The 44003-nt window shown below is 73.2% G+C and carries 42 protein-coding genes and 1 pseudogene (1 of these 43 only partly in view); 15 read left to right on the forward strand and 28 right to left on the reverse strand.

Annotated elements, in window-relative coordinates:
• Both AB0I68_RS29070 and AB0I68_RS29075 read right to left on the reverse strand, forming a co-directional pair.
• Window positions 1–175, reverse strand: the 5' end (the start) of a protein-coding gene (locus tag AB0I68_RS29070) for a hypothetical protein (protein ID WP_363180330.1). It extends 344 nt beyond the left edge of the window; 175 of the gene's 519 nt are visible here — the first part of the coding sequence; its start codon is at window positions 173–175; its stop codon lies beyond the left edge, outside the window.
• 164 nt (window positions 176–339) lie between these two features.
• On the reverse strand, window positions 340–489 hold the full coding sequence (locus AB0I68_RS29075; RefSeq protein WP_363180331.1) for a hypothetical protein: 150 nt from the start codon (window positions 487–489) through the stop codon (window positions 340–342).
• Between AB0I68_RS29075 and AB0I68_RS29080 the strand changes: the two genes are divergently transcribed.
• Both AB0I68_RS29080 and AB0I68_RS29085 read left to right on the forward strand, forming a co-directional pair.
• Entirely contained in the window at window positions 488–1333 is an 846-nt protein-coding gene (locus AB0I68_RS29080) for a LysR family transcriptional regulator (protein WP_363180332.1), read from the forward strand. The genes AB0I68_RS29075 and AB0I68_RS29080 overlap by 2 nt on opposite strands.
• A 99-nt stretch (window positions 1334–1432) precedes the next feature.
• Complete coding sequence (locus tag AB0I68_RS29085) at window positions 1433–2554, forward strand: aminopeptidase P family protein (protein WP_363180333.1); 1122 nt, start codon at window positions 1433–1435, stop codon at window positions 2552–2554.
• A gap of 221 nt (window positions 2555–2775) precedes the next feature.
• On the opposite strand, the gene treZ is transcribed toward AB0I68_RS29085, so the two are convergent.
• Window positions 2776–4530, reverse strand: a complete 1755-nt coding sequence (gene treZ, locus AB0I68_RS29090) for a malto-oligosyltrehalose trehalohydrolase (RefSeq protein ID WP_363180334.1) — start codon at window positions 4528–4530, stop codon at window positions 2776–2778.
• Between the two features lie 111 nt (window positions 4531–4641).
• On the opposite strand from treZ, the gene AB0I68_RS29095 reads away from it, so the two are divergent.
• Both AB0I68_RS29095 and AB0I68_RS29100 read left to right on the forward strand, forming a co-directional pair.
• Window positions 4642–5205, forward strand: a complete 564-nt coding sequence (locus AB0I68_RS29095; RefSeq protein ID WP_363180335.1) for a DUF1707 and FHA domain-containing protein — start codon at window positions 4642–4644, stop codon at window positions 5203–5205.
• A 64-nt stretch (window positions 5206–5269) separates the two neighbouring features.
• Window positions 5270–5830, forward strand: coding sequence for a GNAT family N-acetyltransferase (locus AB0I68_RS29100; protein ID WP_363180336.1), 561 nt, complete (start codon window positions 5270–5272; stop codon window positions 5828–5830).
• Here the strand turns inward: AB0I68_RS29100 and AB0I68_RS29105 are convergent.
• Together AB0I68_RS29105 and lpdA are read right to left on the reverse strand one after the other, a co-directional pair.
• Entirely contained in the window at window positions 5820–7145 is a 1326-nt protein-coding gene (locus AB0I68_RS29105) for a M14 family zinc carboxypeptidase (protein ID WP_363180337.1), read from the reverse strand. The genes AB0I68_RS29100 and AB0I68_RS29105 overlap by 11 nt on opposite strands.
• A gap of 106 nt (window positions 7146–7251) precedes the next feature.
• On the reverse strand, window positions 7252–8709 hold the full coding sequence (gene lpdA / locus AB0I68_RS29110) for a dihydrolipoyl dehydrogenase (RefSeq protein ID WP_363180338.1): 1458 nt from the start codon (window positions 8707–8709) through the stop codon (window positions 7252–7254).
• Between the two features lie 84 nt (window positions 8710–8793).
• Between lpdA and AB0I68_RS29115 the strand changes: the two genes are divergently transcribed.
• Window positions 8794–9681 carry a LysR family transcriptional regulator gene (locus AB0I68_RS29115; protein WP_363180339.1) on the forward strand — a complete coding sequence of 296 codons (888 nt, stop codon included), beginning with the start codon at window positions 8794–8796 and terminating at the stop codon, window positions 9679–9681.
• On the opposite strand, the gene treY is transcribed toward AB0I68_RS29115, so the two are convergent.
• On the reverse strand, window positions 9649–11841 hold the full coding sequence (gene treY, locus AB0I68_RS29120; RefSeq protein ID WP_363180373.1) for a malto-oligosyltrehalose synthase: 2193 nt from the start codon (window positions 11839–11841) through the stop codon (window positions 9649–9651). The two genes, AB0I68_RS29115 and treY, sit on opposite strands and share 33 nt — an antisense overlap.
• 196 nt (window positions 11842–12037) lie before the next feature.
• On the opposite strand from treY, the gene AB0I68_RS29125 reads away from it, so the two are divergent.
• A complete protein-coding gene (locus tag AB0I68_RS29125) occupies window positions 12038–13405 on the forward strand; it encodes an MFS transporter (protein WP_363180340.1) in 1368 nt (455 codons plus the stop codon).
• On the opposite strand, the gene glgX is transcribed toward AB0I68_RS29125, so the two are convergent.
• Window positions 13390–15504: a glycogen debranching protein GlgX gene (gene glgX, locus AB0I68_RS29130; protein ID WP_363180341.1), complete on the reverse strand. Its 2115-nt coding sequence runs from the start codon at window positions 15502–15504 to the stop codon at window positions 13390–13392. The genes AB0I68_RS29125 and glgX overlap by 16 nt on opposite strands.
• Before the next feature lie 296 nt (window positions 15505–15800).
• Here glgX and AB0I68_RS29135 point away from each other — a divergent pair, with 296 nt between their 5' ends.
• From AB0I68_RS29135 to AB0I68_RS29145, 3 genes are all read left to right on the forward strand, one after another.
• Window positions 15801–17087 carry an SAV2148 family HEPN domain-containing protein gene (locus AB0I68_RS29135; RefSeq protein WP_363180342.1) on the forward strand — a complete coding sequence of 429 codons (1287 nt, stop codon included), beginning with the start codon at window positions 15801–15803 and terminating at the stop codon, window positions 17085–17087.
• A gap of 155 nt (window positions 17088–17242) precedes the next feature.
• Entirely contained in the window at window positions 17243–17977 is a 735-nt protein-coding gene (locus tag AB0I68_RS29140) for a 3'-5' exonuclease (protein WP_363180343.1), read from the forward strand.
• Window positions 17978–18227: 250 nt separating this feature from the next.
• The gene (locus AB0I68_RS29145; protein ID WP_363180344.1) at window positions 18228–18515 is read left to right on the forward strand and encodes a hypothetical protein; all 288 of its coding nucleotides are present in this window, start codon (window positions 18228–18230) and stop codon (window positions 18513–18515) included.
• Between the two features lie 108 nt (window positions 18516–18623).
• On the opposite strand, the gene AB0I68_RS29150 is transcribed toward AB0I68_RS29145, so the two are convergent.
• Genes AB0I68_RS29150 through AB0I68_RS29160 form a run of 3 tightly spaced genes read right to left on the reverse strand, consistent with a single transcriptional unit; the run spans window position 18624 to window position 20344 of the window.
• A complete protein-coding gene (locus tag AB0I68_RS29150; protein WP_363180345.1) occupies window positions 18624–18827 on the reverse strand; it encodes a helix-turn-helix domain-containing protein in 204 nt (67 codons plus the stop codon).
• A 12-nt stretch (window positions 18828–18839) separates the two neighbouring features.
• The gene (locus AB0I68_RS29155; RefSeq protein ID WP_363180346.1) at window positions 18840–19469 is read right to left on the reverse strand and encodes a hypothetical protein; all 630 of its coding nucleotides are present in this window, start codon (window positions 19467–19469) and stop codon (window positions 18840–18842) included.
• A 23-nt stretch (window positions 19470–19492) separates the two neighbouring features.
• The gene (locus AB0I68_RS29160) at window positions 19493–20344 is read right to left on the reverse strand and encodes an aminoglycoside phosphotransferase family protein (RefSeq protein ID WP_363180347.1); all 852 of its coding nucleotides are present in this window, start codon (window positions 20342–20344) and stop codon (window positions 19493–19495) included.
• A 139-nt stretch (window positions 20345–20483) separates the two neighbouring features.
• On the opposite strand from AB0I68_RS29160, the pseudogene AB0I68_RS29165 reads away from it, so the two are divergent.
• Together AB0I68_RS29165 and AB0I68_RS29170 are read left to right on the forward strand one after the other, a co-directional pair.
• Window positions 20484–20906, forward strand: a pseudogene (locus AB0I68_RS29165) (glycosyl transferase); the annotation flags it as partial.
• A 100-nt stretch (window positions 20907–21006) separates the two neighbouring features.
• A complete protein-coding gene (locus tag AB0I68_RS29170) occupies window positions 21007–21558 on the forward strand; it encodes a DUF1697 domain-containing protein (protein ID WP_363180348.1) in 552 nt (183 codons plus the stop codon).
• Between the two features lie 69 nt (window positions 21559–21627).
• Here the strand turns inward: AB0I68_RS29170 and AB0I68_RS29175 are convergent, their stop codons facing one another.
• On the reverse strand, window positions 21628–23538 hold the full coding sequence (locus AB0I68_RS29175; RefSeq protein WP_363180349.1) for a DNA/RNA non-specific endonuclease: 1911 nt from the start codon (window positions 23536–23538) through the stop codon (window positions 21628–21630).
• 135 nt (window positions 23539–23673) lie between these two features.
• Window positions 23674–24522, reverse strand: a complete 849-nt coding sequence (locus AB0I68_RS29180; RefSeq protein ID WP_363180350.1) for an aldo/keto reductase — start codon at window positions 24520–24522, stop codon at window positions 23674–23676.
• Between the two features lie 45 nt (window positions 24523–24567).
• Here AB0I68_RS29180 and AB0I68_RS29185 point away from each other — a divergent pair, with 45 nt between their 5' ends.
• Entirely contained in the window at window positions 24568–25569 is a 1002-nt protein-coding gene (locus AB0I68_RS29185) for a 2-dehydropantoate 2-reductase N-terminal domain-containing protein (protein ID WP_363180351.1), read from the forward strand.
• Window positions 25570–25667: 98 nt separating this feature from the next.
• Here AB0I68_RS29185 and AB0I68_RS29190 read toward each other — a convergent pair whose 3' ends face one another.
• The 14 genes from AB0I68_RS29190 to AB0I68_RS29255 all read right to left on the reverse strand — a co-directional run bounded on the left by AB0I68_RS29190 (window position 25668) and on the right by AB0I68_RS29255 (window position 39652).
• Window positions 25668–26423 (reverse strand): sirohydrochlorin chelatase, encoded by a 756-nt coding sequence (locus AB0I68_RS29190; protein ID WP_363180352.1) that lies wholly within the window; start codon window positions 26421–26423, stop codon window positions 25668–25670.
• 5 nt (window positions 26424–26428) lie between these two features.
• Window positions 26429–27325: an ABC transporter permease subunit gene (locus AB0I68_RS29195; protein ID WP_363180353.1), complete on the reverse strand. Its 897-nt coding sequence runs from the start codon at window positions 27323–27325 to the stop codon at window positions 26429–26431.
• Window positions 27312–28103 (reverse strand): ABC transporter ATP-binding protein, encoded by a 792-nt coding sequence (locus AB0I68_RS29200; protein ID WP_363180355.1) that lies wholly within the window; start codon window positions 28101–28103, stop codon window positions 27312–27314. Before AB0I68_RS29200 ends, AB0I68_RS29195 begins: the two co-directional genes overlap by 14 nt.
• A 33-nt stretch (window positions 28104–28136) precedes the next feature.
• Window positions 28137–29264: an aliphatic sulfonate ABC transporter substrate-binding protein gene (locus AB0I68_RS29205; RefSeq protein WP_363180356.1), complete on the reverse strand. Its 1128-nt coding sequence runs from the start codon at window positions 29262–29264 to the stop codon at window positions 28137–28139.
• A 211-nt stretch (window positions 29265–29475) separates the two neighbouring features.
• A complete protein-coding gene (locus AB0I68_RS29210; RefSeq protein WP_363180357.1) occupies window positions 29476–30816 on the reverse strand; it encodes a GTP-binding protein in 1341 nt (446 codons plus the stop codon).
• Window positions 30817–30818: 2 nt separating this feature from the next.
• Window positions 30819–31757, reverse strand: coding sequence for a sulfate adenylyltransferase subunit CysD (gene cysD / locus AB0I68_RS29215; protein WP_363180358.1), 939 nt, complete (start codon window positions 31755–31757; stop codon window positions 30819–30821).
• Window positions 31754–32299, reverse strand: a complete 546-nt coding sequence (gene cysC / locus AB0I68_RS29220) for an adenylyl-sulfate kinase (RefSeq protein ID WP_363180360.1) — start codon at window positions 32297–32299, stop codon at window positions 31754–31756. The genes cysD and cysC overlap by 4 nt, the downstream gene beginning before the upstream one ends.
• 53 nt (window positions 32300–32352) lie before the next feature.
• Entirely contained in the window at window positions 32353–33060 is a 708-nt protein-coding gene (locus AB0I68_RS29225; RefSeq protein ID WP_363180361.1) for a phosphoadenylyl-sulfate reductase, read from the reverse strand.
• Window positions 33057–33236 (reverse strand): hypothetical protein, encoded by a 180-nt coding sequence (locus tag AB0I68_RS29230; protein ID WP_363180362.1) that lies wholly within the window; start codon window positions 33234–33236, stop codon window positions 33057–33059. Before AB0I68_RS29230 ends, AB0I68_RS29225 begins: the two co-directional genes overlap by 4 nt.
• On the reverse strand, window positions 33233–34924 hold the full coding sequence (locus AB0I68_RS29235; RefSeq protein ID WP_363180363.1) for a nitrite/sulfite reductase: 1692 nt from the start codon (window positions 34922–34924) through the stop codon (window positions 33233–33235). Before AB0I68_RS29235 ends, AB0I68_RS29230 begins: the two co-directional genes overlap by 4 nt.
• Window positions 34925–35148: 224 nt before the next feature.
• Window positions 35149–35232 carry a putative leader peptide gene (locus AB0I68_RS29240; RefSeq protein WP_309550570.1) on the reverse strand — a complete coding sequence of 28 codons (84 nt, stop codon included), beginning with the start codon at window positions 35230–35232 and terminating at the stop codon, window positions 35149–35151.
• 584 nt (window positions 35233–35816) lie between these two features.
• Complete coding sequence (locus tag AB0I68_RS29245; protein WP_363180364.1) at window positions 35817–36380, reverse strand: GNAT family N-acetyltransferase; 564 nt, start codon at window positions 36378–36380, stop codon at window positions 35817–35819.
• 5 nt (window positions 36381–36385) lie between these two features.
• Window positions 36386–37651: a GAF domain-containing protein gene (locus tag AB0I68_RS29250; protein WP_363180374.1), complete on the reverse strand. Its 1266-nt coding sequence runs from the start codon at window positions 37649–37651 to the stop codon at window positions 36386–36388.
• 345 nt (window positions 37652–37996) lie between these two features.
• A complete protein-coding gene (locus tag AB0I68_RS29255; RefSeq protein WP_363180365.1) occupies window positions 37997–39652 on the reverse strand; it encodes an acyl-CoA dehydrogenase family protein in 1656 nt (551 codons plus the stop codon).
• A 17-nt stretch (window positions 39653–39669) separates the two neighbouring features.
• Here AB0I68_RS29255 and AB0I68_RS29260 point away from each other — a divergent pair, with 17 nt between their 5' ends.
• Together AB0I68_RS29260 and AB0I68_RS29265 are read left to right on the forward strand one after the other, a co-directional pair.
• Window positions 39670–40791, forward strand: coding sequence for a YihY/virulence factor BrkB family protein (locus tag AB0I68_RS29260; RefSeq protein WP_363180366.1), 1122 nt, complete (start codon window positions 39670–39672; stop codon window positions 40789–40791).
• A 27-nt stretch (window positions 40792–40818) separates the two neighbouring features.
• Window positions 40819–41571, forward strand: a complete 753-nt coding sequence (locus AB0I68_RS29265) for a helix-turn-helix domain-containing protein (RefSeq protein WP_363180367.1) — start codon at window positions 40819–40821, stop codon at window positions 41569–41571.
• On the opposite strand, the gene AB0I68_RS29270 is transcribed toward AB0I68_RS29265, so the two are convergent.
• Window positions 41508–41903 (reverse strand): VOC family protein, encoded by a 396-nt coding sequence (locus tag AB0I68_RS29270; RefSeq protein WP_363180368.1) that lies wholly within the window; start codon window positions 41901–41903, stop codon window positions 41508–41510. The genes AB0I68_RS29265 and AB0I68_RS29270 overlap by 64 nt on opposite strands.
• Window positions 41904–42227: 324 nt before the next feature.
• Here AB0I68_RS29270 and rsgA point away from each other — a divergent pair, with 324 nt between their 5' ends.
• On the forward strand, window positions 42228–43352 hold the full coding sequence (gene rsgA / locus AB0I68_RS29275; protein ID WP_363180369.1) for a ribosome small subunit-dependent GTPase A: 1125 nt from the start codon (window positions 42228–42230) through the stop codon (window positions 43350–43352).
• Between the two features lie 108 nt (window positions 43353–43460).
• Here rsgA and AB0I68_RS29280 read toward each other — a convergent pair whose 3' ends face one another.
• Window positions 43461–43838, reverse strand: coding sequence for a PPOX class F420-dependent oxidoreductase (locus tag AB0I68_RS29280; protein WP_363180370.1), 378 nt, complete (start codon window positions 43836–43838; stop codon window positions 43461–43463).
• Window positions 43839–44003: the final 165 nt, after the last annotated feature.

Below are 44003 nucleotides of genomic sequence, written 5' to 3' on the forward strand. Positions count from 1 at the left end.
CGCCCGTGACGACCAGGAGAAGCACGAGCTGCAACCGCGGATGCGGGCCGGTGGAACTGGCGGTGGCGACCACGGAGGTGGCGAGGAGGGAGCCGTACACGGCGCCGGCGGAGTCGGTCCGGGCTGCGCGCCGTGGCCTGCCGCGGCCGGCCGGCTGGCCGCTGGGGATGCTCACCCTCCCACGATAGGGACGCCGGGACCCGGCACCGCCCGGGCGCGCCGGTCCCGCCGACCCTCCCGGCCCCTCACCCCGATGGCCGGTCCCGCGGACCGGGCTCCACGCACCGGTTCCCGCGGACCGGGCCCGCGGACCAGGCCTGGCGGACCGGGCATTGCGGACTACGCCTCGCGGACCCGCTTCTCGCGGACCCGCTTCTCGCGGACCCGCTTCTCGCGGACCCGCTTCTCGCGGACCCGCTTCTCGCGGGCCGGGCCCCGCGCATCAGGTGCCGCGGGCCGGGGGCCGCGGCGGTGGCACGCTGATGGCATGGATCCGCACCTGCTCCGCACCTTCGTCGCCGTCGCCCGGCTGTCCTCCTTCTCCGCCGCCGCCCGCGAGCTCGGCTACACCCAGTCCGCCGTGTCCCAGCACATCGCCGCCCTCGAAGGCGACCTGCGCGCCGAGCTCCTCACCCGGCGGCCCGTGGAGCCGACCCCGGCCGGGGTGCGGCTGCTGGAACACGCGGGGCCGCTGCTGCTGCGGCTCGACGCCGCCCGGGCCGACGTGCTGCGGCTGGCCGCCGCCCCGCCCGGGCAGGTCACGCTCGCCGCGTCCCCGCTCGCCGTGGGGCCCCGGCTGCTCGCCGCGCTGCCGGCCACCGGGGTCGCGCTGCGGGTGCTGCCGGCCGCCGAGGTGCCGGCCGCCGTCGCCACCGGCGGCTGCGACCTCGGCCTGGTCGACGGCCTCGCCGCGCCCAGCGACCCGCTGCGGCTGCCCGACGTGGCCCCGCTCACCGTCACCGGCGTCGGCGAGGAGCAGCCGGCCGTACTGCTCCCGGCCGGGCACCCCTTCGCGGGCCGGGCCTCGCTGCGGCTGGACGACCTCGCCGACGCCCGCTGGATCGACGCCCCCGGCGTCGGACCGGCGCCCGCCGCGGTCCGCACCGGTCCGGCCCTGCGCTACGACGGCACCGACCTGCACGCCCTGTGCGCCCTCGCCGCCGCGGGGCACGGCCTGGTCCTGCTGCCGCGCCGCGTGGCCGAGGCCGCCGGGGCCGGGGTCGCCGTACCGCTGTCCGACCCGCGCCTGGTGCACCGTACGGAACTCCTCGCCCCGGGCGCCCCGGCCCCCGCTGCCGCCGCCCTCGCCGCCCGCCTCACCGCGGCCGGATGACCGGCGCCGGGGTGAGGCGGGCGCAGCGTGACCGGCGGCCGGGGACCCGCAGGCCGGTAACCACTCGCGCGCCGCCCGGCCCGGCGGCAGGATCGCACCATGGACCTCGAACCCGATCCGTTCACGCACACCGACTACGCCGCCCGGATGGCAGCCGCCGCGCAGAGCGCCGCCGATGCCGGGCTGGCGGGCCTGCTCATCGCCCCCGGGCCCGACCTCGCCCACCTCACCGGCTACCGGCCGGTCGACACCGAGCGGCTGACCGTGCTCGTGCTCGCCGCCGGGCAGGAGCCCGTCCTCGTCGTGCCCGCCCTGGAAGCCCCCGACGCGGCCAAGGCCCCCGGGGCGCCCGCGCTGACCCTGCGCGACTGGGCCGACGGGAAGAACCCGTACGGCGTCACCGCGCCGCTCCTCGGCGTCGGCGGCCGCTTCGGGGTCAGCGACAACACCTGGGCGCTGCACCTGCTGGGCCTCCAGCGGGAGTTGCCGGCCACCTCGTACGCCCCGCTCACCGATGTCCTGCCGATGCTCCGCGCGGTCAAGGACCAGCGGGAGCTGGAGCGGCTCGCGGCGGCCGGTGCGGCCGCCGACGCGACGTACGAACAGATCCTGAAGGTTCCCTTCGCCGGACGCCGGGAGACCGACATCGCCGCCGACCTGGCCGCGCTGCTGCGCGAACACGGCCACTCCCAGGTGGACTTCACGGTCGTCGGCTCCGGACCCAACGGGGCCGACCCGCACCACGAGGCCGGCGAGCGGACCATCGGGCACGGCGACATGGTGGTCCTCGACTTCGGCGGGCTCAAGCACGGCTACGGCTCCGACATCTCGCGCACCGTGCACGTCGGCGAGCCGAGCGCCGAGGAGCAGCGCGTCCACGACATCGTCCGCGAGGCCCAGCAGGCCGCCTCCGCGGCCGTCCGCCCGGGCATCGCCTGCCAGGAGGTGGACCGGGCGGCCCGCGCGGTGATCACCGAGTTCGGCTACGGCGACCGGTTCATCCACCGCACGGGCCACGGCATCGGCGTGACCACCCACGAGCCCCCGTACATGGTCGAGGGCGAGGAGCAGCCCCTGGTCCCCGGGATGTGCTTCTCGGTGGAGCCGGGCATCTACCTGCCCGGCCGCTTCGGGGTGCGCATCGAGGACATCGTGACGGTCACCGAGGACGGCGGCCGCAGCCTCAACAACGCCCCGCGCGAGCTGGCCGTCGTGGAGTGAGGGCCCCGAGCCGCCACAACTCCCCGGCGACGACGAGGCGGTAGCCGTGGTCCACGCTCTCCTGCCCGCGCAGGCGGGCGTGGCGCCGCTCCCGGGCTCCCGAGCGCAGGTGGCCGTCGGGCCCTGTGCCCGTGCCGGTTCCTGTTCCGGTTCCTGTTCCATGGGCCGACGCCACCGGAGCGGGTCCGCCGTGATCAAGGGATTCCGCTGGGGCCGAGCCGTCACGGCCCCAGCAGCACCGCCGATTCGGCCGGTACGTGGACGCGGCCGTCCGGACCCGGGTGCCCGGCGGGTTCCCAGGCGGCCAGGACCCGGACCCCGTTGCGGCCGAGAGCGATGGTCACCGGGTCGGGGGACAGGTTCACGGCCACCCGTACGTCGCCCCGCCGGAAGGTCACCCAGCGGCGCTCCTCGTCGTACGCCACGTGGACCGCGGCCAGGTCCGGATCCCGCAGGTCCGGGTGGGTGCGCCGGAGCGTGATCAGGGTCCGGTACCAGGCCAGCAGGCGGTCGTGCGGAGCGCGCTCCGGCTCCGCCCAGTCCAGGCACGAGCGGTCCCGGGTCGCCGGGTCCTGCGGGTCCGGGATCTCTTCGGCCTTCCAGCCGTGCGCCGCGAACTCCCGGCGCCGGCCGGTCCGTACCGCCTCGGCGAGCTCCGGGTCCACATGGTCGGTGAAGTACTGCCACGGCGTCCCCGCGGCCCACTCCTCGCCCATGAACAGCATCGGCACGAACGGCCCGGTCAGCGCCAGCGCCGCGCCGCACGCCAGCAGCCCGGGGGAGAGCGAGGCCGCGAGCCGGTCGCCGAGCGCCCGGTTGCCGATCTGGTCGTGGGTCTGCGTGTAGCCGAGGAAGCGGTGCGCGGGCGTCCGGCGCCGGTCCACCGGGCGGCCGTGGCCACGGCCCCGGAACGAGGACCAGGTCCCGTCGTGGAAGAAGACCCGGGTCATGGTCTTGGCCAGGGCGGCGAGCGGAGCCTCGGCGAAATCGGCGTAGTACGCCTGGGACTCGCCGGTCAGCGCACAGTGCAGGGCGTGGTGGAAGTCGTCGTTCCACTGGGCGTGCAGGCCCAGTCCCCCGGAGCCGCGCGGGGTCGTGGTGCGCGGATCGCACCGGTCGGACTCCGCGATCAGGAACAGCGGGCGGCCGGTCTCGGCGGCGAGCGCGTCCACGGCCGCGGACAGCTCCTCCAGGAAGGTCAGCGCCCGTCCGTCGGCGAGCGCGTGCACGGCGTCCAGGCGGAGCCCGTCGATCCGGTAGTCCCGCAGCCAGGCCAGGGCGCTGCCCAGAAGGTACGCGCGCACCTCGTCGGAGCCGGCGGCGTCCAGGTTCACCGCCGCGCCCCACGGGGTGTGGTGGGTGTCCGTGAAGTACGGGCCGAAGGCCGGGAGGTGGTTGCCGGAGGGGCCCAGGTGGTTGTGGACCACGTCCAGCACCACCCCGAGGCCGGCCGTGTGGGCCGCGTCCACGAACCGGGCGAGCCCGGCCGGGCCGCCGTACGGCTCGTGCACCGCCCAGGGCGCGACCCCGTCGTACCCCCACCCGTGCCGGCCGGGGAAGGGGCAGACCGGCATCAGCTCCACGTGCGTGACCCCGAGCGCGGTGAGGTGCCCGAGGCGGGCGGCGGCCGCGTCGAAGGTGCCCTCGGGGGTGAAGGTGCCGATGTGCAGCTCGTAGAGGACCGCGTCCTGGAGCCGTGTCCCGGGCGGCGGCGCCTGCGGGGCGAGCGGCTCGAAATCCACCACCGCCGAGAGGCCGTCGGGCCCGTCGGGCAGCCGCCGCCCGCGCGGGTCGGGCCGTACGAGCTCTTGGCCGGGCTCCGCGCCCAGCAGGAATCCGTACCGGTCCCCGTCGGCGGCCGGGGCCTCTGCGATCCACCAGTCGGCCCGGTCCGGATCGCGTGCCATCTCGTACGTCGCGTCGCCGAGTCGCAGCGCGACCCGGTCTGTCAGCGGTACCCACACCTCGAACTGCACGGTCGGTTCCCCTCGTCTGCGGCGGTACCCGGAACGTGTGCCGGCCCCATCATCGCGGGACGGCCGCAGGAGTTCTGGACACTCCGGCCTTGACGGGCCGACAATCACCCTGTGACGTCGAGTTTCGAGTTCCCCGCCTTCCCGGTCCCGCGCCTGTCCGACGCGGAGCGCGACCGGGCGCTGGTCCAGCTCCGCGAGGGCGCGGCCCTCGGGAAGCTGTCCCACGACACGTTCCTGCGCCGTATGGAACTCGCCCTGGTCGCCCGCCGCTCCGAGGACCTCGTGGTCCTCACCGCCGACCTCGAGAGCCGCAGGAGCGGCGAAGGCCCGTGGACCCGTCGCGTCTTCGCCTGGGTGGGCCGGGCCTCGGCCGTGTCCGCCGGCGTCCGGCGGGCCTGGAACGCCGAGCGGCTGCCCAAGCTGCTGCTGCCGCACCCGAGCGCGCGGTCCCTGCGGATCGGCCGCGACCCCGGAAACGGGCTGCGGCTCACCGACGAGACCGTCTCCCGGGTGCATGCCGAGCTCGGCATGCGCGACGGGGTGTGGGTGCTCACCGACCTCGGCTCCTCCAACGGCACCACGGTCAACGGCCGCCGGGTGACCGGCTCGGTGGCGGTCCGGGACGGGGACCAGATCGGCTTCGGCCGGATGAACTTCCGGCTGTCGTCCGGCTAGGGAGTGTCCGGCGGATGACGGCCGGGGGTTCTCCCGGATCATGCCGGGGCCGAAGATGACGTCCATGGAACATGAAGACGCGAAGGACCCGAAGGACCCGAAGGACCGGACGGGCCCGAAGGAACACCCGCCCGTCGTGCGCCCCGCGCGCCCCGAGGACCTGCCCCGCCTCGTCGAACTCGTCCACGAGCACGTCGCGTACGAGAAGTCCGCGCCCCGGCCCCCGGACCTGGCCGACCGGCTCGGACCGCAGCTGTTCGCCGAGGGCGCCCGCCAGTGGGTGCTGCTGGCGCAGGCCCCGGACGGCTCGGTTGCCGGATATGCCGCCTGCTCGGCCGAGTTCGCGTTCTGGGACGCCCGGCACTACCTCCACATGGACTGCCTCTACCTCGCCGAGGAGGCCCGCGGCCACGGCCTCGGCGCCGCCCTGATGGACGGCGTGGCAGGCCTCGCCCGTGAGCTCGGCCTCGACCAGGTCCAGTGGCAGACCCCGGACTGGAACGAGGGCGCGATCCGCTTCTACGACCGGCTCGGCGCCGCCGGCGCGCCCAAGCGCCGGTACACCCTGTCCGTACCGGCCACGACGGCTGCCGTCCCCCCGTCCCCCGCGGCCCCTACGCATTGACCGTCCCGTCCGCCACGAGCCGCTCGTAGGCCGCCAGGACGGTGCGGGTCTGGTGCTCGACCTGGATGGCCACCGGGACCCGGCGCGCCTGGAACCGGGCGGCGAACTCCTCGCACCAGCCGGTGACGAGCCGGTCCAGCCCCGGGGCCGCCGGGTGGCCCTGGGCCCGGAGCACCCGCAGCAGCATCGCGGCGGCGCGCAGCGACAGGCGCCTGCCGAAGGCGTCGATGCTGCCGATGGAGGCCGCCGTGGCCTCGGCGGGCGCCCCGGGGCCGGTCCACTCCACGGTGATCCGGGGGATCAGGGCGAGCGTCCAGTCGACGGCGCGCAGCAGCGCGGCCGCATCGGAGTCCCCGCCAAGGCCCGCGCCGGCGCCCGAGCCGGCGCCCGCGCCGGGCAGCGGCGCTCCGGGTGGCACGGCGTCCCGTACGCGGGTCACGAGCGCGGCGTCCGCGGTGAGCCGCCCGGCCAGGAACCGCAGCGCGCCGCGCGGGTCCGGGTGCGGGGCGGGGTCGTCCACCAGGTCCGAGGCCCACATGGGGACTTCGACGATGGCCGTGGTGCCGGCGTACCGGTGGGCGTGGTACCACGTGCTGAGCCGGGTGTCCTCCGGGTGGAACGCCCCGGCGGCGTCGGCCCCGGGCTCGGGCATCACGAAGATCCCGGGCCCGGGGGAGGGCCAGCCGGCCGCGTCCGAGGCCCCGGTCTCCACCGGGATCCGCAGCTCGGCGGCCGATTTGGCGAACGGTTCCGCGAGGCCGGGTATGTCCCGGGTGAGCTGCACCCAGGACCCGCCGAGGTCGGTGCCGTGCAGCGAGACCTGGAGGACGGGCCGCAGCTCGTCGATGACGGAGGTCAGGGCCAGGGTCTCGGGCGGCAGCCGGTCCGGAGGCAGTAAAGACGGCGCCCACTCGGGCTGTTCCGGACCCGGGGGCCGGAAGAAGTTCCGGTGGTAGTCGAGCAGGGAGTACGGGCGGGGTGTGCGGTGCAGGGCCGCCCCGTCGGGATCGGCGCACAGCAGGAAGTGCCAGCCGCGGCCGGCGCGGGTCGCCGGGTCGCGGAGAACGCGCCGGGCGAGGACGAGCGCGGTGGCACCGCCGACGGGCTCGTTGGCGTGGGCCCCGGCGACGACGAGCACGCCCGCGCCCTGCGGGCGGCCGCTCGGCTCGACGGAGAGCAGCCACAGGGGCCGGCTGCCCCGGGAGGTGCCGATCTGGCGGAGTCGGGCCGGGCCGGGGTGCTCGTCCGCCAGAGCACGGGCGGCCAGCGCGAGCTCGGACGGTGTGGGGTAGCACATGTCACGGAGGAGGGTCACGTCTGATGCAATGCCCGCCGCGCACGCCCCCTACTGCTCCGCGCGCCCCACACTTCCCGAAAACCCCTGGCCAACGCCTCGCCCCGACGGCCCGGCCCCGGCCCGGCTACTGCTGGTGGAGGCCGCGGCCGGCCAGGGACAGGAAGGCCTCGCCCACCGCCTCCGACAGCGTCGGATGGGCATGGACGTGGCGGGCCACGTCGGCCGGCTCGGCGTCCCAGCCCACGATCAGCTGGCTCTCCGCGATCATCTCCGACACGTGCGGCCCCACCAGGTGCACGCCCAGCACCCGCCCGCCCCGCTCGGCGACCACCTTCACCGTCCCGCCCTGTCCGTGCACCATCCCCTTCGCCACCGCCGTCAGCGGCATCGTGTTGACGACGACGTCGTACGAGAGGTCCCGGGCCTGCGCCTCCGTGAGTCCGACGGCGGCCGTCTGCGGAGCGGAGTACGTCACCCGCGGTACGGCCGCGTAGTCCACCGGGGCGCTCGCCACCCCGGCCAGGGTCTCGGCGACGAGCAGCCCCTCGGCGAACGAGGCGTGCGCCAGACCGAGCGAGGGCGGCGGCAGCAGGTCGCCCACCACGTGGATCCCCGGGACCGCGGTCTCCAGCCGGGACCAGTCGGCCGGTGCCACGAACCCCCGGCCGTCCGTGGCCAGTCCAGCCGCCGCGAGGTCGAGCCCGTCGGTCACCGGGACCCGGCCGACCGCTACAAGCAGCCGCTCCGCGGTCACCTCCCGGACGTCCCCGCGCGCACCGCGCACGGTGGCCCGTACGCCCCCGGCCGCGAGCCGCTCCACGCCTTCCAGCCGGGCCCCCGTCCGCACGTCGATCCCGCGCTTCTTCAGCCCGCGCGTCAGATGCCGGGACACGTCCGCGTCCTCCAGCGGCACCAGCCGCTCCGCGGCCTCGACCAGGGTCACCCCGGCGCCCATGGACCGGTGGAAGGAGGCGTACTCCACGCCGATCGCCCCGCCGCCCAGCACCAGCACCGAGGCGGGCAGTCCCGGCGCGAACAGCGCGTCGTCGCTGGTGACGACGGTGTGCCCGTCGGGCTCCAGACCGGGCAGTGTGCGCGGCCGGGAGCCGGTGGCCAGCACGATGCCGCGGGCCGCGGTGAACTCCCGCCCGTCCTCGGTCCGGACGGACCGCGGCCCGGTCAGCCGGGCGCCGCTGCGCACCACGCGGACGCCGGCGTGCCGCAGGTGGCCTTCCACACCCTGGTGGTTGCGGGAGACGATGTCGTCCCGGGTGGCGGTCAGGGCCGGCCAGTCCACCGAGTCCACGACGGCCCGGACCCCCCACCGCTCCCGCGCCTCGGCGATGCCGTCGACGAGTTCGGCCGCGTGCAGCATCGCCTTGCTGGGGATGCAACCGCGGTGCAGGCAGGTCCCGCCGACCTTGTCGCGCTCCACGAGGACGACGCTCAGCCCGAGGGCCGCGGCCCGCAGGGCGGTGCTGTATCCGCCCGTGCCGCCGCCGATCACGGTGACGTCCACGGAGCCGTCGGTGCTGTCGGTCTGCTCGGGGCTGCCGGTGTTCCCAGTGCTGTCGGTGTTCATGGGACAAGCGTGCGGTGGACTCCTGCCATGAGTCCAAGGCAATGATCTACTCGTCTCCATGCACACTCTTTATGCTTCCTGGCCATGAGCCTGCGTCAGATGGAGTACTTCCTCACCGTCGTGGAGGAGTCGTCCTTCACCCGCGCCGCCGAAGCCCTGCACGTCACCCAGCCCGCCCTCTCCCACCAGGTCAAGGCCTTGGAACGGTCCGTCGGCGGCGAGCTGCTGGAGCGCATGCCGCGCGGGGTCCGGCTCACTCCCATGGGCCGCGCCTTCCTGCCGCACGCCCAACTCGCCGTCCGCAGCGCCAAGCAGGCCGAACGCGCCGCCCGCGCCGCCGCCGGGGCCACCGGCGGTGAACTGCACCTCGCCACCGTCCACGCCGTCGCCGTCGGCCTGCTCCCGGGCATCGCCGCCCGCTGGCGGTCCCTGCACCCCGGCGTCCGGCTGGTGCTGCGCGAGTACGCGTCCACGGAGGCCCTGGAGGAACAGCTCGAACGGGGCGTCGCCGACCTCGCGGTGGGCCCGGAGCCCAAAGCGTGGACCGGTCCGGTGCTGCCGGTGGACCGGGAGGAGCTGGTGCTCGTGGTCCCCTTCGACGACCCGCTGGCCGGCCGGGGTTCCGTCCGGCTGGCCGAGCTCGCCGACCGCGACTGGATCCGCTGCGCGATGGAACCCTCGGTCCAGGGCCGGGCGTTCCTCGACTGGGCATGCGGCACCGCCGGCTTCACCCCGCGCACCGTTCTGCGTACGGAACACACCTCGACGGCCGTACGGATGGCCGCCGCCGGCGTCGGCATCGTCGTGGCCCCGGCCCACACGGTCCGGGGCGCCCTCGGGGAGGACTGCGCGCTGCTCTCCCTCGACCCGCCGTGGCACCGCCCCCTCTCCGTGTTCTCCCGGGTCCCGCTGGCCGGCGCCGCCGCGGCCTTCGCGGAGCTACTCGTCGCCCCGGCCGCCGTCGCGCAGTAGGAGCGCGACCGGCAGGGCCGCGAGCAGCTCCGCGAGGCGCACCTCGCCCTCGTACGAGGCCCCCCGGTCCAGGAGCGCCGTCCACCGACCCGGCGGCAGGGCCAGGGTGGTGTCCCGCCAGCCGCCGGCCCCGGCCAGCCGGTGCGAGAGCCGGGTGGCCACCGCGACCAGCCCGGCCGGGCGGGCGAAGGCCAGGCAGTGCTCCGCCGCCGGGCCCCGGGCGGACAGGGGGGCGTAGCCGGTGAACAGTCCGGGCCGGTCGCGCCGCAGCCGCAGCAGGGCGGCCGTCAGCGCGAGCTTCTCCTGCGCCTGCCCCCGCGGTACGGCCCCCGCGTCCAGCCGGGCCAGGGCCTCGCGGGGGAACCGCGCCGGGCGCCGGTTGTCCGGGTCCACCAGGGCCCGGTACTCCGTTTCGGCGCCCTGGTAGATCTCCGGGACCCCGGGCATCGCCAGGTGGAGCAGCGCCATGCCGAGCAGGTTCGCCCGGGCCGCCTCGGCCAGCCCGGCAGGCTCCTCCGGGTCCGGAACGTACCCCGCGACGGCGGCCTCGTACGCCGGGTCCTGGTCGGTCCAGCTCGTGTGCAGGGCCGCCTCCCGGACGGCCTTGAGGAGTGCCTGTACGAGCCGGTCGGTGCGCTCGGGCACCTCCCCGAGGCCGAGCGCCGTCTGCCGGGCCACCCAGGCCAGTTGGGGATCGGGACCGGCGGGCCGGCCCATCAGCCCGGGGGCCTGGGACAGCGCGGAGATCCGGGCCCGGACGTCGGCGCTGCGCTTGGTGTCGTGCGTGGACAGCACCGTCCCGGAGCCCGGCCAGTCCCGGTCGAGCGCGGCGCAGTACGCGTGGAACTCCGCGGGCGACACCGCCGGCTGCCCGGGGTCCCCGCCGACCTCGGTGGCCGACAGCAGCGGGGCGTGGCGGTAGAAGGCCCGGTCCTCCAGCGACTTGGCCCGCAGGGCCGCAGAGGTCTGCGCGAAGCGCGCCGCGAAGGCGGGATCGCGCAGCAGGAGGTCCCGTACGCCGGCCACCGCGCCCGCACCGGCCGGCGCGGCGGCCTCCGCCAGGGCCTGCGGGGAGAGCTCCGGCTCGCCGGGATACGGCCGGTAGACCGGATAGGCGATCAGCAACTCCCTCACCCCGGAGCCGAGTTCCGGCCCGGCGGCCCGCTCCAGCGCCGCCAGCTCGGCCGCCAGGTCACCGGTCAGCACCTCCCGCGCGCACGCCCGGGCCAGCTGCTCCCAGTGCGGCATCCCGGTGAACTCCGCATAGCGGCGGGCCAGTTCCGGGGCGCCCGCCGGGTCGGTGAACACCCCGTCCACCCGGTGCAGGGCGTCGTACCCGGTGGTCCCCGCCACCGGCCAGCCGGGCGGCAGCCGCTCCTGCCGGGCAAGGATCTTCTCCACCACCACCCAGCAGCCCTCGCCCACGGCCGCCCGCAGCCGCCGCAGGTACCCCGCCGGATCCGCCAGCCCGTCCACGTGGTCGATCCGCAGCCCCTCGGCCACCCCGTCGCGCACCAGCTCCAGAACCTTCGCGTGCGTCGCCGCGAACACCTCCGGGTCCTCCACCCGGACCCCGATCAGCTCCGAGATCGTGAAGAACCGGCGGTAGTTGAGCTCCGTCCGGGCCTCGCGCCAGCAGGCCGGCCGGTACCACTGCGCGGCCAGCAGCTCCGGCACCGCCAGCCCTCCCGTGCCCTCGCGCAGCGGGAACTCCAGCTCCCCGTGGCGCAGCACCCCGCCGTCGCGGTCGACCTCGAACGCGCCCGGCTCGGGCGGCCCGGGGAGCACCGGCAGCAGCACCTGCCCGCCGCCGGCCTCCCAGTCGATGTCGAACCAGCGTGCGTACGGCGTCCGCGGCCCCTCCCGCAGCACCTCCCACAGGGGCCGGTTCAGCCGCAGCGGGGACGGCACCGCCATGTGGTTCGGCACGATGTCCAGCACCAGGCCGAGTCCGTGCCCCCGGGCGGCCGCGGCCAGTGCCCGCAGACCCGGCTCGCCGCCGAGCTCGGCCCGCACCCGGGAGTGGTCGGTGACGTCGTACCCGTGCGCCGAGCCCGGGACCGCCTCCAGCACCGGCGAGAGGTGCAGGTGTGACACGCCGAGCGAGGCGAGGTACGGTACGGCTGCCCCGGCCGCCGCGAAGGGGAACTCCGGTCTCAGTTGGAGGCGGTACGTCGATGACGGGGCCGCAGGCGACCGGGTCGCAGGTGGCGCCGGAGCGACGGCTGCCGGAACATCAGATTCCGTTTGGTGGTGCGGGTACGGCTGGCTCATGAGAACGTACGTACCCATCTTCCCGGATTCCGTGCCATTACCCAATGCATCCGGGTGACTGCACCGGGTTAGCGTTGATCAAGTGGCCGGAACCGTCAACACCTATCGAAGAGTCATCGCCCTGACCGGGCCCCTACTCCCGCTCGTCTCCTTCTTCGCGCGACTCCCCGTCGCGATGTCCCAGTTCGGGAGCGTGCTGCTGGTCGCCGAGACCAGCGGCTCCCTCGCCACCGCCGGGATCGTCGGCGGCACCCTCTCCGCCGGGCAGGTGGTCTTCGGGCCCGTCCTGGGCCGGCTCGCCGACCGGCACGGGCAGCGGCCCGTGGTCCTGACCGCCGCCGCGGTCAACGCGGTCGCCACCGGCGCCCTGGTCGCCGGGGCCCTCTCGGGCCTCGCCACCGCCCCGCTCGCCGCGATCGGCGCCGTCACCGGAGCCTCCGTACCGCTGATCGGGCCGCTCGCCCGGACCCGCTCCGTGGCGCTCGCCCACCGCGCCGAGGCCGGCGAGGGCGTGGTGGGCGCCGTCCACTCGCTCGAAGGCACCCTGGACGAGGTCTCGTTCGTCCTCGGCCCGGCCCTCGTCGGACTCGCCGCGCTCGTCGCGCACCCCGCGATCGCCCTCGGCGGGGCCGCCGCCCTGGTCGCCGTCTTCGCCGCCGCCTTCGCCCTGCACCCGACCGCCGCCGTCACGGCCGGGGCGGCAGCGCCGGAGCGCACCACGCGGGGGCCGGGCGCTCGTGCGGACGCGGACGCGCTTGCGGCCGTCGGGGCCGGCGCCGGCCCCGACGCCGGGCGCCGCACCCGGCCGCCGGGTGTCGTGTACGCCGTACGGGGCTCCCTGTTCCTCCAGGGCGCCATGTTCGGCGCCTGCCAGGCCGGAATCGCCGCCCTCACCGCTCGTTTGGGCGTCCCCGGCCAGGCGGGCATCGTGTACGCCGCCATGGGCGTCGTCAGCGCCGCCGTGGGCCTGGCCCTGGGCGCGCTGCCCGCCCGGGTCGGGCTGCGGCTGCGCTGGCGGGCGGCCACCGGCGCCGCGCTGGTGCTCTCCGCACCGCTCCTCTTCACCGACACCCTGTGGCCGCTGTACGCGGTCGTCACCGTGCTCGGAGCCGCGTACGCCCCCCACCTGATCACCGCGTTCGCGCTGACCGAGCGGGTCGTGGAGCCGGCCCGGCTCGCCGAGTCGATGGCCTTCGCCGCCAGCTCGCTCGTGGCCGGGCAGGCCGCCGCGCTCGCCGCCTCCGGACGGCTCGCCGAGTGGTACGGGCCCTCCGGGGCCTTCGCCGTCGCCGTCGGGGCGGCCGCACTGTCCCTCCTCCTCGCCCTCGTCACCCGGGTCCCGGCGGCCCGGACGCACCCCGCCGCGCCCCGGGCCTTCATCCCGGCCCGGCAGACCGCCTCCCCGAACACGACCGGGAGCTCGTCGAGCTCGCCCTACGCCGGGCGCTGAAGCACCACCAGACACCGTCCCGTCAGCGCCACCCGGTCCCCGGCCGCATACTGCGGTCCGGTCCCGGGTGGCAGTACGTCCGGCCGCGCCGTGTCCACGACGAGCCGCCACTGCGCCCCGTGCCCGGCCGGGACCGTGAAATCCTGCGGATCCGCGCCCGCGTTGAACATCAGCAGGAACGAGTCGTCGGTGATCCGCTCCCCGCGCGAGCCCGGCTCGGAGATCGCCTCCCCGTTGAGGAACACCGTCAGCGAGCGCGCGTGCTGCGCCTGCCAGTCGCGGGCCCGCATCGGATCCCCGTGCGGGGTGAACCATGCGATGTCGGAAAGCTCGTCGTTGGTCCCCTCCACCGGCCGGCCGTGGAAGAACCGGCGCCGCCGGAACACCGGGTGGTCGCGCCGCAGCCACACCATCCGCCGGGTGAACTCCAGCAGGGACGGCGGCGGTTTGCCCGGCTCCGGCCAGTGCACCCACGACAGCGCGTTGTCCTGGCAGTAGGCGTTGTTGTTGCCGCCCTGCGAGCGGGCGAACTCGTCGCCGTGGCTGAGCATCGGCACGCCCTGCGAGAGCATCAGGGTGGCCGTGAAGTTGCGCATCTGGCGCTCGCGCAGCTCCTGGACCTCCGGGTCCTCCGTCGGCCCCTCGGCTCCGCAGTTCCACGACCGGTTGTGGGTCTCCCCGTCCCGATTGCCCTCACGATTCGCCTCGTTGTGCTTCTCGTCGTACGAGACGAGGTCGTTCAGGGTGAAACCGTCGTGGCAGGTGGTGAAGTTGATGGAGGCCAGCGGGCGGCGGCCGTCGTCCTGGTAGAGGTCCGAGGAGCCGGTCAGCCGCCCCGCGAACTCCGCGAGCGTCCGCGGCTGCCCGCGCCACAAGTCCCGTACGGTGTCCCGGTACTTGCCGTTCCACTCGGTCCACAGCGGCGGGAAGTTTCCCACCTGGTAGCCGCCCTCGCCCAGGTCCCAGGGCTCCGCGATCAGCTTCACCTGGCTGACCACGGGATCCTGCTGGACCAGGTCGAAGAACGAGGACAGCCGGTCCACCTCGTGGAACTGCCGGGCGAGCGTGGCGGCGAGGTCGAAGCGGAACCCGTCCACATGCATCTCGGTGACCCAGTAGCGCAGCGAGTCCATGATCAGCTGGAGTACGTGCGGGGAGCGCATGAGCAGGGAGTTCCCGGTCCCGGTGGTGTCCATGTAGTGCCGGGGATCATCCGCGAGGCGGTAGTACGAGGCGTTGTCGAGCCCCCGGAAGGACAGCGTCGGGCCCAGGTGGTTGCCCTCGGCGGTGTGGTTGTAGACCACGTCGAGGATCACCTCGATCCCGGCCTCGTGCAGGGCCCGCACCGCCGACTTGAACTCCAGCACCTGCTGGCCGCGGTCACCGGAGGCGTAGCCGTTGTGCGGGGCGAAGAAGCCGATCGTGTTGTAGCCCCAGTAGTTGCTCAGCCCGTCGTCGACCAGCCGGTGGTCGTTCACGTACTGGTGCACCGGCATCAGCTCCAGCGCCGTCACCCCGAGCTTGGTGAGGTGCCCGATGACCGCCGGGTGCGCGAGGGCCCCGTACGTGCCGCGCAGCTCCTCGGGCAGATCGGGATGGCGCATGGTCAGACCCTTGACGTGGGCCTCGTACAGCACGGTGTGGTGGTACTCGTGGCGCGGCGGGCGGTCGTTGGCCCAGTCGAAGTACGGATTGACCACGACCGAACTCATCGTGTGCGGCGCCGAGTCGAGGTCGTTGCGCGAATCCGGCCGGCCGAAGTGGTAGCCGTACACCTCCTCGCCCCAGTCGACGCTGCCGGCGATGGCCCGCGCGTACGGGTCCAGCAGCAGCTTGGCCGCGTTGCAGCGCTGCCCGCGCTCGGGCTCGTACGGGCCGTGCACGCGGAAGCCGTAGCGCTGCCCCGGCATCACCCCGGGCAGGTAGGCGTGGCGTACGAAGGCATCGGTCTCGCGCAGTTCGACGGCCGTCTCCGAGCCGTCCTCGTGGAGCAGACACAGTTCGATGCGTCGGGCGGCCTCGGAGTAGACCGCGAAATTGGTGCCGGCGCCGTCGTACGTGGCGCCGAGCGGATACGCCTGTCCCGGCCAGACCTGCATGGCTGACGACTCTTCCCCTCGTTCCCCGGCTGTCGGGCTGATGTGCCGGGCTGATCCGGCGTGGACCACGTCACTGCCAGATCTTCCCCGAAAGTGGGCCCGCACGCGGGGACTTGGGATGCTCCTACCGGGTGACCCGGAGAGCTGATATGCGGGTCAGCGGACTATGCGGGCATCCGATAATGGGTCAACAGGCCACCGGTGTACGGTCCATCGGGCTGCATCGGGCGCCGAGCTCGGAGTACCCTTCCGTGATCACTGGAGACGGGCGTCCAGACGCAGAAGGCGGTGCACGGGTGAGCTCGGGAGGTCTGGAGCTGCCCCCTGGTGACAGCGGTCACGAGGGCGGCCCGGCGGACGCCCCAGGAGGTGCGCCAGGAGGTGCGCCCGACGGGGTTCCCACGGGGGTGCCGGCCGGGGCGGTGTCGCTGGCCCCGACGGCGGCCGGGAGTGTGCGGGCCGGGGCCGAGCTGGACTGGGGCGCGGACGCCTGGAGCGAGGTCCGGACCCGGGCGCAGCGGGCCGGCCGCGCGTACATCTGGCTGAACCTGATCGAACAGCGGCTGCGCGCCGTCGTCGGCGCGGTGCTGCGGCCGATCTACGAACCCGTGCACGGCGGGGACGACTGGGTGGTCGCGGCCGCCGGACCCGCCGGCCAGGAGTGGGTGCAGCGGGCCGTCGCCGTCCGCGAGGTCAGCCGGCGCAAGGGCTACCTGCTGGACCCGGCCGACGACAACGTGCTGAGCTTCCTGACGCTCCCGCAGCTGCGGGAGCTCATGGTCCAGCACTGGCCGTGCTTCGAGCCGTACTTCGACGACCGGCGGGAGATCGAGCTCGCGCTCGACGAGCTGGAGGTCACCCGGAACGTGGTCTCCCGCAACCGGGCGCTGTCGCGGGCGGTGCTGGAGCAGGCGGAGCGCGCCTCGGCCCGGCTGCTCGAGGTGCTGGGCGGCGGCGCGGGCTCCCCGGCGGCGGACCGGCTGCCGATCGACGCCGTCGAGGACCTGGTGGGCGACCGGTACGCGGACGTCATCTCGGTCCACCCGGACCGGGTGCGGCTGCAGCGGCAGCTCCCGGCGGAGGACCTGTTCGGCGGCGCGCGGCGGCTCGACGCCATCGGCATCGGCCTCAACCTGCTGGTGCAGAACTTCTCGGGCCGAAGACTCGTGCGCCTCACGGAGGCCGGCTGCCGGGTCCGGCTGCTGTTCCTGAACCCGGCCAGCAGTGCCGTGAAGCGGCGCGAGCGGGAGCTCGGCCTGCGCAAGGGCGAGCTGAGCCGCTCGGTGGAGATGAACATCCTGCACGTGCGGCGGGTCCGGGCGGGGCTGCGGGATCCCTCGCGGTTCGAGATCCACGTCTTCGACGAGACGCCCCGCTTCACCGCGTACCTGGTGGAGGGGGAGTCCTCGGGCATCGCCGTGGTGCAGTCGTACCTGCGCCGGGCGCGCGGCATGGAGGCGCCGGTGCTGGTCCTGCGGGGCGGCGGCACCCGCGGTTCCTCGCGGGACGCGGAGAACGGGCTGTTCCCGACGTACCGGGAGGAATTCGAGTCGATCTGGCAGGACTCCCGCCCGGTGTCGTGACTGTCAGTGCCCCGTGGCAGGCTGAAAGTCGTTGACCGAAGGTGTACGGGGGAGGGGCACGGGGTGGAGGACTGGCGCGGCACGGGGGACCGGCACGGCGGTGTGCTGATCGGATGCGGCCTGGAGACGACCGGCACAGAACCGGGGGCCGGGCGATGAGCTGGATCAGTGGGCCACTGGCGGCCTTCGACCTGGAGACCACGGGCACCGACGTGGAGACCGACCGCATCGTCACCGCGGCGGTCGTGCGGCTGGATCCGGACGGGTCCGTCTCGGAGGAGCGGACCTGGCTGCTCGATCCCGGAGTGGCGATACCCGAGCAGGCGTCGGCGATCCACGGCATCTCGACGGAGCACGCCCGCGCGCACGGGGTACCGGCTGCGTCGGCCATCGAGGAGATCGCGCAGGCCGTCGCCGACGTGCTGCGGCTCGGGACGCCTCTGGTGGTGATGAACGCGCGCTACGACCTGTCACTGCTGGACCGGGAGTGCCGGCGCCACGAGGTCGAGTCGATCAGCGAGCGGCTGGGCGGTGTGCCTTCGCCCGTCATCGATCCGCTGGTGATCGACAAACACGTGGACAAGTACCGGAAGGGCAAGCGGGCTCTCCACGCGCTGTGCGCTCACTACGGGGTGCCGCTCGACGACGCGCACGATGCGCGGGCGGATGCCGTGGCCGCCGCCCGCGTGGTGCGGCGCATGGGCGAGAAGCACCGGCCCGTCGGCGCGATGCCGTTGGCGGATCTGCACGACCTCCAGGTGCGCGCGGCGGCTGAACAGTCGGTCTCGTTGCAGGCCTATCTGCGGCGCACCGCGGATCCGGCGGCCGTCGTCGAGCCGGCCTGGCCGCTCATTCCCCGGCGGCGAGTGCTTGCAGGCGGGGGAGAGTGATCCGGCCGGCACCGACGCCGTCGAAGGGGTGATCGGCACCGCGCGGGCGCTGCGCAGCCCGTCGGCGGCCTCGGCTGCGGCCGTGCGGTGGGTGGCCGGGGCCGGCTCTGTCCGTCCTTGCCGCGACTACCTCTTGGTGTCCCTCGTCGACTGTCGGCTGGAGAGGGTCACGACGTGGGAGGTCCCGAGGACCTGGCCCTGCGCATTGAGCGCCTCTACCTGGAAGTACGGTCCGGGGCCGTTCGTGGTGATGGCTGTCGGAGACAGCCCCAACTCGCTTCCGGAGATCAGACGATTCTTCGGACAGAACCAGGGCAAGCTCGAAAGCTCGACCCTTCCGGGCTCGGTCCTGTGGCTGTATGGGACGGATGACATCACCAGCCCCAACACCGTCACCTACAACGTCGTCAACAAGATGCTGACCAACGGAAACGACATCGACCTCTCGGTCCTGCAAGGGGCGGGCCACTATGACGTCCCCGTCGTCGGCCAGCCGCTGGTCCAGGCCCGCCTCAAACAACTCTTCGCGCTGGGGTGATGACGAGCCGGCCCAGGTTTCGCAGACTCCGCCGACGTGGGGTTACCGAACGTGTCACCAGCCCCCAAGGACGCTGTTCCCGCTGGTGAGGGCGGTCTGCGGTGAGTCTCAGACGCCGACGCGGGCGCGTTCCAGCGCTCGGTACACCGTCGCCCGGCTGACGGAGAACAACTCGGCGAGGTCGGCGATGGAGTGCTCGTCGCTGCGGTGCTGCTGAACGAGGTGGGCCTGCTGGCGTGTGGTCAGCTTGGGCTGCTTGCCCTTGAGCTTCCCCTTGGCGCGGGCGACGGCCATGCCCTCGCGAGTGCGCATCCGCAAGAGGTCCTAGGGCCTGGGCCACTCCTCGCAGTACTCGAGGTGGAGGTCGCGGTCGCAGGGGTGGCAGTACAGGCTCCGGCAGTAGTGCCTGCCCCGATGGTTGAACACCTGGCCGGGGCCCGTACGGGCGAGGTTGGCGAAGAGTCCGGCGGTCTCCCGGAACGTCCGGGCGCTGCCGGTCATGAACAGCGTCTCGCTGTGGATGTCCTGGCGGAACCGGTCCCGGTTCTCCCGGTGGTGGAGGTCCGATGCGCCGGGCTCCGCGCCGGGGCCGGGGCCGGGCAGGTCCACGGTGCGCGGGCGCCCGGGGCCGAGCCGGCCGCGCAGCTCCTTCCACCGGGACGGGGCGAACTGCAGGGAGTGGTGCAGCAGGACGAGGTCGAGCGGGCGCCGCGTGCCCGCGTCCGGTCCGCCCGCCGCGTTGGCCCGGATCGGCAGGTGGACCAGCGACCGCGGCGAGGTGGCCGCGAGGGCCCACAGCCCCGCGGTGATCCGCGCGGCCTCCTGGTCGAACCACCCGTTCAGGTGCCAGGTGTCGTCGAGGAGCACCGCGCGGGCCGGGGTCCGGGCCGGGCGGATGACCTTGAACTCCGTCGCGCCCAGGCGGGCAGTGTGGAAGGTGGTGTGCAGTCTCATATGCGGTCCTCGGTACGGCACGCCTAGAACGCGTGCCACCGCATTTCCGCGTCGCCGTCGCGCAGGGAGGCCACCCGGCGGCGGAATTCGGCCAGTGCCCCGGGGTTGGCCGGGGCGTGCTGCGCGACCCAGGCGCAGCTGGCCGTCTCGCGGGCACCCCGCAGCACCGTGCAGCCCGCCCAGTCGCGCACGTCCCATCCGTACGCCGCCACGAAGGCCTCGTACGACTCCGCCGGCAGCCCGTACCGGTCGCGGGAGAGGGCCATCACCACCAGGTCGTGTTCGCGCAGATCGGCCGAGACGGTCTCCAGGTCGACCAGGACCGGCCCGTCCGGGCCCACGTGGACGTTGCGGGGGAGGGCGTCGCCGTGGATCGGGCCCGGCGGCAGCTGCGGGGCGAGCGCGGACACTTCGCCGGCGTACGCGTCGCGCCGGGCCCGCAGGTACGCCGCGTCGGCCGGGTCGACGGCCTCGCCCGCCAGCCGGAGCCAGCGCTCGACCCCGCCCAGCAGGTCCCGCGCGGGCAGCGCGAACGGCGCCGCCGGGAGGGCGTGGATCTGCCGCAGCAGCAGCGCGAGGTCCTCGGGACCGGCCGGCCGGACCGCATCGGCGAGGCGGTGCCACACGGTCACCGGGTGCCCCGCCACCAGCCGCGGCTTCGGCTCGGCCGCGCGGACCGCCCGGATCCCGGCCTGCTCGAGCCAGCCCGCCACCGCGAGCTCCCGCTCGGCCCGCTCCAGCAGCGCCGCCTCCCGGCCGACCTTCACCACCAGATCGCCGGCCGCGAAGACCGCGTTCTCGCCCAGCGCCAGCAGAGCGGCCGGCCCCGTGAGGCCCGCCGCCGTCAGTACGTCCCTGGCCTGCGCCTCGTCCATGCCGTCACTCCGGATCCGGATCGTCGTGAATCCGCCCAGTCTCGCATCCCGGCGTGCAACGCCTTGACGCGCCATCAGGCCGCCCGGATGGCCGGGAATCCTCGTTGCACGAGAGGTCTCGTCTCGTTGACCTCGGTGCATGACCTCAGCCAAGCCCGCACACATCGCCATGTTCTCCATCGCCGCCCACGGGCACCTGAACCCGAGCATCGAAGTGATCCGGGAGCTCGTCGCCCGCGGCCACCGCGTCAGCTACGCCATCCCTGCCTCCTTCGCCGAGAAGATCGCGGAGACCGGCGCCACACCGGTGATCTGGAACTCCACCCTCCCCACCGACGACGAGCCCGAGGCCTGGGGCACCGAGCCCATCGACCGCATCGAGCCGTTCCTCAACGACGCCATCCAGGCCCTGCCCCGGCTCGCGGCCGCCTTCGAGGGCGACGAACCGGACCTGGTCATCCACGACACCACCTCCTACCCGGCGATCGTCCTGGCCCGCCGCTGGGGCGTCCCGGACGTCTGGCTCTCCCCGAACCTGGTCGCCTGGACGGGGTACGAGGAGTCCGCGCGCAGATGGCCGCCGAGGGCGGTACGCGACAGGCCGCCGACCTCATCGAGGCCGAACTGCCCGCACTGTCGGTACGCCGTCCTATCGTTCGGTCATGACCACGAAGAAGTACGCGGCCCTGCTGCGCGGAATCAATGTCGGCGGGGCCAAGAAGGTCCCGATGGCCGAGCTGCGCCAGGTCCTCGAGGGCCTCGGCCACTCCGACGTGCAGACGTACCTGCAGAGCGGCAACGCCGTCTTCGGCAGCGCGCAGAAGGACACGGCCGCCCTCGCCCGCGAGCTGGAGCGGGCCATCGAGGCCCGCTTCGGCTTCGCGGCGGCCTGCCTGGTGGTCGACGGCGGCTACCTGCACGCCGTCGCCGAGGCCTGCCCCTTCCCGGCCGCCGAGCTGGAGGGCAGGCAGCTGCACGCCACCTTCCTCTCCGAGCAGCCTGCAACGGAGCGGTTCGCCTCGATCGACGGGCCCTCGTACCTCCCGGAGGAGTACCGGATCGGCGACCGGGTCGTCTACCTCTACGCCCCGGATGGGCTGGGCCGCTCCAAACTGGCCGAGGCCCTCTTCAAGCCCGCCGTGTTCAAGGGCATCGACGCGACGACCCGCAACTGGAACACCGTCGCCAGACTCGTCGAGCTGACGCAGGACTGACCCGGACCTGAGGGCCGGCTAGGGGGTGCCAGGCGGCCCGGGCCCGGCCCTGATCCGCCGGACACCCCCCTAGCTCCAGTCGATGTCGGCCGGGCTCTCCAGCGGAGTCCTGTCCTCCAGGGATTCCGGCACCGCCAGGGTGTCCGCCTTGGCCATCGCCGCGGGGAAGCGGATGTGCGCCCGCTTCTGGATCTCGCCCAGCTTGACCTGGAACACCCGGAACTCGTCCAGCTCCAGAGCCTCGGTCAGGACCAGGTTCTGCGACAGCAGGAACGCCTTGCACTTGAGCGTTCCCTGCTCGGAGAAGACGAGCACCTTCCAGAACTCCCGCGGTATCTGCACACCGCGGAAGACCCGGTCGTCCTCCTGGAAGACCGGGCCGCCGAACACGCTCACCTTGAGGTCCTCGACCTCGACGTCCTCGAAGACCGCGTTCTCGAGCTGCCCCCAGATGCCGTTGCGCGCGCTCTGGTTGAAGTCGTCCATCTGCGGAGTGATGTTGGTGAAGAAGAACGAGTCCCTGTTGGCCTTCTCCGCCTCGGGCAGCGTGCCCCAGATCAGGTCGGCGCGGCGTGCGATGTGACCCCGGTCGAGCCGGTTGGTCGGACCCTTGTACAGCTCGTTGCCGGCCTGGGTGTTCGCCGGCAGGCGCGGGTCCTTCGTGAACTCGATCCCCGTGCGGTCGAGCTTCTTGAGCGCGGCGCCGTCTATGTTCCAGGCCACCCAGATCGCGAACCGCCGCGCCGTGCTCAGGGCCAGCGAGAAGTGGGTGTACGGGACGACCTCCGACCCGTCGAGCCGGACGGCGTCGTCCTTGATTGACGGGTTGAGCTGCGGGGTCCCTATCGGGACGGAGAGGAAGCCCGGGTCGTACCCCGTCAGCGCCTCGAGCGAGTCGGAGGCGGGCTGCTCCAGGGTGATCTTCAGCTCTTCGAAGACCGCGTGGGGGAAGCAGGCCAGCGCACGGTCCTCGGGGTCCCCGTCCCCCTCGCCGCCGAAGTGCAGACCGGCCAGCACATCGGTCGGCTTGCCGGTGCGCGCCTTGAACAGCCAGGCCGAACCGGAGTCGCCGGGCAGGCTGATCTCGTCGCCGTCCGCCGGATGGCTGGGGTCGGGGCCTATCTCGAAGCATTCGATCTCGCGGACCCCGACCGGCGGGCCGTAGTTGATGCTCACCTTGGCGAAGGGCCGCGTCACCACCCCGTGCGTGACACCGGTGGTCCGCCCGCTCTTGACGACCTTGTCGTCGATCTGCGGCTCGCCCAGCTTCGTCGGTGTGACCCCGAGGTCGAGGATGGCCGTGTCGAAGTCGCGTTCCGTGATGCTGGAGACGGCGCAGTCGCCGACCTGCCCCAGGTGGGCACGCTTGAGCGTGCCGAGCCGGTTCAGGGCGATGCGGCTGTCGTCGGTGGTTCCGGGCTGCACGACCTCGTCGCCCAGCACACCCTTCCGGCCGTTCAGCACGTGCCAGTTGCTCAGCACGCAGGTCGAGCCGTCGTTCTTGTCGAAGACGATGCAGCCGAGGGTGCCCGCGCCCACTTTGACGTTGCCGACGCTCACCCCGGGCCGGACCGGGTTGACGCGCTTCTGCCGTTCGGGCGTCTGGGCCTCGGGCACCACCAGGAAGTGCGGCTTGTAGCTGCGCTGCACGACATCGGTCGGCACTTCGACACCGCCGCCTATGTCGATGACCGGCGGTATCTCGGCGCTGCCCACGTCGCGTACGCCCTCCGGCCGGACCTTCTTGTCCACCGTGAACTGCAGAGCCAGTTCCTTGCTCCGCTTCCCGTTCTTCTCCTTGTAGCCGATGCCGATCGAGGACACGTTCGGGTCGCTGAGATAACCCGACCCGCGGGTACGGATGAATTGCTTGAGCGAGGTGATCAGTGCGTCCTGACCGTTCGCCGAACCGGCCGCGCCGGCTGCACCGGCGGAACCGGCAGTCGCGGCCCTGGCGGACGTCCGCTTCTTGGCAGCCATCAAGGGCTCCCTTCAGACGAGGAGTTCAGGCGTGAGAAGCCCCGCCGAGAAAGATGCCACCCCGAGATGGTTGAAATCGACGCAAGCAGACCGGGGCTCCCCGCTCCGTGCGTGCACTTCCAGCCTACGGCCGGGCTACTGGCCGAGCGCGTCGAGGACGGCCAGCTCCCGGGGCGTCAGGTGGATGGTTGCCGCGTCAATGTTTTCGGCCAGGTGGACGGGGGATCCGGTGCCCGGCATGGGGCACAGCACCGGCGACCGGTGCAGCAGCCAGGCCAGCGCGATCTGCCCCGGGCCCGCGCGGTGCCCGGCGGCCACGGCGGTCACCGCGGCCGCGCTCTCGCGGGTCAGGGCGCCGCTGCCCAGGGGGTAGTACGGGAGGAACGCGATCCCCCGCGCCTCGCACAGCGCGAGTACCTGCGCCGACGAGCGGTCCAGCAGGTTGTACGGGTTCTGGACGGCGGCGATCGGGGTGAGCTCCAGCGCCCGGCGCAGCTGTTCGGCGGTGACCGTGTCCAGGCCGATGTGCCGGATCTTGCCCTCCGTACGCAACTCGGCGAGCGCACCCAGCTGTTCGGCCATCGGGACCGACGGGTCGAAGCGGTGCAGCTGGTAGAGGCCGATGCGCTCCACCCGCAGCCGCCGCAGGCTCGCCTCGCACATCGCCCGCAGCTGCTCGGGACGCCCCGCGGCGTGCCACCGGTCGGGGCCGGTGCGCACCACCCCGCCCTTCGTGGCGATGACGAGCTGCTCCCCGTACGGGTGCAGGGCCTCGGCGATCAGCTCCTCGGCCAGGCCGGGGCCGTAGTTGTCGGCGGTGTCGAGGAAGGTGACACCGCGGTCGACGGCGGCGTGCAGCAGCGCCCGGGCCTCGGCGCGGCTGCCGCGCGGGCCCCAGTAGCCGGGTCCGACCAGACCGCCCGTGCCGAGGCCGAGCCGCCGTACGGGAAGATCGCCGCCGAGAGGGAACATGTGATCCACCATGCCCCGACGGTAACGCGGGCGGCCGGATGTGCCAGGCTCCTGGCCATGCGTTACATCATCATCGGCGCCGGCGCGATCGGCGCGACCATCGGCGGAAGGCTGGCGGAGGCGGGCGCCGAGGCCGTCCTCGTCGCGCGCGGCGCGCACGCGGAGGCCCTCACCGCGGACGGGCTGCGGCTCACGACGGCGGACGGGGCCCGGGTGCACCGGATCCCCGTGGTCACGGGCCCGGCGGAGCTGGGTGAACTGCGGCCGGACGACGTACTGCTGCTGACCGTGAAGACCCAGGACGCGATCGCCGCGCTCGACGCGTGGGGCGACGCGGAGGTGGCGGGCGGCGGCACGGCGGCGCAGCGGCTGCCGGTGCTGTGCGCGCAGAACGGGGTGGAGAGCGAGCGGCTGGCGCTGCGCCGCTTCGCGCGCGTGTACGGGGTCTGCGTATGGCTGCCCGCCACCTTCCTGGAGCCGGGGGCGGTGTCCGCGCTGTGCACGCCGCTGACGGGCATCCTGCACATCGGACTGGCCGCCGGGGGCGCGGACGCGCGGGCCCGGCGGATCGCGGCCGACCTGGAGAAGTCCGGCTTCGAGGCGCCGGTCGTCGAGGACGTGATGCGGTGGAAGTACGCGAAGCTGCTGGGGAACCTGGGCAATGCGATCCAGGCGACGACCGGGCCCGAGCCCGACCCGGCGAAGGCGGCGCTGCTGCTGCGCGCGCAGCGGGAGGGGCGGGCGGCGCTCGAGGCGGCGGGGATCGCGTACGCCTCGGACGCCGAACAGGCCGCGGCCCGTGACGGCAAGGTCGACCAGCCGCCGGGCGTGCGGGGCGGCTCGTCCTGGCAGTCGCTGCGGCGCGGCACGGGCACGATCGAGGCCGACTACCTGAACGGGGAGATCTCCCTGCTGGGGCGGCTGCACGGGATCCCGACCCCGGTGAACGACACGCTCCGCCACGCGGCGAACATCTTCGCCCGCGAGGGCCTCCCGCCGGGCGCGATGTCCATCACGGACGTGACGTCCCTCGCGGACGAGGCGGCGGCCAGGGCCTAGGGGGTGTCCGGCCCGCCGCGCGGTTGCGAACCACCCGTACCGGAGGAAGCTGGAACTGCGGGCAGCGGGATGCGTTTGCGCGCCCGCACGCAGCGGCCTCAGGCCGTCAGGGCCGGGAGGCGGGACGGGGCCAGCGCGGCCGCGTCGTAGCGGCGCAGCAGCAGGCGGGCCAGTTCGGGCGCCGCGCCGAGGACGTCGGCCACGATGTCCGCGCCGGCGGCTTGCGCGCCCGCCGCGATGCGGTCCGGGAGGCGCCCGGGGGCGATGACGTACGGGGCCACCGCGATCCGGCGGACCCCCTCCGCGCGCAGCGCCCGTACGGCGTCTTCCGTACGGGGCAGCGCGGCGGAGGCGAACGCAGGCCGCACGGCGCACCAACCGGTGTGCCGCCACTCCCGCGCGATTTCAGCGATCACTGCGATCGCCTCCGGGTCCGAGGAGCCGGCGGACGCGAGCACCACACCGGTGCCGGCACGGTCCGCCGGGGTGAGCCCCGCCTCCCACAGACGGCGCTCGAGCGCCTCCGTGAGGAGCGGGGAGGGGCCGAGGACCTCGGCGAGCCGGACCGCGAGGCCCGGCTGCCGGGTCGCGGACTCCGAGAGCACCGCCGGGATGTCCGCCTTCGCGTGGAAGGCCCGCGTGAGCAGCAGCGGCAGGGCCACCACATCGCGGACGCCTTCGGCGTGGAGGGCGGACAGCACCTGGTCGACGCGCGGGGCGTTGAAGTCCAGGAACGCCGTCGCCACCCGCAGTCCCGGCCGCAGGGCCCGCACCCGCCGGGTGAGGGCGTGCACGGTCGCCGCGTGCCGCGGATCGCGGCTGCCGTGGGCTATGACCAGCAGTGCAGGGGACATGCCGGTCAGCTCTTCACCAGCAGGCCGCGGCTGCGCAGCACCCACCGCTCGGCCGGGCTGAAGATCAGCAGGTCGATGGCGATGCCGACGACGAGGATCAGGATGATCGCGAGGAACACGCCCGGCAGGTCGATGTTGTTGCGGCCGTTCTCCAGCAGCTGGCCGAGGCCGAGGCCCAGGTCGGGGGAGCTGGCGATGATCTCGGCGGCCATGAGGGAGCGCCAGGAGAAGGCCCAGCCCTGCTTCAGACCGGCGAGGTAGCCCGGCAGGGCGGCCGGCATGACCACGTGCCGGGCACCGCGCAGTCCGGTGGCGCCCAGCGTGCGGCCGGCCCGCAGGAACAGCGGCGGAACCTGGTCGATGCCGGAGACGAGGCCGTTGGCGATGGACGGGACCGCGCCCAGCAGGATCACCGTGTACATCATGGCGTCGTCGAGGCCGAACCAGAGCACGGCCGGCGGCACCCAGGCGACCGAAGGCAGGGACTGCAGGCCCTGGAGGATCGGGCCGATCGCGGCCCGGACGAACTTCACCCGGGCGACGAGCAGTCCGAGCGGGGTGCCGATGGCGAGGGCGAGCAGGAAGCCGAGCAGACCGCGGGAGACACTGGTCCAGATGACGTCCAGCAGGGTGCCCTTGAGCCACATGGCGGACAGGCTGTCCCAGACCGCGGACAGCGGGGGGAGCTTGGTCTCGTCGGTGACCTTCGCCGCGACGAGGACCTGCCACACCAGCAGCACCAGGCCGACGGCGACGAACGGCGGCAGGACCTTCTTGACGAGGACCTCGCGGGCCGGGGTGCGGTGGGTCTGCACCGCGTCGAGCGCGTCCAGGCCGGCCTCCAGGCCCGCCAGATCGTCGTTCTTGGCCTTGGCCTTCAGGGTGGTGTCAGTGCTGGCCATGGCGGCGGATCTCCCCACGCAGGTGTTCAGTGATCTCGACGGACAGCTCCGCGACGTCCGCGTCCTCGATGCGGCGCGGCTGCGGGATGTCCACGGTCCACTCCTTCGCGACCCGGCCGGGCCGCGAGGAGAGCAGAACCACGCGCTGGGCGAGGCGGACGGCCTCGCGCACGTTGTGCGTGACGAAGAGGACGGAGACGTCCGTCTCGGCCCAGATGCGGGTGAGCTCGCCGTGCAGCACGTCACGCGTGATGGCGTCCAGGGCCGCGAACGGCTCGTCCATCAGCAGCAGCGGGCTGTCCTGGGCGAGCGCCCGCGCCAGCGCGACGCGCTGGCGCATGCCGCCGGACAGCTCGTGGACCCGCTTGCCGTACGCGCCGCCGAGGCGGACCAGCTCCAGCAGCCGCTCGGCCTCCGGCTTGCGGTCGGCCTTGGCCACCCCGCGCAGGCGCAGGGCGAGTTCGATGTTCTTGCCCGCGGTGAGCCACGGGAAGAGGGCGTGCTCCTGGAACATCAGGGCGGGCCGGCCGGCGGTCTCGATGGTGCCCGCGCTGGGCTTGTCGAGACCGGCGACCAGGTTGAGCAGGGTGGACTTCCCACACCCCGAGGCCCCCAGGATGGTGACGAACTCGCCGGGCGCGACATCGAGGCTGATGTCGTCCAGCACGAGCTGCGATCCGGCCGGGCCGGAGAAGGACTTCGAGACGTGCTCGATCCGCGCGGCGTGCGTCTGCTCCGCTACGGAGCCCTCGGCAGCCTTGGCAAGCGTGGTGGCCATGGTCGTCACCTCCTGGGGGATTCGGACTGCTTCTTACTTGGCGCCGAGGCCGGCGTCCGAGACCTCGGGCTTGCCGGCGGCCCCCAGCACCTTGTTCAGGAGCGTCAGGTCGTAGATGCCGGCGAGGTCGGGCTGCTCGATGAGCCCCGCCTTGACCGCCCAGTCGGACTCGGTCTTCAGCGTGGCCGCCAGCGGGTCGTCGGTGACGAGGATGCTCTTCCACGCCGGGTCGATGACCGAGGGCTCCAGCTCCTTGCCGCCGAGCGCCTTGAGCGCCGCGTTGGCGGAGGCCTTCGCCTTGTCCGGGTTGGCGTTGATCCACTCGTTGGTCTTCACCGTGCCGCGCAGGACGGCCTCGACGACGTCCGCGTGCTCCTTGAGGAACTTCTGCGACACGATGACGTTCGTGATCACGAACTTCTTGTCGGGCCACAGGCCGGTCTCGTCGAGCAGGACGGAGCCGCCGTCGGCGACGAGCTTGGAAGCGGTCGGCTCCGGCACCCAGGCGCCGTCGATCGAACCCTGCTTGAAGGCGTCCGGGGTCACCTTGTTGTCCGTACGGACGACGGAGACGTCGCCCTTGCCGGACTCCGGGTCGACCTTCCAGCCCTTCTCGGAGATCCAGTTGAGGAACGCGACGTCCTGCGTGTTCCCCTTCTGCGGGGTGGCGATCTTCTTGCCCTTGACGTCGTCCAGGGTCTTGATCTTGTCCGGGTTCACGACGAGCTTCACGCCGCCGGAGGCGGAACCGGAGACGATCCGCAGGTTGGTGCTCTTGGACTTCACGTAGCCGTTGATCGACGGCGAGGGGCCGATGAAGCCGATGTCGAGAGAGCCGCCGCCCAGGGCTTCGATCTCGGACGGGCCGGCGTTGAAGGTCTGCGGCTTGATCGCGGTGCCGCCGAGCTCCTTGGCGATCAGGCCTTCCTGGATGCCGACCAGGGCGGTGGCATGCGTCAGGTTCGGGAAGTACCCGATGCGGACCTCGGAGGCGGAGAGCTTCTTCGCGTCGGCGGCAGGGGCGGCGGACGTGCCGGCGTCGTCCTTCTGGGCCTGCGAGCCATAGCCGCAGGAGGCGAGCGCGCCGATCAGGAGCGGCAGGGCGGCAGCGGCGGCGACACCGCGGCGAACGGTCTTACGAGTGTTGCTGGTGGCAGGCACGGAGGGCTTCCTCTCGCAGCGTCATCTCATGACGCACGTCTTCGTCTGTGGAGCGAGGGCGGGTACGGCTCGTGGGGGGCGAGGGCGCGCATGCGGTGCGCGTACGTCATCGCGCACATCGCGCCACCCCTCCCTGGCCGCTGCCGAGGCGGCCGCTGCCCACGCGGCCGCCCTCCTTGGCGAAGGTGGAGTAGATGTCGAGGAGCATGATCTAGAAGTCCCACCCTTCTTCATCCGCCTGGACGGTGGTCTCGGCGCGGGAGGCGAAGGACTCGCCCGCCATGCCGGCCGCCAGGGTGGTCCCGTCCGCCGGGTCGATCAGCAGGAAGGACCCGGTGCGGCGCGAGTCGGCGTACGCGTCGAGCGCGAGCGGCTCGGCGGTGCGGACGACGACGCGGCCGATGTCGTTGGCCACCAGCTGCCCGGGGTTCGGGTGCTGGGACAGGTCGTCCAGGGTCAGCCGCGAGGGGATCTCCTTGACGATCGCCTTGACCGTGCGCGTGGTGTGCTTGAGCAGCACCCGCGCACCGACGGCCAGCGGCTGGTCCGCGACGTGGCAGACCGTCGCGACGACGTCCTGCGTGGTGGCGGGGGCGCTCGCGGACGGCGCGATCAGGTCGCCGCGCGAGATGTCGATGTCGTCCTTCAGGCGCACCGTCACCGACTGCGGTGCCCAGGCGATGTCCACGCTCTCGCCGAGGGCGTCGATCCCCTCGATGACGGAGGTACGGCCCGACGGCAGGACGGTGACGGCCTCGCCGACGCGCAGCACGCCGGAGGCGATCTGGCCCGCGTAGCCGCGGTAGTCCGGGTGCTCCGCGGTCTGGGGGCGGATCACGTACTGCACCGGGAAACGCGCCGGGCAGGCGGTCAGGTCGTGGCTGACCGGAACGGTCTCCAGGTGCTCCAGCACGGTCGGGCCGCCGTACCAGTCCATGTGGGCGGACGGCTCGACCACGTTGTCGCCGGCGAGCGCCGAGATCGGGATCGCGGTGATCTCCGGGACTCCCAGGTCCGAGGCGTACGCGGTGAACTCCTCGGCGATCGATGCGAAGACCGCCTCCTCGTAGCCCACCAGGTCCATCTTGTTGACGGCCAGGACCACGTGCGGCACGCGCAGCAGGGCCGCGACGGCGGCGTGCCGGCGGGTCTGCTCGATCACGCCGTTGCGGGCGTCGACGAGGACCACGGCCAGGTCGGCGGTGGAGGCGCCGGTGACCATGTTCCGGGTGTACTGCACGTGCCCCGGGGTGTCCGCCAGGATGAACCGGCGGCGCGCGGTGGCGAAGTAGCGGTACGCGACGTCGATGGTGATGCCCTGCTCACGCTCGGCCCGCAGGCCGTCGGTGAGCAGCGCGAGGTCGGGGGCGTCCTGGCCGCGCTGGGCGGAGACGGCCTCGACGGCCTCCAGCTGGTCCGTCAGGACCGACTTGGAGTCGTGCAGCAGCCGCCCGACCAGCGTGGACTTGCCGTCGTCGACGGAACCGGCGGTCGCGAAGCGCAGCAGCGTGGTCGCCGACAGATCGGCGAACTGCTCGGTGGTGGAGGTCATTTCTAGAAGTACCCTTCGCGCTTGCGGTCTTCCATCGCGGCCTCGGACATCTTGTCGTCGGCGCGGGTCGCACCCCGCTCGGTGAGCCGGGAGGCGGCGATCTCGGTGATCACGGCGTCCAGCGTGGTGGCGTCGGAGTCGACGGCACCGGTGCAGGACATGTCACCGACGGTGCGGTAGCGGATGAGGCGCGTCTCGGGCGTCTCGCCCTCCTTCGGGCCGCCCCACTCGCCGGCCGTCAGCCACATGCCGTTGCGCTGGAAGACCTCGCGCTCGTGGGCGAAGTAGATCTCCGGCAGCTCGATGCCCTCGCGGGCGATGTACTGCCACACGTCCAGCTCGGTCCAGTTGGACAGCGGGAAGACGCGCACGTGCTCGCCGGGGGCATGGCGGCCGTTGTAGAGCTGCCACAGCTCGGGGCGCTGGCGGCGCGGGTCCCACTGGGAGAACTCGTCGCGGAGGCTGAACACCCGCTCCTTGGCGCGGGCCTTCTCCTCGTCGCGTCGGCCGCCGCCGAACACGGCGTCGAACTTGAGGCTCTGGATCGCCTCCGTGAGGGGGACGGTCTGCAGCGGGTTGCGGACGCCGTCGGGGCGCTCGCGGAGCTTGCCGGCGTCGATGTACTCCTGGACGGAGGCCACGTGCAGGCGCAGGTTGTGCTTCGCCACGGCCGCGTCCCGGTAGGCGAGGACCTCGGGGAAGTTGTGCCCGGTGTCCACGTGCAGCAGCGTGAACGGCACCGGCGCCGGCGCGAACGCCTTCAGCGCCAGGTGCAGCATCACGATGGAGTCCTTGCCGCCGGAGAACAGGATCACCGGCTTCTCGAACTCGCCCGCCACCTCGCGGAAGATGTGCACGGCCTCCGATTCGAGGGCGTCGAGGTGCGACAGCGCGTAGGGCGCGTCCGTCTCGTCGTGCAGGTGAGCGACGGTGGCCGTCATGCCAGACCCCTCTCGGTGAGCAGCGCGTGCAGGGCCGAAGCCGACTCCTGCACGGTCTGCGTGTGCGACTCGATGCGGAGATCCGGGGACTCCGGAGCCTCGTACGGGTCGTCGACGCCGGTCAGACCGGAGATCTCGCCCGCCGCCTGCTTGGCGTACAGGCCCTTCACGTCACGCTCGGAGCAGACCTCGACCGGGGTGGCCACATGGACCTCCAGGTACGAGGTGCCCTCGGCGGCGTGCCGCCCCCGGACGGCCTCGCGGCTGTCCGCGAACGGCGCGATCACCGGCACGAGCGCCTTGACGCCGTTGCTCGCGAGGAGTTCGGCGACGAAGCCGATCCGCTGCACGTTGGTGTGGCGGTCCTCCCGGGTGAAGCCGAGGCCGGCGGAGAGGAACTCGCGGATCTCGTCGCCGTCGAGGACCTCCACGCGGTGGCCCTCGACGCGCAGCCGCTCGGCCAGCGCGTAGGCGATGGTGGTCTTCCCCGCGCTCGGCAGCCCGGTCAGCCACACGGTGGCGCCCTGGTCGCTCACGCTCATCTGCTCTGTCTCCGTCGGTTCTTCGAAGTCGTCGATTGCTCTGGGATCGTTCATCAGCCGTGCAGCCCGCACTCGGTCTTGGCCCGCCCGGCCCAGCGGCCGGCCCGTGCGTCCTCGCCCTCCGCCACGCGGCGGGTGCAGGGGGCGCAGCCGACGGAGGCGTAGCCGTCCATCAGCAGCGGGTTGGTCAGGACGCCGTGCTCCGCGACGTACGCGTCCACGTCGTCCTGGGTCCAGCGGGCGATGGGGGAGATCTTGACCTTCTGCCGCTTCTCGTCCCAGCCGACGACCGGGGTGTTCGCCCGGGTCGGGGACTCGTCGCGGCGCAGGCCCGTCGCCCACGCCTCGTACGCGGTCAGGCCCTCTTCCAGCGGCTTGACCTTGCGCAGTGCGCAGCACAGGTCGGGGTCGCGGTCGTGCAGCTTCGGGCCGTACTCCGCGTCCTGCTCGGCCACCGTCTGCCGCGGGGTGAGGGTGATGACGTTGACGTCCATCACGGCCTCGACCGCGTCGCGGGTGCCGATGGTCTCCTCGAAGTGGTAGCCCGTGTCGAGGAAGACGACGTCCACGCCGGGGAAGGCACGGGAGGCCAGGTGGGCGACGACCGCGTCCTCCATGGAGGAGGTCACGGCGAACTTCCGGCCGAAGGTCTCGGCCGCCCACGTGAGGATCTCCAGCGGGGACGCGTCCTCGAGGTCGCGGCCCGCCTGCTCGGCCAGCGCCTTGAGATCGCGCGTCTCCACTGCCTGACTCGTCGTCATATCGCTTCCCCCCCAGCGGTGTCGGACTGGACGCCCCGGGCCAGCAGCCCGAGGTACTTCAGCTGGAAGGCTCGGTTGCAGGCCCTGCATTCCCAGGCGCCGTGGCCCGTCTCGTTCGGAAACAGGTCCTCGTCGCCGCAGTACGGGCAGTAGAACGGGGCCGCGCGCTCGCTCACGAGAGGTCCTCGTCCTTCGCACGGGTCACCCACGCGGCGAAGCGCTCGCCGTCGCCGCGCTGCTCCTGGAAGCGCGTGACGACCCGCTCGACGTAGTCGGGCAGACCGGCCGAGGTGACCTTGAGGCCGCGGACCTTGCGGCCGAAGCCGGCCTCCAGGCCGAGCGCACCGCCCAGGTGGACCTGGTAGCCCTCCACCTGGTTGCCGTCGTCGTCCAGGACCAGCTGGCCCTTGAGACCGATGTCCGCCACCTGGATACGGGCGCAGGCGTTCGGGCAGCCGTTGATGTTGATGGTGAGCGGCTCGGCGAACTCCGGCAGGCGCCGCTCCAGCTCGTCGATGAGCGAGGCGCCGCGCGCCTTCGTCTCGACGATGGCCAGCTTGCAGAACTCGATGCCGGTGCAGGCCATCGTGCCGCGGCGGAACGGGGACGGCTTGACCCGCAGGTCCAGCGCCTCCAGGGACGCGACGACGGAGTCGACCTGGTCGGCCTCGATGTCGAGCACGATCATCTTCTGCTCGGCGGTGGTGCGCAGACGGCCTGAGCCGTGCTGCTCGGCAACGTCCGCGATCTTGGTGAGGGTGGCACCGTCCACGCGGCCGACGCGGGGCGCGAAGCCGACGTAGAAGCGGCCGTCCTGCTGCTGGTGGACGCCGACGTGGTCGCGCCACTGGCCGCTCGGCTGCTCCGGCGCGGGGCCGTCGGTCAGCTTGCGCTTCAGGTACTCGTCCTCCAGGACCTGGCGGAACCTGGCCGGGCCCCAGTCGGCGACGAGGAACTTCAGCCGGGCGCGGGTGCGCAGGCGGCGGTAGCCGTAGTCGCGGAAGATCGAGATGACGCCCTCGTAGACGTCCGGGACCTCGTCGAGCGAGACCCAGGTGCCGAGGCGGACGCCCAGCTTGGGGTTGGTCGAGAGCCCGCCGCCGACCCAGACGTCGAAGCCGGGGCCGTGCTCGGGGTGGGTCACGCCGACGAAGGCGATGTCGTTGATCTCGTGCGCCACGTCGAGCAGCGGCGAACCGGAGACCGCGGACTTGAACTTGCGGGGCAGGTTGGAGAAGTCCGGGTTGCCCACGATCCGGCGGTGGATCTCGTCGATGGCGGGCGTGCCGTCGATGATCTCGTCCTGGGCGATGCCGGCGACGGGCGAGCCGAGGATGACGCGGGGCGTGTCACCGCAGGCCTCGGTGGTCGACAGCCCGACGGCCTCCAGGCGGCGCCAGATCTCCGGGACGTCCTCGATCCGGATCCAGTGGTACTGCACGTTCTGGCGGTCCGTGAGGTCCGCGGTGCCGCGCGCGAACTCCTGGGAGATCTCGCCGATGACGCGGAGCTGCTCGGTGGTCAGCCGGCCGCCGTCGATGCGGACGCGCAGCATGAAGTACTTGTCGTCCAGCTCCTCCGGCTCCAGGATCGCGGTCTTGCCGCCGTCGATCCCGGGCTTGCGCTGGGTGTACAGACCCCACCAGCGCATGCGGCCGCGCAGGTCGTTGGGGTCGATCGAGTCGAAGCCCGTCTTGGAGTAGATCGTCTCAATGCGTGTCCGCACGTTGAGACCGTCGTCGTCCTTCTTGAACTGCTCGTTGCCGTTGAGGGGGGTGTGGTGTCCAACGGCCCACTGACCCTCACCGCGGTGACGGCCGGTCTTTCGGCGCGCGGCGGCGGGCGTTTCGGGGGTGGCGGCCATGGCGGTACATCCTTCTTCGGCGGCTTCAATGCAAGGGCAGGGGAGTGGCGGCGAACCCCTGTCGTCGGCCCTGCCGCTGAGCAGGTGCGGCTGATCGCCGCCCGTTTCCGGTGTTTCCGGTGGTCAGGGCGGTGTTCGGCCTTCAGGGGACGTGCAGGTGCTTCGGGGATCGACGCGTCCGCAGCGGCGGGGACGACGGCGATGTGCGGCGGTGGCTGGTTCCGTCAGCTCGCCGGACAGATGGCGCTGGACATGCGGCCGAGGTCGACGTGCCGCCGACTCACCAAGGCAATTCCAGCTCCATTCATGGCGGAAGCGTGTCATGTGCCGATTGGAGGAGTCCACTACTGTCCATGATGCGGACGAACTCGTCCCGAATCGCAAGACAGCGTGACGGGGGTCACGCTGTGACGTGCGTGGGCCGGTGAGGACGGAGCTCCATCCACGCTACCTGCGCCTTCGCGGTGAGGCGCCGTGGCTTCGCTCTCGCGAGCGCCCTTGGGCCCGGCTAGCGGGTGGGGCCGGAGGGCGAGGGCAGGAGGGGTGCCCGGGGTGGCGCGGCGCAGTGGAGTCAAGCCCTCGATCCCGTTCGCCTCGGGACCCTCGCGCCGGAGTCTCTTGAGGGCGTCGGCCGCCGGCTCGGCGGCCGGGGGGACGGCGGGGGCCTGCGGTTCGGGGGCCGCCGGCCGGATGGCCAGCGGCTCGGTGGCATGGGGCGGGGCGGGCGTGTCCTGTGCGACCGCGGGCATCACGACCGCGGGCATCACCCCGGTGCGGTATTCCAGCGGGAGCCGCGGCCTGTACGTGGACGACCTCCAGCCACGTCCCCGCAGCCACGCCGCGCTGCACGAGACGGGCCGCCTCCCGCGGCCCGGATGCCGTACGAGGGCTCCTACGCCCCCGGCCAGGGGCCCGGGGTGGGGGCGGACTCCTTCGGCTCCGTTTCCGTGCGGAAGACCTTGAAACCGCGGCGGAGGTAGTTGTCCATCGCCGTCGGGCCGTCCTCGCTGCACGTGTGGAGCCACACCCGCGTCGTGGCCTCGCGTCCCGGCCAGCGCTCCGCCAGGGACCAGGCCGCTTCGGCCCCCAGCGTCAGCAGGTGCCCGCCGATGCGGCGCCCCCGGAAGTCCGGGAGCAGCCCGAAGTACATGATCTCCACCACCCCGTCGGCCTGCGGGTCGAGTTCCACGTACCCCGCCGGCGTCCCGCGGTCGTACGCCACCCACGTCTCCACACCGGGACGGCTCAGCTGCTCCACCCACTGCGCGCGGGTCAGCGACAGCCGGTCCGTCCAGTGGATGTCACCGCCCACCGAGGCGTAGAGGAAGCGGCTGAACTCCGGCGAGGGGACCTCCGCCCGCCGGACGCTGATCTCAGGCCCTGGGACGGACGCCCGGACCAGGTCCTGCGGCGAGGTCATTTCCAGGGACCAGGTGGTGAGTGTGATGGTGCTCATGCAGGTCAGGGAATCATGCCCGCCCCCGTGCGGCCCAGGCGGCCCTTGATCACCGCCGGTGCCGTCGAGTGCGGCAGCAGTGCGGCCGGGTCGGCGGGGCGGATCAGCTCCACCTCCACGTCGTCCGCGAAGCGGTACGGGCGGTGGGTCAGGACCCCGCCCAGGTGCCGCCGTACCCGGGACAGCTCCGCCCGGACCGTCACCGTCCGCGTCGGGTCCCCGAACAGCTCCGCCGACAACTCCGCCGCCGACCGCCCCCGCGGGCTCTCCGCCAGCAGGAACAGCAGCTCCGCGTGGCGCGGGCTCAGCTCCTGGGACCAGCTCCCCGCGGCCCCGTACACCGTCGCCGACCACGCGCGTGGACGGCTCAGGTCCAGCACGACCCGGCTCGCCGCCGCGGCCGTGCAGGGCTCCTCCGCGATGCGCAGCAACCAGCCGCCCGGCAGCGGCTCCACCGCGCAGTCCCCGAGCTGCGGCACCCACACCCGGCCCGGCCCGAACCCCTTCGGCAGCGGGATCCGGTCCGCCGGGGCCAGGCCCGTCACCGCCGCCGTCCAGCCGTGCGGGTCCACCGCGACGGCCCGCCCGGGCAGCCGGGCCAGCAGCGGCGCCGCGACCGCCCGCAGCCGCTCCAGCGACTCCAGGTGCCGGATCCGCAGCTCCCGCTCCGCGAGCCGGGCCACCGAGCTCACCCACGCCAGCGTGGCCGGGTGCATGGTGGCCAGCGGCCCGCTGACGTCCACCACGCCGAGCAGCCGCCCGTCCCGCGGGTCCCGCACCGGGGCCCCCGCGCAGGTCCAGTCGTGGTGGCTGGAGACGAAGTGCTCCGCCGAGAACACCTGGACGGGCTGCCGGGCCACCAGGGCGGTGCCCACCCCGTTGGTGCCGACCACCGCCTCGTCCCAGTCGGCGCCCACCGAGAACCCGAGCCGGTCCGCCTTGCGCAGGATCGGCGTGGCCCCCTCCCGCCACAGCAGCCGCCCCTCCGCGTCGGCGACGACCATGATGTGCAGCGCCGTGTCCAGCGTCGGCAGCAGCCCCTCGCGCAGCACCGGCAGGATCTCCCGCAGCGGCGAGACCTGCCGCCGCTCCTCGGTCTCGGCCGCCGACAGCATCCGCGAGCGCGCGTCCCGGTCCGGGTGCACCCCGCCGGCGAGCATCCGGCGCCAGGACTCGGCGATCTCCGGCCGGGGCTCCGCCGGAGGCCGGTCCCCGGCCAGCGCGGCCGCCCGTACCCCCTTGAGCAGACGCGCGGCCTCCCGCGCGTCCATGGCCGAGATGCGTGCCACATCGACCGTGCTGCCTGCGGTGTAGGCCACCGGAACCTCCCCGTGTGGAACAGGACGTACGAGGGAACCCGCCCGGGCGGTCCGCGCGTGCCGCTTCCCCGGGCACGCACGGCGGACGGTTCCGACTCAGAGGGTTGCAACGGTATGCAACTCTCGCCAAGTCCCGGTCACCCGACCGAAACTGTCCGGACGCCGCCTCGCGGCGTGCCAGCTCCTCCTCGGGGCTTTCGGATCAGGGGTGGTGCCGAGTCGGCGCGGTGCCACCCCTGCTCCCGGTCAACGGGCCCGGATCCCGGCCCGGACCTGTTTGGGGACAGGGCCCGGAACCTAGCCCGCGATCCGCGCCCGTTCGACCAGCGCGCCCAGCCCCAGGCTGTGCGGCAGCGTGCCGAAGGCCGCACCCCCGTCACCGCCCAGGCGGGAGGCGCAGAACGCGTCCGCCACCTCCGGCGGCGCCCAGCGCACCAGCAGCGATCCCTGGAGCACCAGAGCCATCCGCTCCACCACCCGGCGCCCCCGCGCCTCGATGCCCTCCAGGTCCGCGAGCTCCGTCAGCAGCCCCTTGATGGCCGAATCCAGCCGGTGGTCGGCGCCGCGCGCCTGCCCCACCTCCTGGAGGAACGCGTTCAGCGCCTGCGGCTCCCGCTGCAGCGCCCGCAGGACGTCCAGGGCCTGCACATTGCCCGAGCCCTCCCAGATCGAGTTCAGCGGGGACTCACGCAGCATGCGCGGCAGCCCGGACTCCTCGACGTAGCCGTTACCGCCCAGACACTCCAGCGCCTCCGCCACCATCGGCGTACAGCGCTTGGTCACCCAGTACTTCGCGGTGGGCACCGCGATGCGCAGGAAGGCCCGCTCCTGCTCCGTCGCCGTGTCCTGGACGGCGTCCTGCGCAGCCGCGAGCCGCAGCGCGAGCGTGGTGGCCGCCTCCGACTCCAGGGCGAGGTCGGCCAGCACATTGCGCATCAGCGGCTGCTCGATGAGCCGTGCTCCGAAAGCAGAGCGGTGCTCCGTATGGTGCACGGCCTGCGTCAGCGCCTGCCGCATCAGCGCGGCCGAGCCCAGGACGCAGTCCAGCCGGGTCGCCGCGACCATCCCGATGATGGTCCGCACCCCCCGCCCCTCCTCGCCGACCCGCCGTGCCCACGTGCCGTCGAACTCCACCTCGGCCGACGCGTTCGACCGGTTGCCGAGCTTGTCCTTCAGCCGCTGGATCGCGAACACGTTGCGCGTGCCGTCCGGGAGCACCCGCGGCACCAGGAAGCAGGTCAGCCCCGCAGGCGCCTGCGCCAGCACCAGGAACCCGTCCGACATCGGCGCCGAGCAGAACCACTTGTGCCCCGTCAGCAGGTACTCGCCCGCCGCGTCCAGCGGCTTCGCCGCCGTCGTGTTCGCCCGTACGTCGCTGCCGCCCTGCTTCTCCGTCATCCCCATGCCGAACAGCACCCCGGCCTTCTGCGCGGCCGGCCGGAGCCCCTCCTCGTACACGTGCGAGGTCAGCCGCGGCTCCCACTCGGCGGCGAGCTCCGGGTCCGTCCGCAGCGCCGGCACGGCCGCATGGGTCATCGAGACCGGGCAGCCGTGCCCCGCCTCGGCCTGCGACCACACGAAGAACCCGGCCGCCCGGCGCAGATGCCCGGCCGGCCGCCCCCACGCATCGGTGAGCCCGGCGCCCACCGCGTGCCCGAGCAGCCGGTGCCAGGCCGGGTGGAACTCCACCTCGTCGATCCGGTTGCCGTACCGGTCGTGCGTACGCAGTTCCGGGGGGTTCTCGTTCGCCAGCGCGCCCCACCGCCGGGCCTGCGCCGAGCCCGCGGCCCGTCCGAGTTCCGAGAGCTCCTCCCGTACCTCTCCGAGGAGTTCGGGCGCCGCGTCCGACAGGTGGCGCTCCACGCCCTCGCGCAGGGCCCGGTCGGTGCCGTAGACGTCGTAGCCCGCCAAGGGAGGGGCCTGGTTGGTGACTGTGTGGGTGGTGGCTGCCATGCGGATACCGTAAGGACGTGCAGCCAGCAAAAGAAACACCCGAGCGGGTCCCCGGGCGGCTCCATCGGGCCCGCGCCCTCTACCGCAACGTCTCCAAACGCAAGATGGCGTGGCTGCTCCTGAAAGACACCGTCAATTCGTGCGTCGAGTACCGGATCCTCGGCCTGGCCGCCGAGGCCGCGTTCTTCACGCTGCTGTCGCTGCCGCCGCTGTTCCTCGGCCTGCTGGGCGTGCTCGGGTACGTCGACGGCTGGACGGGCGGCACCTTCGTGGCCTCCATCGAGGAGAACATCCTGAGCGCGGTCGGCACGGTGCTCTCCGACCGGGGCGTCAGCGACATCGCGAAACCGATGCTCGACGACGTCACCAGCCGAGGCCGCCCGGACCTGATCTCCCTCGGCTTCGCGTTCGCCCTCTGGTCGGGCTCGCGCGCCGTCAACGTCTTCATCGACACCATCACCGTGATGTACGGGCTCGACGGCCAGCGCGGCATCGTCAAGACCCGGCTGCTGTCCTTCCTGCTGTACGTGATCGCCCTGGTGATCGGCGCGATCGTGCTGCCGCTGATGGTGGCGGGGCCGGACGCCGTCGTCCGCTGGGTGCCCTGGAGCACGGAAGTGATCGCGGTGCTCTACTGGCCGACGGTCACCCTGCTGTCCATCGCCTTCCTGACCACGCTGTACCACGTGTCCGTACCCGTGCGCTCCCCGTGGATCGAGGACGTGCCGGGCGCGCTCGTGGCGCTCGCCATGTGGGTGCTGGGCTCGTTCCTGCTGCGGATCTACCTCACGAACACCGTCGAGGGCCCGACCATCTACGGATCGCTGGCCGCCCCCGTCGCCGTCCTGCTGTGGATCGGCGTCTCGGCCTTCGCCGTCCTCGTCGGCGCGGCCGTGAACGCCGCCATCGACCGCGTCTGGCCGTCCGTGGCCACCGCCGCGGCCCGCGAGGCGAACGAGCGGGTCCGCGAGGCGGAGGCCGCGCAGCTGATCGCGCGCGCCGCCGCCTGGCGGGCGCTCGCCGAGGGCGAGTCGGAGGACGACGACGAAGGGGACGCCGGGATGCCGTCCGAGTTCCCGGAGCGCTGGTCGAAGTTCCTGCCGCCGGAGGACTACTCCTCCCGGCTGCGCAAGCACTGACCGCCGGCCCCGCCGTAGCCTGGCGCCGTGTACGAAGAACGGACGTCCCCGCTGGTGCCCGGCGCGATCGTGTGGCGTTCCGGGGCGCCCGGCGGGCCGGTGGTGCCCGACGGCTGCATGGACCTGCTGTGGGTCGACGGGCGGCTGCTGGTGGCGGGCCCCGACACCGGCCCGCACCCCGCCGGGGAGGTGCCGGGCGGGGCCTTCGCCGGGCTGAGGTTCGCCCCCGGTACGGCGCCCGCACTGCTCGGCGTACCGGCGTACGAGCTGCGCGACCGGCGGGTCGAGCTGGCCGACCTCTGGCCGGGTCCCGAGGTGCGCGGCCTCGCCGAGCGGATGACCGCGTACGAGGACCCCGGCGCGGGGCTGGAGCGGCTGGCCCGCAGCCGCGCGGCCCGGAGCGCGCCCCCCGACCCCCTCGCCGCCCGCGTGGCGGCCGGGCTCCGCGCGGGGGAGTCGGTGGCCGCCGTGGCCGCGGCGGTCGGCCTCGGGGCGCGCCAGCTGCACCGGCGCTCCCTCGACGCCTTCGGCTACGGCCCCCGCACGCTCGGGCGGGTGCTGCGGCTCCAACGGGCACTGGCGCTGGCCCGGCGGGGGCTGCCGCAGGCCGAGGTGGCGTACCGGGCCGGGTACGCGGACCAGGCCCATCTCGCCCGCGACGTGCGCGCGCTGGCCGGGACCACCCCGGGGGCCTATGCGGCGGCGTTCGCCCCGTCCTACGCTCCGGCGGCGGCGAACAGCGAGACGCCGCAGCCGTCCGGGTCGAGCACGATGGCGTAGCGCTGCCCCCAGAAGGCGTCCCAGGGCTCCAGATGGCCCTTGTACCCGGCGTCCGCCAGCTCGGCGTACACCGCGTCCACCTCGGCGGGGGAGTCGCACAGGAACGCCAGCTCCCGCCGGCTGTCCCCGGCGGGGCGGGTCCAGGACGGGTCGAAGGAGCGGATGACGTCCTCCGTGTCCCAGGCGATCCGGAGCCCGCCGGGGAGGACGGCCTCCACGTGCGGCTGTTCCTCCGCCCCGGCCGGGATGTCCAGGCCCAGACGGCGGTAGAAGGCGAGCGAGGCGGCCATGTCGGAGACGACCAGGCCGATCATGTCGAGTCGTGGAGTCATGCGGCCAGGCTAGGAGCCGCCGGGCCCGATGGTCTTGAACGAATCGGACATGTGCGCGCGCTGCGGAAGCGGCCGGGAAGACCGGAAAAAGAATTGGCACGCTCCTGAGCGCACTTGTTACGGTCCATGTGTTCCCGCCGATCAGCGGGGCACTGCCAGCACGTGCATGACCCGGAGGTGAGTTCATTGATGACTGTCGTCACGCAGGGCGCGGACCGCACCCAGAAGACCATCAATGTCACTTCCGTGGTCTCCGGCTGACCTCACACCTCTTCGCGCGCCGCTGGGCGCGCGCTGCCGGGGCCACCCTGTGAAGGGTTCCCCTTGTCTTTCTCTTCCTCTCCGTCTTCTTCTTCCTCTCCGTCTTCTTCGCACGCGCACGCCCTCACCCCCTTCGGCTGGGACGAGGCGTGGGAGGCCGGGTTCGCCCCCTATACCGAGCAGGGCCTGGTGCCCGGCCGCGTGGTGCGGGTGGACCGAGGCCAGTGCGACGTCATGACCGCGGACGGCATCGTCCGCGCCGACACCGCCTTCGTCACCCCGCACGACCCGCTCCGCGTCATCTGCACCGGTGACTGGGCCGCGGTCGAGGCGGCCGGCAACCCCCGGTACGTGAAGACGTACCTGCCGCGCCGGACCGCCTTCGTACGCTCCACCTCCTCGCAGCGCTCCGAGGGGCAGATCCTGGCCGCCAACGTCGACCACGCGATCATCGCGGTCTCCCTGGCCGTCGAACTCGACCTGGGCCGCATCGAGCGCTTCCTGGCCCTCGCCTGGGAGTCCGGCGCGCAGCCGCTGGTCGTCCTGACCAAGGCGGACCTCGTACCGGACCCGGTGACGCTCTCGCACCTGGTCCAGGACGTGGAGACCACGGCGCCGGGCGTCGGCGTCCTCACCGTCTCCTCCCTCACCGGGGAGGGCACGGACGTCCTGGCGGCGGTCGTCGCCGACGGCACGAGCGTGCTGCTCGGCATCTCGGGCGCGGGCAAGTCCACGCTGGCGAACGCGCTGCTCGGCTCCGACGTCATGGACGTCCGGGCCGCGCGCGACGTGGACGGCAAGGGCCGCCACACGACGACCACCCGCAACCTGCTGGCACTGCCCGGCGGGGGCGTCCTCATCGACACGCCGGGACTGCGGGGCGTCGGCCTGTGGGACGCCGAGGCCGGGGTCGGCCAGGTCTTCTCGGAGATCGAGGAGTACGCGGCCGACTGCCGTTTCCACGACTGCGCGCACGAGGCCGAGCCGGGGTGCGCGGTACTCGAAGCGGTCGAGACCGGCGCACTGCCGCAGCGGCGCCTGGAGAGCTACCGCAAGCTGTTGCGGGAGAACCAGCGGATCGTCGCCAAGACGGACGCGCGGCTCCGCTCCGAGATCCGCCGGGACTGGCGCATCAAGTCGGCGACCGGCCGGGCCAATTACGCGGCGAAGCGGGGCGGCCACCTCTGAGCCCGAAGCCTGACGTCCGGCGCCTGACTCCTGCTTCGTCGCGTGTCGCGTGTCGCGTGTCGGGCGCCGGGCGCCCGGCGCCGGGCGCCGGGCGCCGGGTGTCAGTGGTCAGGCCTCCAGGCCCCATGCGAACACCCGCTCCGGGTGGATCCGGATCACCTCCGGGCTGAAGTGCGGGCCCAGCGTGTGCGGGCCCACCTCCAGCGTGGCGCGGCCGCGGATCTCGATCCCCCGGACCTTCCACGGCCGGGTGCTCACCAGATCGTCCACCACCAGCGCGAGCCGCGGGTTCCCCCGGAGGTTCCGCCACTTCTTCGTCGATCCCATCGCCCGGCCGCCGACCAGGATCGTCCCGTCCTCCTGCGGGAAGAACCCCACCGGGTTCGCCTGCGGCTGCCCGGCCGCGTCCACCGTCGCCAGCCGCCCCAGATGCTGCGACCCGAGGTACGCCAGCTCCGCCTCGCTGAAACCCTTGAACTCCGTCATGCGCACCAGCCTCGCAGCGCCGCCGCCCCTCCGCATCGGGCCCGCGGCCGACCGGGCCTGGGCCCAGGGTCCTAGGGGGTGTCCGGCGGATCATGGCCGGGCCCGGGCCTCCCCCAGACTCCGTCCGGGGGGACCCCCAGGCACCGCGCCTTGCCGCGTTGTCGT

It is taken from the genome of Streptomyces sp. NPDC050448, from assembly GCF_040655295.1.
In the GTDB taxonomy this organism is placed as follows: Bacteria; Actinomycetota; Actinomycetes; order Streptomycetales; family Streptomycetaceae; genus Streptomyces.

Bases quoted from the DNA above. Each gene is read 5' to 3' on its own strand.
- AB0I68_RS29080 (WP_363180332.1), top strand. From the start codon at position 488: ATGGATCCGCACCTGCTCCGCACCTTCGTCGCCGTCGCCCGGCTGTCC.
- AB0I68_RS29075 (WP_363180331.1), bottom strand. From the start codon at position 489: ATGCCATCAGCGTGCCACCGCCGCGGCCCCCGGCCCGCGGCACCTGAT.
- AB0I68_RS29085 (WP_363180333.1), top strand. From the start codon at position 1,433: ATGGACCTCGAACCCGATCCGTTCACGCACACCGACTACGCCGCCCGG.
- AB0I68_RS29100 (WP_363180336.1), top strand. From the start codon at position 5,270: ATGGAACATGAAGACGCGAAGGACCCGAAGGACCCGAAGGACCGGACG.
- lpdA (WP_363180338.1), bottom strand. From the start codon at position 8,709: ATGAACACCGACAGCACTGGGAACACCGGCAGCCCCGAGCAGACCGAC.
- AB0I68_RS29115 (WP_363180339.1), top strand. From the start codon at position 8,794: ATGAGCCTGCGTCAGATGGAGTACTTCCTCACCGTCGTGGAGGAGTCG.
- glgX (WP_363180341.1), bottom strand. From the start codon at position 15,504: ATGCAGGTCTGGCCGGGACAGGCGTATCCGCTCGGCGCCACGTACGAC.
- AB0I68_RS29140 (WP_363180343.1), top strand. From the start codon at position 17,243: ATGAGCTGGATCAGTGGGCCACTGGCGGCCTTCGACCTGGAGACCACG.
- AB0I68_RS29145 (WP_363180344.1), top strand. From the start codon at position 18,228: ATGGCTGTCGGAGACAGCCCCAACTCGCTTCCGGAGATCAGACGATTC.
- AB0I68_RS29150 (WP_363180345.1), bottom strand. From the start codon at position 18,827: ATGCGCACTCGCGAGGGCATGGCCGTCGCCCGCGCCAAGGGGAAGCTC.
- AB0I68_RS29155 (WP_363180346.1), bottom strand. From the start codon at position 19,469: ATGAGACTGCACACCACCTTCCACACTGCCCGCCTGGGCGCGACGGAG.
- AB0I68_RS29160 (WP_363180347.1), bottom strand. From the start codon at position 20,344: ATGGACGAGGCGCAGGCCAGGGACGTACTGACGGCGGCGGGCCTCACG.
- AB0I68_RS29170 (WP_363180348.1), top strand. From the start codon at position 21,007: ATGACCACGAAGAAGTACGCGGCCCTGCTGCGCGGAATCAATGTCGGC.
- AB0I68_RS29175 (WP_363180349.1), bottom strand. From the start codon at position 23,538: ATGGCTGCCAAGAAGCGGACGTCCGCCAGGGCCGCGACTGCCGGTTCC.
- AB0I68_RS29180 (WP_363180350.1), bottom strand. From the start codon at position 24,522: ATGGTGGATCACATGTTCCCTCTCGGCGGCGATCTTCCCGTACGGCGG.
- AB0I68_RS29185 (WP_363180351.1), top strand. From the start codon at position 24,568: ATGCGTTACATCATCATCGGCGCCGGCGCGATCGGCGCGACCATCGGC.
- AB0I68_RS29190 (WP_363180352.1), bottom strand. From the start codon at position 26,423: ATGTCCCCTGCACTGCTGGTCATAGCCCACGGCAGCCGCGATCCGCGG.
- AB0I68_RS29195 (WP_363180353.1), bottom strand. From the start codon at position 27,325: ATGGCCAGCACTGACACCACCCTGAAGGCCAAGGCCAAGAACGACGAT.
- AB0I68_RS29200 (WP_363180355.1), bottom strand. From the start codon at position 28,103: ATGGCCACCACGCTTGCCAAGGCTGCCGAGGGCTCCGTAGCGGAGCAG.
- AB0I68_RS29210 (WP_363180357.1), bottom strand. From the start codon at position 30,816: ATGACCTCCACCACCGAGCAGTTCGCCGATCTGTCGGCGACCACGCTG.
- cysD (WP_363180358.1), bottom strand. From the start codon at position 31,757: ATGACGGCCACCGTCGCTCACCTGCACGACGAGACGGACGCGCCCTAC.
- cysC (WP_363180360.1), bottom strand. From the start codon at position 32,299: ATGAGCGTGAGCGACCAGGGCGCCACCGTGTGGCTGACCGGGCTGCCG.
- AB0I68_RS29225 (WP_363180361.1), bottom strand. From the start codon at position 33,060: ATGACGACGAGTCAGGCAGTGGAGACGCGCGATCTCAAGGCGCTGGCC.
- AB0I68_RS29235 (WP_363180363.1), bottom strand. From the start codon at position 34,924: ATGGCCGCCACCCCCGAAACGCCCGCCGCCGCGCGCCGAAAGACCGGC.
- AB0I68_RS29240 (WP_309550570.1), bottom strand. From the start codon at position 35,232: ATGAATGGAGCTGGAATTGCCTTGGTGAGTCGGCGGCACGTCGACCTC.
- AB0I68_RS29245 (WP_363180364.1), bottom strand. From the start codon at position 36,380: ATGAGCACCATCACACTCACCACCTGGTCCCTGGAAATGACCTCGCCG.
- AB0I68_RS29250 (WP_363180374.1), bottom strand. From the start codon at position 37,651: ATGGACGCGCGGGAGGCCGCGCGTCTGCTCAAGGGGGTACGGGCGGCC.
- AB0I68_RS29255 (WP_363180365.1), bottom strand. From the start codon at position 39,652: ATGGCAGCCACCACCCACACAGTCACCAACCAGGCCCCTCCCTTGGCG.
- AB0I68_RS29270 (WP_363180368.1), bottom strand. From the start codon at position 41,903: ATGACTCCACGACTCGACATGATCGGCCTGGTCGTCTCCGACATGGCC.
- AB0I68_RS29280 (WP_363180370.1), bottom strand. From the start codon at position 43,838: ATGACGGAGTTCAAGGGTTTCAGCGAGGCGGAGCTGGCGTACCTCGGG.